Here is a 43815-nt window from a genome sequence, read left to right on the forward strand (position 1 = left end):
AAAGTGAGTCATGGAACCACGACTATTGAGGCTAAAGGTGTGGCTAATGTTTTTATACGTCAAGGTAATGGGAAATATAACGCTAATCTCTTAGCCATGGCGAATATCTCGATAATGTCTGGTGATAACAAGGAGAGAAATAAGCTGTATATGTTGGGGGGATTAAATACCCATACTCATCTTGGGCATGGGGATAACCTGTGGTTAGCCGCGGGAGGTCTTAATCTATTAACTCATCAAGGTAATGGCAATTTAACTACATCTGTGGCAGGTGGGGGAAATGTTATTACTAAAATAGGTAACGGTAATATTAAGGCCAATATGCTGGGTATGGGTAATATCCTAACGCAAATTAACCAAGGCGATAGAGAAAAAGAAAATCATTTATGGGCGATTGCTGTAGGTGGAGCCAACATCATTACTAAGCAGGGCGTGGGCGACCTTCAGGCATTTATGGGGGGCGGATTAAATGTATTAACACATCTCGGGGATGGTGAGAGTTTGGGCTTAATGGTGGGGGGAGGGAATATATTAACCAAAGTAGGGCATGGAAATGTCAGTGGCATCATGTTTGGTTTAGGGAACATTTTCACCCAAATTGGTGATGGACGCACGATAGGTATTATGGGGGCGGCGGGTAATATTTTTACCAAAGTCGGTGATGGTCAAATCATTGCTGCGATGCTAGGTGGAGGAAATCTTTTTACCCATATCGGGGTAGGTAATACTTACGCTTTTATGGCGGGCATTGGCAATATTTTCACTAAAGTCAACGACAGTGACAATGAAGATGATGTTATCGCTTTGATGATAGCTAAAGCGAATATCTTTACTCAGATAGGCCACGGTACGACGGTTATAGTCATGGCGGCAAAAGGTAATATCGCCACTAAAGTTGGAAACGGTTGTATTTTAAATGCCATGTTAGCGGTTGGGAATATTTTTACTCATGTTGGGGATGGTGAGACGTTTTCTATAATGTTGGGAAAAGCTAACGTATTGACTAAAGTAGGCGATGGATTTACTGCCGCTTTATTAGCTGGAAGTGCCAATATTTTAACGCATGTACACCGTGGAGACAGTACAACACTCGGTATATTCCTCGGAAAAATTAATATCATGAATAAAGTTGGCTCGGGGACTTCATTGGGACTGATGTTCGGTGATGCCAATATTATGAACCATATCGGTGACGGTATAACGGGCGCATTAGCTATGGGTAAAGCTAATATTATTACCAAAGTTGGTGATGGTTTTATGGGGGCTGTTGCTAAGGCTAAGGGGAATGTAATTACCCATATCGGTGATGGCCCGACCGCAGGATTACTTTTTGGTAAAGCGAATATTTTAACCAAAGTGGGAGATGGGGCTTTGGTTGGATTATTGGTTTCAGATGGCGGTAATGTGATGACGCATTTGAGCCAAAGAGAGCCCAGTAATACCGTCGCTTTTGCTAAAGGAAAAGCCAATTTAATCAATAAAATAGGCAGTGGTTTATCTATTAATGCGCTATGGGGAAAAGCTAATATTGCCACACAAATTGGAAATGGTGAACGCTATAATTTTGCTAAAGGGCGCGCCAATATAATCAGCAAAATAGGAGAGGGACGCGAAATTACGCTGGTTCAAGGTGACGCAAATATCATCACTCATCTTGGCGATGGTGATGATTATGTTGGTACTAAAGGTAAGGCGAATATAGTAACTAAGGTAGGCGATGGTCGGCTGATATCTGTCGCTAAAGGGGATTCGAATATTATTAGTCAGATTGGTACGGGGATGGGCGTTAATATTTTGTGGGGAAAATTAAATATAGCCACTAAAATGGGAAATGGCCTACAAATCAACGTATTAAAAGCTAAAGGAAATATTACTACCACCGTAGGTACCGGGACTAATATTGTTGCCGCTTACGGGGATACTCATATAAATACCAAAATTGGCGCTGGGACAGCGATTAATGCGGTATGGGGCAATTATATTTTAACCAGCCACATTGGCGACGGTATGAATATCGCAGTAATGAAAGGCAAGGGCAATGCCAACATTCATATCGGCGACGGATTAATGATCCACGCCACTTATGCGCGTAATAATATCGCGATTAAGGTGGGTAATGGCGATTTTTATGCGTTGTCGGTGGCTTCAAACAATACGCAAAGTAATAAGTTAGCGGCATTGTTCGATAACATAAAACAATCGGTGCTCGGAAATGCAGCAAGTCAGGCAATTAATGAGCTTATTAGCGGCAAAAACGCTTTAATATCGGGGAATAGTTCGGGGGTCGATGATATACATATCTCACCTGTGCCGGATAAATTGGCTGGATTGATGTTGACGGAAAATACATCGTTAGCTGCACCGCTAGAGTCGTCCTTGACGCATCAACTCAGTGAGTTAAAAGCTCCCGATTTAGACAGTTTGGCGGAGCAATTTTCTGTTGAAAACGTATCGTCAAATACGACTGCGTTAAATACGACGGAGCGGGTGCAATCCACCACTGACAATTCTACTCTGGGCTCTGTTTCACCTGATATTTTACAACCAGTAATGCAAGATAAGCAGGCCGCACTCGAGATACAACAGCGCCTAAATAAAGAAAAAAATCGTCATTTATCTCATGCACAACTCTCGCTGGATCAATTGAATCATAGCCAGCCGCAGGAATTGGTACACAATGGCGATGAAATACAGCAAAGTTTACTCGCCAATTCGTCGATATTAAGTGATCAAGCAACAGATATAGCACAACGAGCTATATTCTTTTCTCAGCCAGAAATAACGAATATTCAACAGCCATTAAGTTCAGGTATGCATTGGCGTCAGCAATATGCGGCTCAATTTATACATCAAACTCAAGATAAAGCGCAGCAACAACTGGCAGACTCCTCGCAAATATTAAATACAATTGAACAGCAATTGAGTACCAATTATCGCCAGGTAAAAACGTCGGTGCTCCAATCTGAACAGGCTTTAATTAATACTGAAAGTGATTACACCGTAATTGAACCAAATATCAATATTACACAGCAACAGGTTGCTCAAAAGGTAGCGCAAGCTGTAGAGCAACAGAATGAGACTAATAACAGCAAAAACCAAGCGTTAAATCGAAGTACCGCAGCCAAAGATGCAGCCGAACGCCAAATTATCGTAAGTAATAAAAAATTGGCGGCTCAAAGTATCGATGAAGTTAAAGCCTTGAAGCAGAATGATGATTATCGTCCACAGAGAACGACAGCAACAGTCAGTGGATTAGAGCTTAATAAATTAAATGATGTTGAATTGGAAAATGAAGATTTAGATGGATCTAGTGAGTCAGAAATCGCACTAAATATTGATTCAGCAGGTATTCGAGCATCAGAGCAACCAATCGATGGCCGATTGAGTAATCAAATTAAATTAGATCAGTTTACACCGCTAATTTCAGCGGCTCAGCAAGTTTTATCCCAGACTGAACTGTTTGATCAATCGCTAGCTCCCGAAGGTATCAATCAACGTAGAAATAGTGCGCTAGCAGAGAATCGTGTTACCAATGATTATTTAGCGCCGCTATGGGAACAAGGAGAGCAGGAGGAAGAATCATCTTCATCAACGCTGATTGATCACTCAGATCATGAAATCGATTATACGCTTGATGACATTCATCGTTCATTAATACTCGCCGAATCTTCTGTCGACCCTCGCCCGATAAAAAAATTATTATCCAGACTAAAACAGTGGCTACCTACATTTTCGGATAATCCTATCAATGATGTAGACTTACTTCAAAAATCAGCCCCGAGAGCACTGCAACATGCGATGGCTAATGCGTTAGCTAACCGTTATTTAATTGAAGAACGAATACATGGAGCAGGCGGAGGAAAAGCCTATTTACAGTGGTTAAATTATCTTTTAGAACAGCAATCTGTTCGAACAACTAAAAGTACGGATATTGATTCAGTAGAACAGCAATTAATTGCTACTTATAATCAACGATATTTATCGGCACAGATAAACTTATTATTAACTACACAATCATTAATTCACGCCAATCATCTTAATAAAAGTAACTTACTAGATAACGAAACTATAAAAATAAAAAAACAACACATTGTTGAGCATGTAAATCAACAATTTAAACATAATTTAGAACAGAATGGGATGACAAAAAATAATCAGATTAACGGGTTAAATAATGAGGAAGCCAGTTATCAAAAATTAATGGATAGCATTAAAAATAGCCAAGAGTCTAGTTATTTTCAGTTAAATTCAAGTCATCAAACACTGGCGATTTCAGTAAATCCTAATTATGAAGGGCAATCTGAAGGACAATATATTTATTCGTTATATGATCCTGATATCGGCATTCAATCATTTGATCATTATGCTGATTTTCAGCAAATGACAGATAGACTTTATCAAGCACCTATTACTAATTATTTTGCCGAACAACATTCTAAAGCGCGAGAACAATCCACTGTGTTAGAGATGGAATATAATCAGTATAAAAACAGTGAGATAATAACCTCTGATAGTGTATGGAAACAGGCGATTGAGGGTGAGGCACAGTATGTTATACAGCAGTTACAAGCTCAGAAAAAAGTACTCTCGATAGGAAATAAAAGTTATGTTCAAATAATTTCTGATGATAATGATATTATTACTGTCGAGTTAACTACACCTACCGAAAAAAAATTACAAATTCAAATCTCAAAAGAAAAAATTAGGCATATAGAAAAAGGTGAAATATTAGTAGATCGACAAACAAATAATAATACTAAAAATAGTGATATAAAATGTCTAATTAATATCTTAGAAAAGAACTTAGCAAAAATATTAATTTATAGCCATGCAGAAAAAATAGCTATCAAACCTGCTGTATTTCATCAAGGAATTAATATCGAAGTATTAAAAAATAGCGATGTTAATTCTCTTACTTTTAATCCTTGCGATATCTTAGATAAAGTAAATCATGATTTAAATAAATCCTCTACCCTCCTTAGTACTATCGATTTTATAGACTTAAAAACATTTATCCCAAATAGTGCAGCAATACACAAAGAATGGCAGGAAATGCTCCGAAATATTAATACCATTAGACAGGTTTATTTTCCTCATGATATCGCACGATATTTTGCCACATTAAAACAGTACCGCGTAGGTAATTGTGGTGATCGTGCATTGTATGCTGCCCATTTAATTATTAATGATCATAATTATCAGGGGGAGGTCGAGTTATTAAAATTAACCGGCGATGGTGATCATGTATTCGTACGAATTGGTGGAGATTCACCAGATGCTTTGATCCTTGACCCATGGACTGGACGTTATTTTCACCATAGTGTTATGGATCGCATGTTATTTAATCCTAATAACCACAAAATTGAAGTACATCAGACATTTGCACAACTAAAAACACTGTTTAGTGATTTATCAAAAATCGATATTCTTCAGCAGCAATTAGCGCCTTTAGGACCAAAACGTAAGACCGGATTGAAATTAACTATCACGCCAGAAATGACGCCATTTGAAATGCGTAAAGCTGAATATCAACGTCAAGGTATTTTAGTCGCTGAGGGCTCGTTTGGTTTAGTTATTTGCGATCCTAAAGAGCCACATTTATTAATTAAGGATATGGGGCAAGCCTATGAATCTGCGGTCAATGAAGCGATATATTTCAATCGGTTTTATGGTGATGGCAGTGCTGATGTACATCGTGATGGGCAAGGAAATGTCTATTTAACGATGTTAAAAGTGCCGGGAACAGTTGTTTCTTCGCTTTCTGCACAGCAATTGCCAATCAATGCACGCGAGTTGTATTTGACGATGGTAGCTGATTTAGCCGATCGCAATATTTACCATCAGGATTTGCATTTAGGCAACGTAATGTACGATGCAGAAAATCAGCGCTTCTGGCCGATAGATTTTGAAAGCAGCCAAGATGCTGATCAAAGTAGAAATATTAATTCGCAGATAGCCGTCGCGCAATTTGAACGTGGATTACATTTGCTCGGGGGAGATGACGCCTTAAATCAAACATCTGAGCGTTTATTGTATAATAGTCAGGTTGATAATTGGATGCGTATAGATGTTAACTCCACCAATATTATAGGAAATAATTCTATAAATGATTCAGAAAATCACCCCAGCCAATCGTACCAGTCGCAGTACGACACGCAGCTTATTATCCAATTAGAAAATGATATCACAGTAGCAAAAGCAGCGGCAAATTTAGCGGGCAAGCACCCTAAAAACACAGTGATTGTGCAGTTAGATAGTACAGGAGATTACCGTGTCGTGTATGGCGATCCCTCGTTAATTCAAGGCAAAATTCGTTGGCAATTAGTGGGGCATGGGCGAGAGTTAAGCCAAGATAATCATCAAGCTGATCATCGAAGTTTAGCCGGCTATTCGGCTGATCAATTAGCGGTAAATTTAGCCCGTTTTCAGACTAATTTTCAGGTGAACAATATTTTAGCGCTATCGCCACACAAGATAAGTCTAGTGGGTTGTTCTCTAATCGGGGAAGATAAACAGCAAGGGTTTGCTCGTGACTTTATGCAATCACTCGCAGAGCAGCAAATTCGTTGTAAGATATCGGCACGCAATAGTGAAGTTGCTGTTGATTTATATGGACATAAACAAACCCGTGATGAGTACGGAAAATGGAACAAGAAACATGCGTCGAATAAAGTAGTTTTAGATTGGAACGATAATAATCACATAGTGAGTTACCAAGAATCCATTCGTCAGGGAATAGCAGAAGGTGAGATTGATATTCACCGTATGGGGCTTAATCAACAGCCTAAAATTGCCTATGGTGTCATTGGTGATGATCGTGAAATTTACACCCCTCCACCGCGCTCTGAACCACCGACAGCACCGCAATCTACAGAGGCAGATAAGTCCGTGAGTTATTCCGGAAATATAGAGGTACAAATTGGCGATGGGGAGAGCACTCTCCTTAATTGGGGAACCAGTAATGCCGTAATCAAAGTTGGTAATGGCGGGGTTAAGGCCGTTAATTTTGGTGATAATAATTTGCTTCTGCATATTGGCGATGGTGATAGCAAACATAGTATTAATATTGGTGGGTATCAAGCCTTTGAAGGTGCACAGATCTTTATTGGGTCGCGCAATATTAGTTTTAATCATGGGCGCAGTAACGATGTGATTTTAATGGCAGAAAAATCTATTCCACTGCCGCCATTAGTTAATCCTTTTGATGGTGCAGCGCGTATGGCTCAGCAATTACAACAGATAGCCGATGCGGGTGAGCAAAATGGCAGGCTAAAAACTCAGGATCAGCAATGGTTGTTAGCGGGAGTACAAAAATATTTGCACGAGATGGCAACGCTAGACGGCTACAGCAACGTCGATTACACCACGTTAACCGAGTTAAATTCTCAATATCAGCGCAGTGGTCGCGGATTAGATGCTGATATTGAAGCTAATCTAAATAAACGATTTAGTCAGTGGCTCAGTGGAAATCCCTCTCAGGCGGACGGGCAAAAGCTTTCGCGCGCGCAAAAATTACAGCAGCTGAATCAAAAAATAACATTTAATTTTGCGGTCGGTGGCCAGGGCGAGGATATTCAGCTTACTCATGGAAATTGGAATTTTATATTCGGCGATAATATTCAGTCTATTTTAGACACGAATATCGGCTCGTTGTTTGGCATTATTAGCCAACAATACAGCGCGACAGGGTTACCTAAAACCACATGGACTTATGCGATTGATCATATGCCGCGCCAATTTAAACATCGAATGCTACAACGCATGGCGAGTATAAATGCGGATACCACCTTAGCAGATATTTTTGGCGTGCAATATAGTGCGACGGGCGCGTTGATTTCAATCGACAACCAGCCGCTAGATACACAGGGGATATTGTTAGAACTGAGTGAAATCATGTTCCAATTTGGCGGCGAGCAGTTAAGTAAATTTACCGATCCACAGGCGATCCTCAATAGCCTGCAAGCTAATCTAGCGTTGGGTCAAGAAGGAATACGTACAACGTTGCAACAACATGGATTAATTGAGAAACATAGTGAAATAGCTGCGGATCTCGATAGCATAGATCAGCCATCAGATGATGAAAATCTGCTATTTGATCATCCCCATTCAGCTACGGCATCCACGATAGATTCACAGCCTGAAGCGCGCGATTTTGGTTTTAATTCATTACAACTGCCTAATATTTTTGCCATGCTATTTAATCGCGATAAACAGAGTGAAATGGCAACAAAATTAACCGAAATATCCAGTGAATTTACTAAAGACATCTTAAATATGGAGCAAAAAACCGTTGATTTTCTGCGTCACAGCGGTTTCTTAAAAAATGATGGCGATTTTCATCTTTCGATGGGAAATTACAATTTTAACTGGGGCGGCGATGGTAACGATCTTGGCACCTATACCGGAGATAACAATAATTTTTGGGGAGGGCGGGGGGATGATACATTTTATGGTTCGGGTCTCTCCAATCTGTTTTCTGGCGGGGAAGGCGATGATATAGGCGTGCTTACTGGCCGAGAAAATACTATGTTTGGTGGCAAGGGCGATGATTTTGGTCTGGTTGCCGGGCGGGTGAATTCGCTATATATGGGCGATGGAAATGACAAAGCCTTTGTATTTGGTGAAAATGGCATCATCGAGATGGGGACAGGGGGGGATTACGCGATAGTTTCAGGTAATTTCAATCAAGTTTCGATGCAGCAAGGGCAAGATTATGCCGTGGTGATAGGTAATAATAATAAATTGAGTTTAGGCGAAGGGAATGATTTAGCCACTATTTTTGGTAATGAAAATCAAATACATGCGCAAGAAGGCCATGATCGACTAAAATTAATGGGCTACCACTCGGTGATCAGTGGAGGGACCGGACGAGATCATTTAATCGCTAGCAATTTATCTAAATTCAGTGTGATCGATGGCGGTGAAGACAACGATATTATTTCATTAGGCGGCTATGAAAATCAGTTTTATGGTGGCGGGGGAAGTAATCGTTTTATTGTTAGCAAGGATATTATCAGTAATCGTGTTATGGATATCCAAGCGAATGATTATATTGTCTTAAAAGGATTAGACCGCCATAACTTAGGCTTTGAGCGTAGTAATAATGATTTACGATTATGGTTCAAACGTTTCGAATTACCGCAAGATGCACAACAACAATTTGAATCGCTAGGTATGGTCACATTTGATAATTATTTTGCTGAAACTCTTGCTACAGAGCGGGCAAAAATAGTGATCCATGCCAATGAGCGAGAGTCAGATAATCAGCGCGATTATATGGCGTTAACTGGCGAGGCGGTGGATCAATTAGTGAATCTAATGGGACACTCTGGTATCGATTATTCTGCACTTAAGCAGCACTCTGGCTCATTGCTGAACGGTATTGATGAGCAAATAGCTATCGGGGTAAATCAGGCTTGGGGAGATGTCGTGCAGCAGCGAGGTTATATGGCTTAGCTTGATGATTAAGTTTGATAGATAAAATAATCACGGTAGTAAAGTCAAGCAGGATAGCTGACTACCGTGATTATGATTCATAATCAATTACTTATTTCATCTAATGATAAACAAAAGCCAGGAACAAAAATTTCGATAAAATAGTCCATTTCTGGGCTTTTTCTATCCGCTAATGTTTGTTCTAAACGTTTTTTGGCCAGTTTAAATTCGCTGTTACCCGCCGCTAATTCTTCTAAACATTTCAAATAAGCACACAGTGAATCGGCTTGTTTAACTAACGAATGTTCTTCTTCTGTTTGTAAATCTTCAACCACCAGCGAACGAAAATCTTCTTGCAGCTCTTCTGGTAGCATCGCGATTAATTTCTGCTGGGCGTATTTCTCAATTTTTTTATATTCATGAGCAATTTGCGGATTATGATATTTAATAGGCGTAGGCAGATCGCCGGTTATCACTTCGCTGGCATCATGATACATAGCGAGTAATGCAATGCGTTCCGGATTGAGATTGCCGTTAAATTTACGATTTTTAATAATTGCTAAAGCATGAGCAACAAAGGCGACTTGTAGACTGTGTTCAGACACATTCTCAGTCCGGACATTGCGCATTAGAGGCCAACGATTGATTAACTTCATACGGGCAATATGGGCAAAAAAATAGCTCATGATTTCTCCTTAAGTTGATGTCTGGATACAGTTCGCCCTTGTCTGCTAATGACGCTATAAATACAAGGGAGACAAATTATGCCAGAAGCACTTGTCCATTGTGAGTGAGGCAATACACTTTGTAAATGACCGTATTTGATTGTATTGAGGGGAGAGAATAAAAAAACCTTCGCTGGAATGAAGGTTTTTTCATCTTTATCATCTATTGATGATAGTGCTCTAAGAAACGGCCAAATTTAGTAATTGCCATCTCTAAATCATCAACACGCGGCAGAGTGACAATACGGAAATGGTCAGGCTCAGGCCAATTAAATGCAGTTCCTTGAACCAACAAGACTTTTTGCTGCAAGAGCAAATCGAGGATCATTTTTTGGTCATCATGAATATTAAAGCGTTTAATATCAATTTTTGGGAACATATATAGAGCGCCTTGAGGCTTAACACAAGAAACACCAGGAATTTGATTAATTAATTCCCATGCCCGATTACGCTGTTCATAAAGTCGTCCGCCGGGATTGATAAATTCGCTAATACTCTGATAGCCACCGAGTGCAGTTTGAATCGCATGCTGCATTGGTACATTAGCGCATAAGCGCATTGATGCTAGCATTTCCAAGCCTTCAATATAGCTTTTAGCGTGTTTTTTGGGACCATTCAGCACCATCCATCCTTGGCGGAAACCGGCTACGCGATAGGTTTTTGATAATCCATTAAAGGTGACGGTGAGCAGGTCTGGGGCTAAAGCGGCAATCGAATGATGTACGGCATCGTCATAAAGAATTTTATCGTAGATTTCATCAGCGAAAATAATCAAATTATTTTGTCGTGCGATTTCAACTACTTCTAATAGCAGCTCTTTACTGTAGACCGCACCGGTTGGATTATTTGGATTAATGATGACGATACCGCGCGTCCGTGGGGTAATTTTACGGCGAATATCTTCAATATCGGGCATCCAGCCTTGTTGCTCATCACACATATAATGAATGGCGTTACCGTTAGACAGAGAAACGGCGGCAGTCCAGAGTGGGTAATCTGGCGCAGGTACGAGCATTTCATCACCGCTATTTAACAGCGCCTGCATTGCCTGTACGATAAGCTCGGAAACTCCGTTACCAATATAGACATCTTCAACGGTTAGATCGCGCATATTGCGAGCTTGGTAAAATTGAACGATAGCTTTACGGGCGGAATATAGGCCCTTGGAGTCACAATAGCCTTGAGAGCTGGGTAGGTTACGAATAACATCGACCAAAATTTCGTCCGGTGCATCAAAACCAAAAGGTGCCGGGTTGCCAATATTCAGTTTTAAAACTTTGTTGCCTTCTTCTTCTAAGCGCTTAGCTTCTTTTAATACTGGTCCACGGATGTCATAGCAGACATTATCCAGTTTGTGCGATTTTTTTATGATATTCATTATATTCTCACTCACCTTTCGGCATTTACAGCAGGGGGCATCCCAGCAAATCTAAGTCTTACCACTGTACTCCTACCACGGAAGCTTTTGAAGATCCGCGAGAATTTTGGTGTAAAAGGTTGTAAAAGACCGTTAGGTTAATGTTTGATGGCTTTTTATATTCATTAAGTTAGATTAAAACTCTTATTGTATTTGTTAGGTTAGAACTATAGTTTGGTTAATGGATAGATTTTAGTGGGCGAATAGACAACACCGCTAAAAAGTAGCGATTAATAAGAATATTTATTTTGTATCAAACTGTAAGGTTTTTTGAGTAATCATGTATAAATATACGAAATTTTCCTAAAAACGAATCTACTAAATTCTAAATTAATCAGGCTTATTAGTGATATTTATCGTTTTAATCTCTAAAATTTATGCTAAAAGTGGTTAAACGGCTGTTTATCAGTCAGTTTTGTACAGGTATGATGAGCGAGTATAAGCAACGTTTATGTATTTACATTAAATTAATTGCAATTACATTAAATATGCTACTATTTTCTCGTACTCATAAAAAGAACATTCATATTGGCATTTAACTGTTGCCACGCTAAAAGTTAATTAAGAAGAGTAAATATAGAAAAATATATTTTTCTATATAGGATTAATTTAGCTCAAGGTCATACAGTTGCTGGTGGATGTATAGATTTAGATAACATGACTAATGTTTAAAAAATGAATGCTAGGTCTCTTTCTTGAGATCATAAAACACCAGGCTTATCAGGCTTATAAAGTATAAGAGAATAAATGATGATAAATTCTAACCGTCCAATTATGAATCTCGATTTAGATTTATTAAGAACCTTTGTTGCGGTCGCAGACTTAAACACCTTTGCCGCAGCTGCGGCCGCGGTATGTCGAACCCAATCTGCGGTAAGCCAACAAATGCAGCGCCTAGAGCAGTTGATTGGGCGAGAGCTATTTGCACGTCATGGTCGTAATAAACTATTGACTGCGTACGGCTTACAGCTGTTGGGATATGCTCGGCAAATATTACGTGCCAATGATGATGCGACGGCTTCGTTATCCTATAATGATGCCGAAGGTGAATTAAGAATTGGTGCATCTGATGATACTGTCGATATTTTGTTACCATTTCTGCTGAATAGAATCGCTTCAGTCTATCCGCGAATGGCTGTAGATATCCGTATCAAACGCGCGCAGTTTATTGAAGGCATGCTGGACAATCATGAAATCGATCTTGCATTGACCACCGCGCGTATTGCTCATCATCCTAAAACCGCATTACGTACTGTGCCTGTTTTATGGCATTGCGCAGCAGATTTCCAATTGCGTACTAATGAACCTATTCCGTTAGTCACTATGGAAGAATCTAATCCTTTCCGAAAATTGAGCGTTGAAGCGTTAGATGAAGCAGGGATAGCCTGGCATATCGCCTATGAAGCGGCTTCACTACCTGCCGTCCGTGCCGCAGTAAACGCTGAAGTCGGAGTCACGGCACGCCCAATGGAAATGCAGAATGCAGATTTACGAATTTTAGGCGAGATCGATGGTTTACCTCGTTTGCCAGATATTCAATATTGGTTATATAAAAATGCGGATGAGCAAAAAGAATCAGTATTGACTGTGTTCAATGCGATTGAAAATAAAAAGATAAGCTATGCTACGGCTGTCGACGATAATCTTGCCGCCACAGAAAATATCACTGCCTAATTATCAGCATCAATTAAATATATTCGTACTAAGTTATTTACTGTTATCGCTATTGATCCAATGGCGATAACAGTCCGCTTATTGGCCTAGATTTTAAATCAGTGTTTTAACGTGTTAAGCCATATTTTAGCCTACAATTTAACGCTTATTCAATACTATATTCCAGACGGCTCACTCCAAAAGGTAGCAATATACAGCGCTATTTTTGACTCAATACGTCAGATAATAAAATAGAGCATATTAGCCTTTCAATTAGTATGGCTAATAGTGTAAATTGTACTTAGTCTATATTGTCTCGCCATAATTATTCAGAATACGAAGATTATTTTTATTATCATATTCTGTGATGCTCCCGGCATAAGCTAAATTTTACTTTACAGGTTAAATAATTGTTACCTTGTTAACAATATTTTATGTGTTAAATAAGTAAAATAATCGCCAATGTTATAGCAGTCTATTGATTTAATGCAAAAAACGCTATTGTTACGGCGTAGGTTAAAATTGATTTAAATGTAAACAGAAGCAAAGTTTTTTCAATAAAACCGTGAGCTAGATCAAAAAAATAGCCCATAAAATGCTCTAATAGAACAGGTTTTTCCTGAGATAATAGTGTAGTAAAAGCGAATAATCAGTTAGACTATATGCTGTGTTGATAGGCTTTTAGTCAGACTGACACGTTTTAGCTGTTTTAAGATAGTTTTTGTTAATGGACTGTATTTTCTTTGTAAAGAAATTGCGTTTATTTTGTCTCAATTAAGCAAAATAGCCGTATGGGGAGGAAAGCCAACAAGGATCTTTCAGCCTGCTTTTGGTGGGAATTGTTCCTTTTTGATTATTTTTCTCAATTAACTGGGCAAATTATGGTGTAACACTGCCGTTATATTATAAGAGCAGAATTACTGGCACCATTTTTAACGAGTAAGCAACGAATATGTCGACATCAATTGAAGCGTTAGCCCATCACTGGGCATTTGCGATTTTCCTTATCGGGACTCTCGCCCTATGTGCTTTTATGCTCACTGCTGGGCATTTCCTAGGTGGCCGGTCTAAAGCAAGAGCTAAACATGTCCCTTATGAGTCAGGAATCGATTCCGTAGGGAGTGCCCGTCTTCGTATGTCAGCCAAGTTTTATTTGGTTGCCATGTTCTTCGTTATCTTCGATATAGAAGCTTTATTCCTATACGCGTGGGCTGTATCCATTCGTGAAGTAGGCTGGCTGGGCTTTATTGAAGCTACTATTTTTATTCTGGTGTTGTTGGCTGGGCTGTTTTATTTAGTACGCATAGGTGCACTAGATTGGACCCCAATTCGTTCACGCCGTCACGTCGATGGTCCGAGCGAAGTTATCAAAACCAACAATAATCATCCGCAGTAAAAAGCGAGGCATTAAACAATGGATTATACGCTTACCCGCATAGATCCTAACGGGGAGAATGACCGTTACCCCCTGCAAACTCAGGAAATCGTCGGCGATCCGCTGGAGCAAGATATTAGTCGTAATATCTACATGGGCAAGCTGTCTCATGCATTGCACGATGTGGTTAACTGGGGTCGTAAGAACTCTTTATGGCCATATAACTTCGGTCTTTCATGTTGTTATGTGGAAATGGTTACTTCATTCACTGCGGTGCACGACGTTGCACGTTTCGGTGCAGAAGTATTACGTGCCTCTCCACGCCAAGCCGATTTCATGGTGGTTGCTGGAACATGTTTCACCAAAATGGCTCCGGTTATCCAGCGTCTTTATGATCAGATGCTTGAACCTAAATGGGTTATTTCGATGGGAGCATGTGCGAATTCAGGTGGAATGTACGATATTTATTCTGTGGTGCAGGGTGTTGATAAATTTATCCCGGTTGATGTTTATATTCCGGGCTGCCCACCACGACCAGAAGCTTATATGCAGGCACTATTATTGCTGCAAGAGTCTATTGGTAAAGAACGTCGCCCATTGTCTTGGGTGGTCGGCGATCAAGGTGTCTATCGTGCCAACATGCAGTCAGAAAGAGACAGAAAGCACGGCGAGCGTATCGCAGTGACTAATCTGCGGACACCAGACGAAATTTAAGGCTTATAGCCATTCAGCGTAACCAGAGCAATGTGTTGCGGTCACAATAAACCTGATCAAGCGTTGTGGTGAAGAATGATGACAGATCAGATAGCGCAAAACGGTACCAAGCCAGCATGGCAAACGCAGGAACACCTCGATGATCCTGTGATTTTGGAACTGCGCAATCAATTTGGCCCGGATGCCTTTTCTGTTCAGGCCACCCGTACTGGCATGCCAGTAGTCTGGGTGAAACGCGAACAGTTATTATCAATAATCGATTTTCTTAAAAGACTGCCTAAACCGTATGTCATGTTATTCGATATGCACGGGACGGATGAACGTCAGCGTATCCATAGACAAGGCCTACCTGAAGCAGACTTTTCTGTTTTTTATCATTTGACCTCTATCGAGCGTAATCGCGACCTGATGTTAAAAGTCGCACTGTGCGAAAGAGATCTCAATGTGCCTTCTATTACTTCACTGTTCCCGAATGCCAATTGGTATGAGCGAGAAGTGTGGGATATGTTTGGTATCACCTTCCAAGGGCACCCAAATTTACGCCGCTTATTGATGTCTCCTAATTGGGAAGGTCATCCGCTGCGTAAAGATTATCCCGCGCGTGCTACCGAGTTCGATCCTTTTGTCTTAACAAAAGAGAAAGAAGCGTTGGAAATGGAGGCGTTAACCTTTAAGCCAGAAGAGTGGGGCATGGCACGGGGCAATGAAAATGAAGATTTCATGTTCCTAAACTTGGGGCCTAACCATCCCTCTTCTCATGGTGCTTTCCGCATTATTCTTCAGCTTGATGGCGAAGAAATTGTCGATTGTGTACCAGATATCGGCTACCACCATCGTGGTGCTGAGAAAATGGGTGAGCGTCAATCATGGCACAGCTATATCCCATACACCGACCGTATTGAATACCTCGGTGGCTGTGTCAATGAGATGCCTTATATTTTGGCGGTCGAAAAACTGGCTGGCATCGAAGTTCCTGATCGCGTTAAAACCATTCGCGTCATGCTCTCTGAGTTGTTCCGCATTAACAGTCACTTGTTGTATATCAGTACCTTCATTCAAGACGTTGGTGCGATGACGCCGGTATTCTTTGCGTTTACTGACCGTCAAAAAGTGTACAACGTGGTTGAGGCGATTACTGGCTTCCGTATGCATCCTGCGTGGTTCCGTATTGGTGGTGTAGCGCATGATTTACCGCACGGCTGGGATAAACTGCTGCGCGAATTGCTCGATTGGCTACCAAAACGCCTTGAGTCTTATGTGACTTCTGCGCTGAAAAACTCCATCTTGAAAGGTCGTTCGGTTGGCGTAGCTGCGTATAACTCGAAAGAGGCTCTGGAGTGGGGCGTAACTGGCGCCGGATTACGTGCGACAGGTATTGAGTTCGATGTGCGTAAATGGCGTCCTTATTCTGGTTATGAAAACTTCGATTTTGAAGTGCCAGTAGGCCATAACGGTGACTGTTATGACCGCGTGATGCTGAAAGTGGAAGAGCTGCGTCAAAGTATTCGTATTCTTGAGCAGTGCCTGAAGAACATGCCTGAAGGGCCATTTAAGGCCGATCATCCATTGACTACTCCGCCGCCAAAAGAGCGCACATTGCAGCATATTGAAACGCTGATCAACCACTTCTTGCAAGTGTCTTGGGGGCCGGTAATGCCTGCAAATGAATCATTCCAGATGGTCGAAGCGACCAAAGGGATCAACAGTTATTATCTGACCAGCGATGGCAGCACAATGAGCTATCGGACCCGTATTCGTACGCCGAGTTACGCGCATTTGCAGCAAATTCCTGCTGTTATCAGGGGTAGCCTAGTATCTGACCTTATCGTCTATCTGGGCAGTATCGATTTTGTAATGTCTGATGTGGACCGCTAACAATGCCGAATGAATTTAACGCTAACAATCAGCCCGCCCATCTTGATGTGGTTAACGTGTACGAACCACCAGCCAAACCTACTTTTGAGCTGAGTGTCGAAGAGCGTGACGCTATCGAACATGAAAAACATCACTATGAAGATCCGCGCGCGGCATCGATTGAAGCACTGAAAATTGTGCAAAAACAACGTGGCTGGGTAGAAGATGGTGCGATTTATGCCATCGCCGATGCGTTGGGGATCCCTGCCAGTGATGTGGAAGGGGTAGCAACATTTTACAGCCAGATTTTCCGTCAACCTGTTGGCCGTCATATTATTCGCTATTGTGACAGTGTTGTTTGCCATATCACAGGTTATCAGGGGCTTGAAGCCGAAATTATCAACCAGCTGAATATTCGTCCGGGGCAAACCACTGCTGACGGTCGTTTTACTTTATTGCCGACCTGCTGTTTGGGTAACTGTGATAAAGGGCCAACGATGATGATTGATGATGATACACACAGTTACGTCAAGCCTGAAAATATCAAAACGTTATTGGAGCAGTATCCATGACAGTATCCGGAGTGAAGCAAGTTATCCGTACTGCGGAAAACCATCCTCTGACATGGCGTTTGCGTGACGACCATCAACCAGTTTGGTTGGATGAATACCGCAGCACAAACGGTTACAAAGGTGCAGAGCGCGCCTTAAAAGGTATGGCACCGGATGAGGTTACCTCATTAGTAAAAGACGCCGGCCTAAAAGGGCGGGGAGGCGCAGGCTTCTCCACGGGGCTGAAATGGAGCTTAATGCCCAAAGACGAAAGCATGAATTTGCGTTATTTCTTATGTAACGCCGATGAAATGGAACCGGGCACCTATAAAGACCGTTTATTGATGGAACAATTGCCCCATCTATTGATTGAAGGCATGCTGATTGGGGCTTATGCCCTGAAAGCCTATCGCGGTTATATTTTCCTACGTGGGGAATATGTTGATGCTGCACGCCATTTACGCCGAGCGATTGAAGAAGCCAAAGCCGCAGGTTTATTGGGCAAAAATATTTTAGGTTCAGGATTTGATTTTGAGCTGTTTGTCCATACCGGTGCGGGCCGTTATATTTGCGGTGAAGAAACCGCATTAATCAACTCGCTCGAAGGTCGTCGTGCTAATCCACGTTCTAAGCCGCCATTCCCAGCAACCTCAGGTGCTTGGGGCAAACCGACGTGCGTTAATAATGTAGAAACTATCTGTAACGTTCCCTCGATTTTGGAACACGGTTCACAGTGGTATATCGACTTAAGCGCAGGTAAAAGTAAAGATGCGGGCACCAAATTAATGGGCTTCTCTGGACGGGTAAAAAATCCGGGCCTGTGGGAGCTGCCTTTCGGAACGACGGCGCGTGAAGTGTTGGAAGATTATGCCGGCGGAATGCGCGATGGGTTTACCCTGAAAGCATGGCAACCGGGAGGTGCCGGGACCGACTTCTTGACTAACGATCATCTAGATTTACCGATGGATTTTGAATCGATCGGTAAGGCTGGCAGTCGTTTAGGGACTGCCTTAGCGATGGCCGTAGATAACGAAGTCAATATGGTTTCGTTAGTGCGCAATTTGGAGCAATTTTTCGCGCGGGAATCGTGTGGCTGGTGTACACCTTGCCGTGATGGTTTGCCGTGGAGCGTGAAAATTCTTCAGGCACTGGAGCGCGGTGAAGGGCAGCCGGGAGACATTGAAACTCTTGAGCAGCTGTGTCGCTTTTTAGGGCCGGGTAAAACCTTTTGTGCCCATGCTCCGGGAGCGGTTGAACCGCTACAGAGCGCCATCAAATATTTTCGTGATGAATTTGAAGCCGGTATCTCGCAACAAGATCTGCGTAATTTAAGCAGTATCGCGGGGATTCAGCCTAATTTGCTGAAGCAACGCTGGTAACAATACTAGTAACTATCACTGGTAACAACACCCACTGTCGGTTCTCCGACAGGTTGGTCACGAAGTGAGAATTTTTGATTAACGCCTGCCGAAATGCGGGCCTTTGGGAAGCATGCTGACTATGGCTACAATACATGTAGACGGCAAAGAATATGATGTAAACGGGGCTGATAACCTGTTACAAGCCTGCCTGTCATTAGGGCTGGATATTCCTTATTTTTGCTGGCATCCGGCGCTGGGAAGCGTTGGCGCTTGCCGCCAGTGTGCGGTTAAGCAATACCAAAACGCAGAAGACACTCGCGGTCGACTGGTAATGTCTTGTATGACGCCTGCGGCAGATGGCACCTTCATTTCTATTGATGATGAAGAAGCCAAAATGTTCCGCGAGAGCGTAGTTGAATGGCTAATGACCAACCACCCACACGACTGCCCAGTCTGTGAGGAAGGCGGTAATTGTCATTTGCAGGATATGACAGTGATGACCGGTCATACCATGCGTAAATATCGTTTTACCAAACGTACACATCTTAATCAGGATCTCGGCCCATTCATTAGTCATGAAATGAACCGCTGTATTGCCTGTTATCGCTGCGTGCGTTATTACAAAGATTATGCCGACGGTACCGATTTAGGTGTCTATGGCGCGCATAATTATATCTATTTTGGTCGTCCTGAAGACGGAACCTTAGAAAGTGAGTTTTCCGGTAACTTAGTAGAAGTTTGTCCTACTGGGGTCTTTACCGATAAAACCCATTCTGAGCGTTACAACCGTAAATGGGATATGCAGTTTGCACCGGGCGTTTGCCAGCAATGCAGTTTGGGTTGTAATACCAGCCCGGGCGAGCGTTATGGTGAATTACGTCGTATCGAAAACCGTTTTAACGGTTCGGTAAACCAGTATTTCCTTTGCGACCGTGGTCGTTTTGGTTATGGCTATGTCAATCGCAAAGATCGTCCGCGTCAGCCGCTGTTAATAAAAGACGGCGTACAGCAAGTTCTCTCTGCGGTCGATGCGATGCGCAGTGGTGCGCAAATCCTAAACCAAGCACAAAAAGTGATTGGTATCGGTTCACCCCGCGCCAGCATTGAAAGTAACTACGCACTGCGTGCTCTGGTCGGCGCTGAGAATTTCTATTCCGGCCTATCTGCGGCTGAGCAAGGTCGCTTAGAGCTAATGCTTAATCTGCTGCAAAAAGGTGGCGTTTATACGCCGAATCTGCGTGAAATCGAAGGCTATGATGCGGTACTGGTGCTGGGTGAAGATTTAACTCAAACCGGCGCACGTATGGCGTTATCGGTTCGTCAAGCCGTGAAAGGTAAAGCGCGTGAAATGGCAGCAGCCCAAAAAGTGGCAGACTGGCAAATCGCGGCAGTGATGAACATTGGCCAGCGAGCTAAATATCCGCTGTTTGTGACTCACGTTGATGATACGCGTTTGGACGATGTGGCGGCCTTTAATTACCGTGCGGCTGTTGACGATCAAGCCCGTTTTGGTTTTGCGATTGCGCATGCGATTAATGGCGAAGCACCGGCGGTTGATGGGCTTTCCGCTGAGTTAAGCGCTAAAGTAGAGATTGTTGCTCAAGCGTTAGCCAGCGCTAAAAAACCATTAATTATTAGTGGTAGTCACGCCGCCAGTGACGCGATTATTCAAGCTGCCGCCAACGTGGCTTTGGCTTTAAAAGCCAAGGGTAATCAGGTTGGGCTGTCTTATATCGCGCCTCATGCTAACAGTTTTGGTTTAGCCATGATGAATGCCGAACCACTGGATAGCGCCTTAGCACAGATAGAATCCGGTGCGGTAGATACCGCGATTGTGATGGAAAATGATTTATACCGTCACGGTAGCGTCAAAGCGATTGATTCGGCACTGACTAAATTGAAACAGTTAATTGTCGCTGATCATCAACGTACCGCGATTATGGATAAGGCTGACCTTATCTTACCTGCGGCGAGTTTTGCCGAGAGCGACGGAACATTAGTCAATCAGGAAGGTCGTGCACAACGTTATTTCCAAGTTTTCGACCCCAGTTTTTACGATCACTCGATTGTGATGAACGAAAGCTGGCGTTGGTTGCATTCGCTGCAAACAGAAGCACAGATGCGCGAAATTGATTGGTCTCAACTCGATGATGTTATTGCTGATTGTGTGGCTGCATTACCGCAATTTGCACCGATTGTCGATGCAGCACCAAAAGCTTCATTCCGTATTCGTGGGCAAAAACTGGCACGTTCACCGCATCGCTACAGTGGCCGCACCTCAATGCTGGCAAATGTGAGTGTGCATGAGCAACGTCAGCCACAAGATAAAGACACTGCCTTTGCTTTCTCTATGGAAGGAAATAACAGCCCAACCGCGCCACGTCAGCAAATTCCATTTGCTTGGGCACCAGGCTGGAACTCACCACAGGCATGGAATAAATTCCAAACTGAAGTCGGTGGGCATTTACGCTTTGGCGATCCTGGTGTGCGTTTATTTGACGGTCAAGATGGCAATATCGGCTATTTCACGACGATCCCAGCGGCCTACCAGCCAAAAGAATCCGAGTGGATTGTTGCGCCTTATTACCATTTATTTGGCAGCGACGAAATGTCTCAACGTGCCGAGGTTATCCAACAACGGATGCCAGAACCGTATGTGATGTTAAGTCAATCAGACGCTCAAACCTTGGGAATGACGCCGGGCGCAATGGCGGAATTTAGCCATGCTGGACAAGCGTATCGTTTGTCGGTGCGCATCAGTGCCCATCTTGCTCAGGGACAAATTGGTCTGCCACTGGGAATGCCGGGTATCGCTCCTGTAATGGCGGGTATATCAGTGAATAACCTGCGAGGTGTTGCATGATGGATTGGTTATCTCCGGCGGTAATGGAAGTGCTGATCTCAATCTTGAAATCAGTCGTGATTCTGTTAGTCGTCGTCACCTGTGGTGCTTATATGAGTCTCGGGGAGCGTCGTATTCTGGGATTATTCCAGAATCGATATGGCCCGAACCGTGTGGGTCCATTCGGTATGGGACAGCTAGTAGCCGATATGTTCAAAATGCTGTTTAAAGAGGACTGGATCCCTAAATTTGCCGACAAAAGAATCTTTACGTTGGCACCAGTGATTGCGTTTTGTTCGCTCTTTTTGGCTTTTGCTATCGTTCCGGTTAGCCCAACATGGTATGTGGCTGATTTAAATATCGGGATTTTATTCTTCCTGATGATGGCCGGTCTAGCGGTGTATGCGGTGCTGTTTGCTGGCTGGTCCAGTAACAACAAATATTCATTGCTTGGCGCGATGCGTGCCTCAGCGCAAACCGTTAGCTATGAAGTGTTTCTCGGCATTTCGCTGCTCGGCGTTGTGGCTCAGGCGGGCTCATTCAACATGCTAGATATTGTCAATTCCCAAGAGCATATGTGGAATATTATTCCTCAGTTCTTTGGCTTCCTGACATTTGCTATCGCAGGGGTTGCGGTGTGTCACCGTCATCCTTTTGACCAACCAGAAGCTGAGCAAGAGTTAGCTGACGGTTATCATGTTGAATATTCCGGTATGAAGTTCGGTCTGTTCTTTGTCGGTGAATATATCGGTATTGTGACCGTATCGGCATTGATAGTGACACTGTTCTTTGGTGGATGGCATGGTCCATTCCTGCCAGCATTTATCTGGTTTGCAATTAAGACGGCGTTCTTCATGATGATGTTTATCTTGATCCGTGCCTCTTTACCGCGTCCGCGTTATGATCAGGTGATGTCATTTGGTTGGAAAGTCTGTCTTCCATTGACTCTGATAAACCTGTTGGTAACCGCCGCAGTAATTTTGTGCAACGCTCAATAAGGGGTGATTGAACCATGACATTGAAAGATTTAGTGGTCGGTTTCGCCACCCAGGTACGCAGTATTTGGATGGTCGGGCTACATGCCTTCGAGAAGCGCGAAACGCTAATGTATCCGGAAGAACCGGTCTACCTACCACCCCGTTATCGTGGGCGCATCGTGTTAACTCGCGATCCTGACGGTGAAGAGCGTTGTGTTGCTTGTAACTTATGTGCGGCTGCCTGCCCAGTTGGCTGTATTTCGCTACAAAAAGCCGAGCATGAAGACGGTCGCTGGTATCCAGAATTCTTCCGTATCAACTTTTCGCGCTGCATTTTCTGTGGCTTATGCGAAGAGGCTTGCCCAACAACCGCAATCCAGTTAACACCGGATTTTGAGATGGGCGAATGGAGACGTCAGGATCTGGTCTATGAGAAAGAAAACTTATTAATCTCAGGCCCGGGTAAATATCCAGATTATAACTTTTACCGTAAATCCGGTATGGCGATAGCTGGTAAAGACAAAGGCGAGGCGGATAACGAAGCCAAACCGATTAACGTCAAAGACCTGTTGCCGTAAGGAGCGATATTCATGGAATTTGCATTTTATATCGCCGGACTGGTGGCCATCTTGGCAACACTGAGGGTGATAACCAATACCAATCCGGTGCATGCACTGCTGTATCTGGTGGTTTCTTTGCTGGCACTGTCCGTGGTGTTCTTCTCGCTTGGCGCTTATTTTGCCGGTGCGTTGGAGATAATCGTCTATGCGGGCGCCATCATGGTGCTGTTTGTCTTCGTCGTCATGATGCTGAATTTAGGGCAGACAGTTGTTGAGCAGGAGCGTGCATGGTTAACGCCGAAAGCGTGGATTGGACCGGCAATACTTTCTGCGGTGCTGTTAGGAATTTTAATCTACAGCATCAACAGCTTGTCTTACACTCACGGTATTACCGGTGAAATGATCAGCGCGAAAGAGGTCGGTATCAGCTTATTTGGTCCGTATGTTTTAGCGGTCGAGTTAGCGTCATTGCTATTATTAGCCGGTCTAGTGGTGGCTTTCCACATTGGTCGTGAAGATAAAAGCCAACGCGGTGATATCGTCAGTAACCGTCATGCGGAGGAACAAAAATGATACCTCTTCAACATGGTCTGATTTTGGCGGCAATTTTGTTTGTAATGGGGCTAAGTTGCCTTGTTATTCGCCGTAACTTGCTGTTTATGCTAATCGGACTGGAAGTGATGATTAACTCTGCTGCGTTGGCTTTTGTCGTCGCTGGGAGTTTCTGGGGGCAACCAGATGGCCAGGTGATGTATATCCTGGCAATTGCTCTGGCTGCAGCGGAGGCGAGTATTGGCTTGGCGTTGTTGTTACAACTCCACCGCCATCGCCAGAACCTGAATATTGATAAAGTCAGTGAGATGCGCGGATGAATTTACTTTATTTAACCATTCTGCTGCCGTTATTGGGATTTTTGCTGCTGGCATTCTCCCGGGGACGCTGGTCAGAAAATGTTTCCGCCATTGTCGGAATAGGTTCGGTTGGATTAGCGGCATTAGTGACCCTCAATGCGGGAATTGACTTTCTTGCTCATAATAGCGAAGGCGGCTATGTGTATAGCCAAACGCTGTGGCATTGGATTTCGGTCGGTAGCTTTAATATTCCCTTTACCTTAGCGTTAGATGGTCTGTCTCTGACCATGCTGAGTATCGTGACTGGCGTGGGTTTTTTAATCCATATGTACGCCTCATGGTATATGCGCGGTGAAGAGGGCTATTCTCGTTTCTTTGCTTACACTAACCTGTTTATTGCCAGCATGGTGGTGTTAGTTTTAGCCGATAACATGATGCTGATGTACATGGGCTGGGAAGGGGTAGGGCTGTGCAGTTATTTGTTGATTGGTTTTTATTATACCAATCCAGACAACGGCAAAGCGGCGATGAAAGCCTTCTTTGTAACCCGTGTCGGTGACGTATTCTTAGCTATCGGTATGTTTATCCTATTCAATGAATTAGGCACGTTGAACTTCCGTGAAATGGCTATTTTAGCGCCACAGAAATTGGCGGAAGGCTCAGTGATGATCAACTGGGCAACGCTGATGATCTTGGGCGGCGCCGTTGGTAAATCGGCGCAGTTACCGTTACAAACTTGGTTAGCTGATGCGATGGCGGGGCCGACCCCAGTGTCTGCCTTAATCCATGCGGCAACCATGGTTACTGCCGGTGTTTATCTGATAGCACGTACTCATGGCTTGTTCTTGATGGCGCCTGAGATCTTACATTTAGTCGGGATTATAGGTGCAGTAACGTTGCTGTTTGCCGGTTTCTGTGCACTGGTACAAACCGATATCAAACGTGTGTTAGCTTACTCAACCATGAGCCAAATAGGCTATATGTTCTTGGCATTGGGCGTGCAAGCATGGGATGCAGCGATTTTCCACTTAATGACACATGCGTTCTTTAAAGCATTGCTGTTCTTGTCTGCGGGCTCGGTGATTATTGCCTGCCACCATGAACAAAATATCTTTAAAATGGGCGGCTTGCGCAAGCAGATTCCGTTTATTTATGTCTGTATGATTGTCGGTGGTAGCGCACTTGCGGCATTACCTCTGGTCACTTCAGGCTTCTACAGTAAAGATGATATTTTGTGGGGCGCGGCGATTGATGGTCAGCAAATCCTGAAATGGGCCGGTTTGGTTGGTGCGTTTATGACGGCAATGTATACTTTCCGTATGATTTTCATCGCGTTCCATGGCGAAGCAAAAATCAAAACGCAGCCTATTAATGGTATAACCCAAAAATTACCGTTAACTGTGTTAGCTGTATTAGCTACCTTTGTTGGCGCTCTGTTTATTCATCAGCCACTTGAAGGCGTATTCCCAGTGAATTCGCACGCTCATGAGGCGGGTAAAACAGTATTAGAAACTATCTCCGGTGGCTTGGCGATTGCAGGTTTACTGGTGGTTGCCTTCCTGTACTTAGGTAACCGTAAACTGGTCAATGGAATTGCAAAAAGTTTGCTTGGTCGGATGTTCTCAGGGCTGTGGTTCCACGGCTGGGGCTTTGACTGGCTGTATGACGTTATTTTTGTTAAACCATTCAAAGGGGCTGCTTGGTTATTGGAAAGCGATCCGGTGAATTCATTGATGAACCTGCCTGCACATTTGTCCCGTTGGGCAAACAAAGGGCTGGCTGTCAGTGAGAATGGTCAAATCCGTTGGTATATCGCCTCTATGGGGCTGGGTGCAGTGCTCATCTTAGCTCTGCTGCTTTTGGTTTAATTAAGGGACACATTGCGCCATGCTATTACCTTGGCTAATACTTATTCCCTTCATCGGAGGCCTGCTGAGCTGGCAGGCTGACCGATTTAGCCATCGCGCTCCACGTTGGATAGCGCTGGCTACGATGGGATTAACGCTTATTTTCTCCGTTCAGCTATGGCTGACAGGGGATTACTCATTAGTGAACCCTCAGGGAGCACCTATCTGGCAAGAAGAGTTCTTCATGCCATGGATCCCTACGCTGGGCATAAACATTCAACTGGCTGTTGATGGCTTATCACTGTTAATGGTGGTTTTGACTGCGGTGATGGGGATCTTCTCTGTTCTCAGTTCATGGAGTGAAAACCAACCGAATCAGGGCGCTTATCACTTTAACCTGCTGTGGATCTTGGCTGGTGTGATGGGAATTTTCCTGGCTGTCGATTTATTTCTCTTTTTCTTCTTCTGGGAAATGATGCTGATACCGATGTACTTCCTGATTGCTAATTGGGGCCATAAAGGCTCTGAAAACAGAAAGCACATTAACGCAGCGACTAAGTTCTTTATTTATACCCAAGCCAGTGGCTTGATCATGCTTATCTCGATTGTTGGTCTAGCGATTGTCCATTTCCGCACTAGTGATGTTTGGACCTTTAACTATAACCAGCTGTTAGGCACGGCAATGTCGCCAACGGTACAGTTTATGTTAATGCTGGGCTTCTTTATTGCTTTCGCGGTAAAAATGCCATTGGTACCATTCCATGGTTGGATGGCCGATACACAGGAACAATCGCCAACCGCTGGTTCGGTAGATATTTCTGGTATTATGCTGAAAACAGCCGCGTACGGTTTGTTACGTTTTACGCTGCCACTGTTTCCTGAAGCCTCGATTACATTTACACCCATAGCCATGGCGTTGGGCGTAATTAGTATTTTCTATGGTGCATGGTTGGCATTTAAACAGACTGATATCAAGCGTTTAGCCGCTTACAGTAGTTTATCGCACATGGGGTTTGTAACCGTAGCGATTTATGCAGGATCTGCGTTGGCTTATCAAGGCGCCGTACTGCAGATGATCACTAACGGCCTTTCTGGCGCGGCATTGATTATTATCAGCGGTCAGTTATATGAACGAACTCAGACGCGCGATATGCGTATGATGGGCGGTTTATGGAAACGGATTAAATGGTTACCTGGGTTATCTTTGTTCTTTGCTGCCGCCACACTGGGTATGCCGGGAACCGGTAACTTTATCGGTGAATTCCTGATTTTCTTTGGTACCTTCAGTCAGTTTACCGTGGTGACTTGTCTTATGGTATTTGGTGTGGTGTTTGCGTCTGTCTACTCATTGTGGATGATGCAGCAAACATATTATGGAACACCAAAATCTGAGAAGGAATTTAAAGGGTTATCAGCGCGTGAGTTCGGCGTGTTAATTACTCTGGCTATATTACTGGTTATTCTCGGCTTTTATCCGCAACCTGTACTGGATACTTCAGCGGGTGCGATGGAAACCTTGCAAAACCTGTATTCGGCTTCACTTTCAACATTAAGGCTGTAATTCGCCATGACAATAACTCCTCAACAACTGATCGCGCTGTTACCGCTGTTGATCGTCGGATTGACGGTGGTGGTTGTGATGCTGTCCATTGCGTGGCGACGCGATCACTTAACCAGTGCTTCTGTGACCGTGTTCGGCTTCGTTGTCGCGCTGGTATCACTGATTTTCGTTAACAATCTTATCCCAATTGATGTCACCGGTTTGGTGCATATTGATGGTTATACGCTGTTCTATTCCGCCTTAGTCCTTTTGGCCGGCATAGCTACGTCGATTTATGCTTTCCAATGGCTAGAAGGTTATCCGGATAATAAAGATGAATTTCATTTGCTACTGGCGATAGCCGTAGCGGGTGGCGTGTTGTTATCCATGGCCAATCATCTTGCCACGCTGTTTATCGGGATTGAATTAATCTCTCTGCCATTATTTGGCTTAGTTGGTTATGCTTTCCAGCAGCGTCGTTCTTTGGAAGCGGCTATCAAATATATGCTGTTATCCGCCGCAGCTTCGTCATTCCTGCTGTTCGGTATGGCGTTACTGTATGCTGAATCTGGTGATATGAGCTTTGTCGGCCTCGGCAAAAGCCTCGCTGATAGTACTATCCACCAGCCATTGATTTTGATTGGCTTGGGGATGATGATCGTCGGGATTGGTTTTAAATTATCGCTATTTCCGTTCCAATTATGGACTCCCGATGTTTATCAGGGGGCACCTGCGCCTGTGGCTGGGTTCTTGGCAACCGGCAGTAAGATTGGTATTTTTGCGGTACTGATGCGTTTATTTTATGAAGCACCAGCCGCAGATAGCCAAACGTTATCAATCGTAATTAGTGTAATCGCTATTGCATCGATTCTATTTGGTAACTTGCTGGCATTATCGCAAAAAAATATCAAACGTTTACTGGGTTACTCTTCTATCTCCCACATGGGGTATTTATTGGTAGCGTTAGTTGCTTTACGTGCCGATCCTATTGCTTCTCAGATAACCGTAGCGATTTATTTAACCGGTTATTTGTTTGCCAGCTTAGGTGCCTTTGGGGTGACGAGTATTATTTCTAGCCCATACCGTGGCGACGATCAGGATGATTTCAGCGCTTATCGCGGCTTATTCTGGCATAAGCCAGTATTAGCGACGGTCATGACGGTGATGATGCTCTCGTTAGCTGGGGTACCCATTACCTTAGGATTTATTGGTAAATTCTATGTCATCATCTCCGGTGTCAATGCTGATTTATGGTGGTTGACTGGTGCGGTAGTGGTGGGTAGTGCGATAGGTCTATATTATTATCTGCGTTTTATGGCGAGTTTATATAGCCGTGATGCGCAACATGCTGACCGTTACACAGGCCCAAATAAAGCTACTTTAGGCACGGTGGTTGCTGTTATTTGCGCGATTATGGTTGTGTTGCTGGGCGTTTGGCCACAACCATTATTAGATTATGCAGCACAAGCACTGATGAGTTTCTAATTTGCAAAATTTATAATGAAATTAGAATGTAGTCACAAGAATTAGCGATACTTTTTCAGGCTATTTCTAGTAATTAAAAGGCTCCCGATTGTTAGAGTAACAATGATCGGGAGCCTTTAATTTTATCGCTAATCGAAATCTCCGCCAGATAAGATCATAAAGATATCGCTGATATTTTAACCTCACCTAAATCCGATTATTTAAGATATCGATTATAGTTTAATTAATTATAGTTCAATCGATGATAGTTCAATCGATTAATCCTATGGCTTAATGGGCTGTAATCAGGGTTAATCTGTCAATAACCGATTATAGTGGTAAGCTAAATTATCAATATATGCGCTAAATTTCTGCAAAGTAAGCGTCAATTGCGGTATAAATTCTGAGTGATGTAAGGCTATGGTTAATTGGTCACTATAATATTGCCAAATAAGGCATAAATTTTGTGATTGTTGGTAAATATATTTTCTTTTTTGGTTAATCTGATTAATGTCATCAGACAATGCCAGTTTACTCGTCAATGAATTAAGTCTATAGGTTAATGTTTGTAAAGCTAAAACTAGGGTAATTCGCTTTTCGGCAAGAATAATTCGTGCATTAACTAATAGACTAAACTCCAATCCAGAATCTATTACATCAATAAATTCTGATAAAAATGATAATGTCATTTTTAGAATTTCTATTTCATTACTTGGAATAGATAGTGAGGATAATTTTTCTGAACTAGGTAAACTTTGTTCAAATAAAGATTTTAATTTTCGGCGAATAATAATTTCTTCAGCAGCTATTATTACATCGATTTTTTCTATTGCCTGCTTTAATTGAGTTTGCTTTTCAGTAATTAACTCCTGTAAATTATTTTTTTTACGTTGATAACGCAGATTAATTTTCTCGATATCTTGAGTGAGCTGATAGCCACTAATATTATCATTATATTTAATTTGCTTTTTGATAATAAATTTAATAATTGATATTAACTCATTAATATCATAATGAATACCTTGTTTTAATTGCTCTTTTGCGTTATTCAATTCATTTATCTGTTGCTGATTAGTATTACTAATTAGTTGTTCATCTATTTCTTGATAAATATTTATTGTATCATTAAACGTAAGTTTACTAATGTTAGCGGTTACGATGGGTAATGAATAGCGAATATGTTCATTTAACCGTTGGCTATTATGGTTAATTCGTATTAGTCGTTGATAGATATCAGGGTTATAATCTGACTTGTGTTGAATTAATTGACTAATGCTATTAGCGCTCATTCTAAAATTAAAAATATCAATAGGTTCTAAGGTCGAAGGTAGAAAATTATTTTCTGACATATTTACTCCGATAAAATAAATTTTATATTGGCGAGAGAGGATTTATATTTTTATGTTCAAATAATAAGATTAAATGTTGAGAATAATCGGTGACTGCATCCCAAGATAAAATAATTTTCTTGAGCTGAATAGTGAATTGAGCCAATAAGTGACTATTATTAATAGTTTTAAATTTGGCTATTGAATCATTGATTTCAGCCAGAATAGTCTGCCACATGTAATCAAGATGATCTAAAGCTAGCCGCGCATCACGAAAATAACTGTCCATATGTTGTAGACGAACTGTTATATTAGATAATAATCCATTTAATTTTTTATCAATATTAATTTGTTCTTCAAGAGCAATAATTTCATTTAATAGTATATTTTTCCTCGCTCTAATTTTTTCAGCTTTATCGCCAAAAATACTACCAGTAATAATTAGGCCAATAATACCACCTGCTAAACCAGTAAATGCCAATTTAACATAATGGCTATATTCTTGTTCTAACTGACTAACTTCATCTTTTTTTAATTCAATTTGATTTAATAAATGATGTGTATCATTACTATCAATAATATCCTCTAATTGTTGTTTTATTTTTCGAGTGGCAAATAATAAAGAATCTATCTGTTGTTCATTAGATAGATTACCACCAATTATATATGTTCTAAAATCGGCGACTGTATTTCTAACAACCGTGGTTTTTTTTGATTGAAGAATAATATCATCTTTAATTAACTCTAAAATATTAACTAGTTCATTGGCGATAATATAATCATCAGACGAAAATCCAATGAGTTCAATATTGGAAATGTCTAGTTCCTCAATACGTTGGCTTATTCGTTCTAATAAAGGCATTTGATTAATGTAATCAATTAATTGATTGCCAGTCATTGTAATATTTCTACCGGTAAGTTCTAAATCGATTGATTGTTGTTTAACTTGATATTCAACATTATTCCAGCTCAATGCATGTTGTCTGATTTTAATAAATAAATCGATAAGTTCAGATATTTTTATGGGGAGGGTATTTTTCTGACTGATTTTTGTATCAAAAACCATATCTTTATGTTTAATAGGTAAAAGTAAACTAAAGTTAATATATTTTTTTATATTTATTAAATCCTCAATAGTAAATATTCCCGGCTTTCGACTAACCAGAGAGTCAGACATACTCAATAGCTTTAATGTTTCAGAGGGAATAGTTTTTCTGTCTATTTCTTTATCATGGACGAGTTCAGTATTCATAGATTTTTATCCAGTAGGTAACAAAGGTTAATAAAATATACCGCTCTTAATTCTTAACAATACTTCGCCGTTAGCGAGATTTCTTTTTAGCATAAACTGTCGTGGATACCGAGAATGTTTAATTAATATAAATAATCAATGCTTTAATATTTTCTATTGAATCGTATAATCATCTATTCCTTAAATCAGTGATGTAGTGAGTGAGGCTGGTAAGTGAGCAATCAGAGTGCTGAGAATATACGCGGTAAAAAAACAGCTACCGATAAAATAAATAATGGAAATAACAGTGTTGAAAATATCATCACTCAATTGCTATGCCTGCTACCAACGTTGTCATTAGCGCCAAAAGAAATAACTAGATTAGTTTATTCAGTAAGACCAGATGCTGATTTCTCTGGGCTCAATTGGCTAGCTGCACAACCGTGTTTTCCTCAATTCTATTGGGCAACCCGTTGTGGCAATGAAGAAAGTGCTGCACTGGGTCTAGGAAAAAAATTTAACTCGGTGCAAGAGGGAGAAATATTCCTATTAGAGAACCCTCAATATCCCGATATGCGTATTTGTGGGCTAAATGGTTGGGAGGCTATCGGTGGCAGTTATTCTTCTCCACCAGAAGATAGCGCGTTCTTTTTTCTGCCGCGCTTGGAATGGCAGCGTGATCTTCAAGGGCAGCGATTGATTCTGACGCTCTTTGGCGAGGAAGATATTCCCGCGACTGAACAATTTCTATTGTCATTGCAGCCGGCGGCTAATATACACACATTGAATACCCAAATTATACAGCAGCAGCATCATCCCCAGCATGATGAATGGTGCCGTTTATTAACTTTAGCTATTGCTAAAATGCAAACTGACCCGTTAGAAAAAGTGGTGATGGCCCGCCAAACAGCGCTGACATTGGCAGCGCCATTAGGGGTAGCAGATTTTTTATATGCCAGCCAGCAAGTTAATCATCAGTGTTATCATTTTATGCTGGCTTTTGATAAGCAACAGGGTTTTATTTCATCAACGCCTGAGCGTTTATATTTACGTCAGGGGAAACAGTTGCTTACTGAGGCATTAGCTGGAACAGTAGCTAGCAGTGATGATGATCAAATCGCGGCTAAAAATGCTCGCTGGCTAATGGAAGACAGTAAAAATCAACATGAAAATTTAGTTGTTGTCGACGATATCTGCCAGCAACTGCAAGGTCGCGTTTCTGCAGTGGATGTTTCTCCCGCGGAAATTATCCGGTTACGCAAAGTCCAGCATTTACGGCGTTCAATTAATGCGGTGTTATTTTCAGCATCGGATAGCGATTGTCTGAATCGCTTGCAGCCAACAGCGGCAGTCTCTGGATTACCGCGTACAATTGCCCGTCAGTTTGTGACAGAGCATGAACCGTTTGAGCGCCGTTGGTATGCCGGCAGTGGCGGTTATATTAGTTCTAATAAAAGTGAGTTTGCCGTGTCATTACGCTGCGCTGAAATTAATGGCCATCATATCTATTTATATTCTGGCGCGGGGATTGTCAGCGATTCATGCCCTGAACAAGAGTGGCAAGAAATTGACAATAAAGCGGCGGGATTAATTTCATTGCTTAACAATTCTTAGACGCGAAGATAACCGTTCAGCGGTATGACTTATTTTATTAGCCTGAGTTAAAACACTAAAATAACCGCGTAATTAAAAAGGTTATTTTCTTATTTATTTCAATTATTTCGTTGAAAATTGTTCCTAGATCAAGAAATTTTTAGCCGGGCGGCTACACTAATATACGCAGGATCATATAAACGAAATATTATGAGGCTGTATGTGATAACTCTGTTGTGGCTTTAATCTACAGATAAAAATGTACTGAATATAAGATGTACTAGGTAACTAATATGCAGTGCAAAAATTATAATAATCATAAATAAATTGAGTGACTTATGTCGAATAGTATGCCGAATAGTGTGTTTAATCGTCGTTGGGCGGAAGTGATCCTCGAGTCATTGACTCGTCACGGTATGCGGCATATTTGTATTGCCCCGGGTTCTCGTTCAACGCCACTCACCTTGGCAGCCGCGCAGAACCGTAAGCTGCATTGCCATACCCATTTTGATGAACGTGGACTCGGACATTTAGCCTTAGGGCTCGCTAAAGCAACTAAAGAACCGGTCGGCGTTATCGTGACTTCTGGAACCGCGGTCGCAAATTTGTATCCGGCATTAATTGAAGCTGGATTGACTGGTGAGAAAGTCATTTTTATCACCGCTGATAGGCCACCAGAATTAATTGATTGCGGTGCGAATCAGGCAATTCGACAAACCGATATTTTTGCCTCTCATCCCGCCCAGCGTTTAATGCTGCCACGACCTGCGCGTGATATCTCGGCGCGCTGGCTAGTGAGTGCTATCGATAATGGCATGAATCAGCTTCATCACGGTGCTTTTCATATTAATTGCCCGTTTGCTGAGCCTCTGTATGGTGATACCGAGGGCGATTATGAGTGGCATGCCGAGCTAGGTAACTGGTGGAATTCAAATCTTCCATGGTTAAGTGAACCATTAAATCTTAGCGTAGCCTATATTTCGGATTGGTACTTTTGGCGGCAAAAGCGCGGTGTTGTGGTTGCCGGCAGAATGAGTGCCGAAGAGGGCGAAAAAGTGGCTCTCTGGGCGGAACAACTCGGTTGGCCGCTATTAAGTGACGTGTTGTCGCAAACCGGGCAACCCTTACCGTGTGCCGATTTATGGCTCAATAATCCACAGGCGCAAGCACTCTTGCAACAGGCACAGTTGGTTATCCAGTTTGGAGCCAGTTTAACCGGTAAACGATTATTGCAATGGCAAGCTCAATGTACTCCAGAAGAATATTGGATTGTTGATAGCACACCCGGTCGGCTGGATCCTGCCCAGCATCAAGGGCGCAAATTAACTTGCTCAATTGGTGGCTGGCTAGAAGCGCATTCACCTCAGCGTCGTGATCCGTGGTGTACTGAATTGAATCAAATTGCACAGTATGCTTATCAATTGACGGCTCAGCAATTAGCCGAACAATTCTCAGAAGCTGGCGTTGCCCATCAGCTAAATGAATTATTGCCGCCACGTGGGCAGCTATTTGTTGGCAACAGCTTGATAGTGCGTCTGATTGATGCTTTTTGCCAATTACCAAAAGGCTATCCAGTTTACAGTAATCGAGGTGCCAGTGGTATTGACGGGCTGATTTCGACGACTGCCGGTGTGCAGCGGGCGACTACATTGCCAACCCTAAGTATCGTGGGGGATTTATCAGCGTTGTATGATCTCAATAGCTTAGCATTACTGCGTCAACCTTCGGCGCCTACAGTGTTAATTGTAGTTAATAATAATGGCGGACAAATATTTTCAATGCTACCCACGCCTGATGACCAGCGCCAGCGTTTTTATTGTATGCCACAAAATGTCGAGTTTTCCCATGCGGCGGCTATGTTTGGCCTGCAATATTGCCAGCCATCAGATTGGTTATCATTAAAAACAACAATTGAACAATTTTGGCATAATCAACACGGCTGTTTACTGGTGGAATTATGTGTCGAGGGTGATCACGGTGCGCAAACCTTAAAACAGCTCGTTAATCAGATGGCTAATCTATAATGCTGGCGGCACGCTTATTTCATCGCCACCAATCAGGGCCGTGGTTGGTGTGGCTGCACGGGTTACTCGGAGACAGTACCGAATGGCTGCCCATTATTAATCAGCTTAAAGATTATCCTTCGCTGGCATTAGATTTACCGGGGCATGGGCAATCGGTAAATATTAGTTGTACCGGATTTGCACCAGTAAGCTCGCTCATAAATGCGACTTTGGCGCAGTATCAGATTGAAGATTATTACTTGATTGGCTACTCATTAGGCGGTCGTTTGGCAATGTATCACGCTTGTTATTCACGGCCTTCAGGGCTAAAAGGGCTGATCATTGAAGGGGGAAATGTCGGATTAACTGATCTTTCAGAAAAACGGCAGCGCTCTATTAATGATCATTATTGGGCCGAACGTTTTCGCCATCAGACATTCAGCCAAGTTTTAGACGATTGGTATCGTCAAGCGGTGTTTAGTCAATTAAATGACCAACAGCGTCAACAGCTTATTGCTTTGCGTAGTCATAATAATCCCCAGGCTATTGCGGATATGCTAGAGGCTACCTCGTTGGCTCATCAGCCATTTATGGCCGATAAATTACAGCGCATAGATTGCCCCTTACTCTATTTATGCGGTGAACATGATCAAAAATTTCGCCGGTTAGCACAACAATATGCCTTACCGATGGATTTAATTCCTGAGGCGGGTCATAACGCCCATCAGGCTTCTCCGAATGCATTTGCTGATGCAATACACCAATTTTTATCACATTGTGGTTAAAGGAACTTAAAACATGCTTTATCCAAGCGAAGAAAAACTGTATGCCCCGATTCACTGGCTGGATTGTTCTGCTGGATTTGATGATATTTTGTATCATAAATCAGAAGATGGTATTGCAAAAATCACCATCAATCGCCCAGAGGTACGCAATGCATTTCGCCCACAAACGGTGAAAGAAATGATCAATGCACTGTCCGATGCACGTTACGACGATAATATCGGCACCATTATTTTAACCGGCGCGGGTGAGCATGCCTTCTGTGCGGGTGGCGATCAGAAAATTCGTGGTGATTACGGCGGATATCAAGATGATAGCGGCGTTCATCATTTAAATGTTTTGGATTTCCAACGTCAAATCCGCACTTGCCCTAAACCTATCGTGGCGATGGTAGCGGGTTATGCTGTCGGTGGAGGACATGTATTACATATGATGTGCGACCTCACTATTGCGGCTGAAAATGCACAATTCGGTCAAACAGGACCTAAAGTAGGTTCATTTGACGGAGGCTGGGGGGCCGCTTATATGGCGCGCATTGTTGGCCAGAAAAAAGCTCGTGAAATCTGGTTCTTATGCCGTATGTATGATGCTAAGCAAGCACTTGATATGGGCTTAATTAATACCGTGGTTCCGTATGCAGATTTGGAAAAAGAGACTGTCCGTTGGTGCCGTGAAATGTTAGGAAATAGCCCAATGGCTTTACGTTGCTTAAAAGCGGCGTTAAATGCCGATTGTGATGGACAAGCGGGGCTACAAGAACTGGCGGGTAATGCTACTATGCTGTTTTATATGACCGAAGAAGGCCAAGAAGGCCGCAATGCCTTTAATCAAAAACGCCAACCGGACTTCTCTAAATTCAAGCGTAATCCATAATGCGAAGCGCCAAATTATATGCTTTTAGCCTGCCGATGGAGGCGGGCATTATTCTTCGTTATCAGCGACTTAAAACTCGTGATGGCTTTTTAGTCCAGTTACAGGAAGGTGAAAAGACCGGTTGGGGTGAGATTTCACCATTGCCCGAATTTAGCCAAGAAACCTGTGAACAGGCTGCAGAAGCGGCAAAACAATGGTTAAGCCAGTGGGTAGCGCAGGGGGATAACACTCCGCCGATGAGCGATCTGCCTTCGGTAGCCTTTGGTATTAGCTGTGCATTGGCAGAATTACAGGGCCAATTACCAGATACCGCCGATTATCGCAAAGCGCCCTTGTGTACTGGCGATCCTGACGATCTCATCATTCGCTTGAACGATATGGCTGGCGATAAAATTGCCAAAGTTAAAGTCGGATTATATGAAGCGGTACGCGATGGTATGGTGGTGAATGTGTTGTTAGAAGCCATTCCTGATTTACGCTTGCGTTTAGACGCTAACCGCAGCTGGACCCGAGCAAAAGCTGATGGATTTGCCAAATATGTCAATCCAGAATATCGCTCCCGGATTGATTTTCTCGAAGAGCCTTGCAAAACGCGTGCAGAATCGTTGTCATTTGCGGCAGATACCGGTATTGCTATTGCTTGGGATGAAAGTGTGCGTGAGGCCGATTTTGAGGTTATGGCGCAAGCGGGAGTTAGCGCGATTGTGATTAAACCCACTTTAACGGGCAGTTTGTCCTATTGTCGTCGCTTAATCGAACAAGCGCATCAATGTGGTTTGCAAGCCGTGATCAGCTCATCGATTGAGACCAGTTTTGGTTTGACCCAACTGGCCCGTATCGCACATTGGTTGACCCCAAATACGCTACCAGGTTTAGATACGGTGGATTTAATACAACATCAGCTAGTGAGAACCTGGCCAGATTGTACGATTCCGGCGTTAACGCTGAATGATTTAGGCGCTCCATGGCAGTGCTGAGTCAATTTACTGATTGGCCGTGGCGTCACTGGGCAGCTCAGCGCGGTGACGCTACGGCACTGTATTTTTCTGCCGATTCGTTGGCGAATAGTTGCACTGATAGTTGCGTTGATAGCTGCGCGGATATTGGCACCGAAAGCACAGAGGCTAAAGCCATTCAGTCTCTGAGTTGGTATCAATTAAATCAGCGGATTGAACAATATAGCTGCAGTTTTGTCGCTCAAGGTGTTCTACCGGGCCATGGCGTAGTATTGCGCGGTAAAAATAGTCTAGATTTGCTGTTGTGCCAGTTAGCACTAATAACCTGTGGTGCGCGTGTATTACCGTTGAATCCTCGTTTACCGATTGATTTGTTGGCGCAATTGTTGCCACGGCTCAATATTGATTTTGTGCTTGAGTTTGATTCGCAACCGATAATTTTGACTACAGGCAGCGTTTACTCAGCAACGTCTTGTCGAACATTATCTTATCCGGCCTTAACTTATGATGCTGCTGCGCTATGTACTGGAAAATTAATCACCTCCGATGCCGTGACTAATAAATCAGTCTCAGGCAAAGTACGAACAGATAATCCCCTCTTTCAAGCATTGCCGCCTTGCGATCTGTACCGTCCAGCGACCTTGATTTTAACCTCAGGATCGACCGGATTACCAAAAGCCGCGGTACATCATACGGCGGCGCATTTACTGAGTGCCAAGGGTGTATTAGGATTGCTTACCTATCAGCCACAAGATTGTTGGTTATTATCTCTACCGCTGTTTCATGTTTCTGGTCAAGGGATTGTTTGGCGCTGGTTATTACGCGGTGCAATCTTGGCAATTAAGCCTTCAATGCCATTAGCGCAAGCATTGCAAGGGGTAACTCACGCATCATTAGTGCCGACACAATTATGGCGCTTATTGGCCCAGCCAGAAGCACATCTACAAACTTTGCACGATGTGTTACTTGGCGGAGCGGCTATTCCGACGGAATTAACCGACGCTGCGCAGAAGCAGGGGATCCGTTGCTGGAGTGGTTATGGCATGACTGAAATGGCCTCGACTATTTGTGCCAAAAGAGCCGATGGTAAACCCGGGGTGGGCTTACCACTTATGGGTAAAAAAGTCCGATTGGTTGATGGTGAAATCCAAATTTGTGCGGATAGCCAAGCGTTAGGCTATTGGTTTGATCATCAAATCGTACCGCTAAAATGCTTATCGTCAGAAAAACCGATGCAGGAAGATCTCCAAGGTTGGTTTGCTACTAATGATAAAGGCGCTTTTGTCGACGGTGAATATCAAATCTTAGGCCGCTTAGATAATTTATTTTTCAGTGGTGGCGAAGGTATTCAGCCAGAGGACATTGAAGCAGTGATAGCGAGCCATCCGCAAGTCACTCAGTGTTTTGTGGTTCCGCGTGCAGATATTGAATTTGGTCATCGCCCGGTAGCGGTTATCGAAGGGACGACTGATTTGTGTCTAGAGCAACTGCAAATATGGTTAAAGCCGAAATTGGCGGTGTTTCAGTATCCTGTGGCTTTTTATTGGCTCGATGAACAATTAAAATCTGGTGGTATTAAGATCTCTCGTCAAGCAATCAAACGCTGGGTTGCCGAGCGGCCTTAACATGAAAAAACACCCGCCAATGCGGGTGTCTACGACTACAGTTGCCTGACGTTGAAGCAACTAGATAACACGATTATTTTAGCGCGTTTAATGCTTTCTCGACGCCAGCACCGTATTCCGGATGAACTTGGCGGAATAAGTCAATTTGGCGCTGCTGTGTTTCTTCGCTGGCTTCAATTAACTCACCGGCAATACGTGCAAACATGCGCTGATGCTCATCTTCGCTGAGTAATTCATACAGTGCACGAGGCTGGCTGAAATAATCGGTATCTTCACGATGATTCCAGTGATCTGCCGCACCTTCAATAGTTAATGGAGGTTCGCTGTAATTTGGCTGTTCTTGGAACAAACCGGCACTGTTTGGCTCATAAGTCACACCATTTCCGCTGTTGCCATCGACGCGCATGGCACCGTCACGGTGATAATTATGGAATGGGCAACGTGGGGCATTTACTGGAATTTGATGATGGTTTACGCCTAAACGGTAGCGATGCGCATCACCATAAGAGAACAAGCGGCCTTGCAACATTTTATCTGGCGAGAAACCAATGCCTGGCACGGTATTGGCTGGGCTAAATGCGGCTTGTTCTACATCAGCAAAATAATTGTCTGGGTTACGGTTCAATTCAAAGAAACCAACATCGATCAATGGATAATCTTTATGTGGCCAAACTTTAGTTAAATCAAATGGGTTATAAGGGACTTTAGAGGCGTCAGCTTCTGGCATGATCTGAATTTGCAAATTCCAACGTGGATAATCGCCATCTTTAATTGCATTAAACAAGTCACGTTGTGAGCTTTCACGGTCTTTAGCAACAATCGCTTCGGCTTCTTCGTCTTGTAGATTTTTGATCCCTTGCTGGCAACGGAAGTGGAATTTAACCCAATGGCGTTGATTTTTATCGTTGATGAAGCTGTAAGTATGGCTACCAAAACCGTGCATGAAACGATAACCGGCTGGAATACCACGGTCACTGACGTCAATGGTTAACTGGTGTAGAGCTTCGGGTAAATGTGAGAAAAAATCCCATTTATAAGCCATATTGCGTAAATTGGTATGAGGATCACGTTTGACGATATGGTTTAAATCAGGGAATTTCAGTGGATCACGCAGATAAAATACCGGAGTATTGTTACCAACTAAATCCCAATTTCCTTCTTCAGTATAGAATTTTAAGGCAAATCCACGAATATCACGCTCTGCATCAGCCGCACCACGTTCGCCTGCGACGGTAGAAAAACGGGCAAACATTTCAGTCTTTTTGCCGACTTCAGAGAAAATCTTTGCTCGTGTATATTCGGTAATATCATGAGTTACAGTAAAAGTACCGAAAGCACCAGAACCTTTAGCGTGCATACGACGTTCAGGGATAACTTCACGGTCAAAGTGAGCCAGTTTTTCTAAAAACCAGATATCTTGTAATAACATAGGGCCACGCGGCCCAGCGGTCATTACGTTGTTATTATCAACAACAGGAGCGCCCGCCGCAGTTGTAAGACCTTTTTTCTTCATCATATAACTCCAGTTAAATTACACACATTAAGCCAATTTTTAGTTTAAAAAACAGGTGAATTACTGTTGTAGAAAGCGAATAAAAAACATTCAATTGTTATTATTATCTGATCACAGGTAGTATAACACTAATACTTATGACCAATTGCTGTGATTAATATTGGCATTAATATATTTACAAAACTATATATATGTAGAGATAAAAGTATAAATATATGCGGTTTGTTTCACTATTATTAAGTATCATTGAAGAATAATAAGCTAAGTAAATTAAAGGATAAAATTATGCGCAAAAGTTTAATTGCAATGGCGGCGGCTGCGATGGTGTGTACCGGGAGCGCACAGGCAATCTCTTTAGGGGCTCAGGTGGGCGAACACTATACCGAGATGTATGCCGGAATTGGTACTCAAGGTTCAGGTCTGGCATTCAATGGTGCGTGGACGCGTAGTGATCACAACGGACAAATGGGTAGTTTAGGCGCGACATTTGGGTTACCGTTTGGACCAGTCTCAGCTTATGTTGGGGGTAAAGCGTTATATTTATCACCTAAAGATAATAAAGATGGTATGGCGTTAGCCGCAGGTGCCGGGCTAAATTGGACCGTTATGCCGTCATTAAATATTTATGGTGAAGCTTACGGTGCACCTGCGGGATTAACCTCAGGTAGCGATTCTTACACCGAGACCAAAGTGGGTGCGCGTTACACTATATTCTCACCACTGTCGGTGGATGCAGGCTACCGTATGATTGATGTTAAAGGGGCTGATCATCGTCCGAGTAATAAAATCGCCGATGGATTTTATCTTGGTGCAGGGTTGAGTTTCTAATCGTTTAAAAAACGTTAGGTTTGAAATATTGAGCCCATAATTAGTTGAGTTTATAGTTAATATAGCTAATAGACAAAAAGCCATGTCAGAATAATTCTGTCATGGCTTTTTTAATGTTTTATTATATTATGACTGAGGCTAGTATAGATTTTGTTCTATTATCCAACACTTGGTAGCAAACCACCGACGATGGCAAATTGAATTAATATCACGCTGATACCGCACAGTAGCACAATGATCAGTACAGGTTTTCCGCCCATAACACGGTAATCCCCCGCTTTTTCTAACTTTCTGACCCTCATCACTAATAATGATGGAATAATTAACGCTAACAGCGAGAGTGCTACTGCCGCATAGGTCAAAGCTTGAACAAAACTACTGAAGAACAGGGCACATAATACCGGCGGCACAAAGGTCAATAAGCCGGTTTGTAAGCGACCAGATAACTCATTACTGCGTTTAAATAAGTCGGCAACATAATCGAATAACCCCAATGCGACGCCTAAGAATGAGGTGGCGAGTGCTAAATCCATAAATAAGCTCACCGCCACATTGACTCGTGGGGTAGAGACTACGTCACGAATTGCAGTTAATAAGCCATCTAATCCAGCTTGTTGTGCTAAAATTCCCATGAAAGTATCAGACGGGATAGCGCCTAATGTGGCGATTTGCCAAAAGATATAAGCGACTAACGGGATGGCGCTGCCGCAAATAAAAATCATGCGTAATTTACGTACGTCACCTTTCATATAGCTAACCAAGCTCGGTACGCTGCCATGGAAGCCAAACGAAGTGAAAATTACTGGGATAGCAGAGAGAACCAGACCTTTTTCTAGCGGCATATTGATTAAGTTTACGCTTTCAACATGCGGCATCATCACACCGAGCATGATAATCAAGAAAATAGTTTTTGCCGAGAACAGCAAGCGATTTATAAAGTCGACGGAATGAGTACCAATACCAACAACGATACCGCCAATTAGAGTAAATAGAATAATCGAGGTTTCGACCGAGATAGATAATCCCCACCAAGAAGATAAGCTACTAGATATTAAGACTCCAGCACCACCAATATAGGCGGTTGTTAAGGCGTACATCAATAGCAACATACTGAATCCCGTCACTAATTGGCCAGGACGACCCAGATACTTCTTGGCGATAGTGCCTAATCCCATATCCGCAGGATTGTGTTGATAGACCTCGACTAATAGTAAAGAGGTATAACTCATCAATAGCCATAACGTGACAAGCATGACTGTCATAACAGGAAAACCAACACCGGCGGCCGCCAGAGGCATTGCCAGCATCCCTGCACCAATCGTTGTTCCAGCGACGATTAAAACGCTACCTAGCGTACGATTCTTCACAACTTCCTCGGATTAAAAATGAATATTTAATGTGTTACGCAGATTATTCGATCTGTTTAAGTGTGTCAAATATCAATTACATTAGCTGTAATTATTATTTTACACTTACATAATGAATATCATCATTTAGTGTTAAATTTAACCGATAATTAAGGTTTATTTGTTAGAATTACTGTTGAAATAAAACTAAACAGACAATGTAAAGTTGAATAAAATTAGATGGGATGTTTATAACTATTTGAAAAAGAACATAACATAGCAGTATGACAAATAAATAATAAAAAATATGTGATAGGAAAGAGAGAAGCCAATATTAATTTAATTTAAATTAGTTTAATAATTAATCTAGGTCAACAATTGCAATTTTAGCCTCCGCATAATGTAAATAAACATTATAAAAAGGATGGCAATATGGATTTTTTAATACAACTGGTGATCATACTGGTCTGTCTGTTTTACGGGGCAAAAAAAGGCGGTATGGCGTTAGGATTACTTGGTGGTGTCGGGCTGGTTATTCTGGTCTTTGTGTTTGGTATCCCGCCCGGGAAA

29 protein-coding genes are annotated in these 43815 nt (G+C 42.6%); 23 read left to right on the forward strand and 6 right to left on the reverse strand.

Features of this window, described 5'->3' with window-relative positions:
- The first annotated feature begins 39 nt into the window (after positions 1-39).
- Positions 40-9456, forward strand: a complete 9417-nt coding sequence (gene rtxA, locus M992_RS08015; protein WP_211257336.1) for an MARTX multifunctional-autoprocessing repeats-in-toxin holotoxin RtxA — start codon at positions 40-42, stop codon at positions 9454-9456.
- 83 nt (positions 9457-9539) lie between these two features.
- On the opposite strand, the gene yfbR is transcribed toward rtxA, so the two are convergent.
- Positions 9540-10121 (reverse strand): 5'-deoxynucleotidase, encoded by a 582-nt coding sequence (yfbR, locus tag M992_RS08020; protein WP_053908071.1) that lies wholly within the window; start codon positions 10119-10121, stop codon positions 9540-9542.
- A 202-nt stretch (positions 10122-10323) separates the two neighbouring features.
- A complete protein-coding gene (locus tag M992_RS08025; RefSeq protein WP_053908072.1) occupies positions 10324-11538 on the reverse strand; it encodes a pyridoxal phosphate-dependent aminotransferase in 1215 nt (404 codons plus the stop codon).
- A 789-nt stretch (positions 11539-12327) separates the two neighbouring features.
- Between M992_RS08025 and M992_RS08030 the strand changes: the two genes are divergently transcribed.
- From M992_RS08030 to nuoN, 14 genes are all read left to right on the forward strand, one after another.
- Positions 12328-13251 carry a LysR family transcriptional regulator gene (locus M992_RS08030; protein WP_053908088.1) on the forward strand — a complete coding sequence of 308 codons (924 nt, stop codon included), beginning with the start codon at positions 12328-12330 and terminating at the stop codon, positions 13249-13251.
- Between the two features lie 931 nt (positions 13252-14182).
- On the forward strand, positions 14183-14626 hold the full coding sequence (locus tag M992_RS08035; RefSeq protein ID WP_053908073.1) for an NADH-quinone oxidoreductase subunit A: 444 nt from the start codon (positions 14183-14185) through the stop codon (positions 14624-14626).
- Positions 14627-14644: 18 nt separating this feature from the next.
- On the forward strand, positions 14645-15319 hold the full coding sequence (locus M992_RS08040; RefSeq protein WP_047257025.1) for a NuoB/complex I 20 kDa subunit family protein: 675 nt from the start codon (positions 14645-14647) through the stop codon (positions 15317-15319).
- 75 nt (positions 15320-15394) lie between these two features.
- Complete coding sequence (nuoC, locus tag M992_RS08045) at positions 15395-17194, forward strand: NADH-quinone oxidoreductase subunit C/D (protein ID WP_187120216.1); 1800 nt, start codon at positions 15395-15397, stop codon at positions 17192-17194.
- A gap of 2 nt (positions 17195-17196) precedes the next feature.
- On the forward strand, positions 17197-17745 hold the full coding sequence (gene nuoE, locus M992_RS08050; RefSeq protein ID WP_047257023.1) for an NADH-quinone oxidoreductase subunit NuoE: 549 nt from the start codon (positions 17197-17199) through the stop codon (positions 17743-17745).
- Positions 17742-19103 (forward strand): NADH-quinone oxidoreductase subunit NuoF, encoded by a 1362-nt coding sequence (gene nuoF, locus M992_RS08055; RefSeq protein ID WP_047257022.1) that lies wholly within the window; start codon positions 17742-17744, stop codon positions 19101-19103. Before nuoE ends, nuoF begins: the two co-directional genes overlap by 4 nt.
- A 112-nt stretch (positions 19104-19215) precedes the next feature.
- Positions 19216-21948 (forward strand): NADH-quinone oxidoreductase subunit NuoG, encoded by a 2733-nt coding sequence (nuoG, locus tag M992_RS08060; protein WP_053908074.1) that lies wholly within the window; start codon positions 19216-19218, stop codon positions 21946-21948.
- Entirely contained in the window at positions 21948-22925 is a 978-nt protein-coding gene (nuoH, locus tag M992_RS08065; RefSeq protein ID WP_053908075.1) for an NADH-quinone oxidoreductase subunit NuoH, read from the forward strand. The genes nuoG and nuoH overlap by 1 nt, the downstream gene beginning before the upstream one ends.
- 14 nt (positions 22926-22939) lie before the next feature.
- Entirely contained in the window at positions 22940-23482 is a 543-nt protein-coding gene (nuoI, locus tag M992_RS08070) for an NADH-quinone oxidoreductase subunit NuoI (protein ID WP_047257019.1), read from the forward strand.
- A gap of 12 nt (positions 23483-23494) precedes the next feature.
- Complete coding sequence (gene nuoJ / locus M992_RS08075) at positions 23495-24037, forward strand: NADH-quinone oxidoreductase subunit J (protein WP_053908076.1); 543 nt, start codon at positions 23495-23497, stop codon at positions 24035-24037.
- Positions 24034-24336 carry an NADH-quinone oxidoreductase subunit NuoK gene (gene nuoK / locus M992_RS08080; protein ID WP_047257017.1) on the forward strand — a complete coding sequence of 101 codons (303 nt, stop codon included), beginning with the start codon at positions 24034-24036 and terminating at the stop codon, positions 24334-24336. The genes nuoJ and nuoK overlap by 4 nt, the downstream gene beginning before the upstream one ends.
- Entirely contained in the window at positions 24333-26183 is a 1851-nt protein-coding gene (gene nuoL, locus M992_RS08085) for an NADH-quinone oxidoreductase subunit L (RefSeq protein ID WP_047257016.1), read from the forward strand. Before nuoK ends, nuoL begins: the two co-directional genes overlap by 4 nt.
- A 19-nt stretch (positions 26184-26202) precedes the next feature.
- Positions 26203-27723, forward strand: coding sequence for an NADH-quinone oxidoreductase subunit M (gene nuoM / locus M992_RS08090; RefSeq protein ID WP_053908077.1), 1521 nt, complete (start codon positions 26203-26205; stop codon positions 27721-27723).
- Positions 27724-27729: 6 nt separating this feature from the next.
- Positions 27730-29187, forward strand: a complete 1458-nt coding sequence (nuoN, locus tag M992_RS08095) for an NADH-quinone oxidoreductase subunit NuoN (protein WP_053908078.1) — start codon at positions 27730-27732, stop codon at positions 29185-29187.
- Between the two features lie 290 nt (positions 29188-29477).
- On the opposite strand, the gene M992_RS08100 is transcribed toward nuoN, so the two are convergent.
- Positions 29478-30515, reverse strand: coding sequence for an alpha-xenorhabdolysin family binary toxin subunit B (locus M992_RS08100; protein ID WP_053908079.1), 1038 nt, complete (start codon positions 30513-30515; stop codon positions 29478-29480).
- Positions 30516-30537: 22 nt separating this feature from the next.
- Positions 30538-31746: an alpha-xenorhabdolysin family binary toxin subunit A gene (locus M992_RS08105; protein WP_053908080.1), complete on the reverse strand. Its 1209-nt coding sequence runs from the start codon at positions 31744-31746 to the stop codon at positions 30538-30540.
- Positions 31747-32013: 267 nt separating this feature from the next.
- Here M992_RS08105 and M992_RS08110 point away from each other — a divergent pair, with 267 nt between their 5' ends.
- From M992_RS08110 to menE, 6 genes are all read left to right on the forward strand, one after another.
- Complete coding sequence (locus M992_RS08110; RefSeq protein WP_053908089.1) at positions 32014-33339, forward strand: isochorismate synthase; 1326 nt, start codon at positions 32014-32016, stop codon at positions 33337-33339.
- Between the two features lie 329 nt (positions 33340-33668).
- On the forward strand, positions 33669-35342 hold the full coding sequence (gene menD / locus M992_RS08115; RefSeq protein ID WP_053908090.1) for a 2-succinyl-5-enolpyruvyl-6-hydroxy-3-cyclohexene-1-carboxylic-acid synthase: 1674 nt from the start codon (positions 33669-33671) through the stop codon (positions 35340-35342).
- Positions 35342-36106 carry a 2-succinyl-6-hydroxy-2,4-cyclohexadiene-1-carboxylate synthase gene (gene menH, locus M992_RS08120; protein ID WP_053908081.1) on the forward strand — a complete coding sequence of 255 codons (765 nt, stop codon included), beginning with the start codon at positions 35342-35344 and terminating at the stop codon, positions 36104-36106. The genes menD and menH overlap by 1 nt, the downstream gene beginning before the upstream one ends.
- Before the next feature lie 13 nt (positions 36107-36119).
- Positions 36120-36977: a 1,4-dihydroxy-2-naphthoyl-CoA synthase gene (menB, locus tag M992_RS08125; protein WP_053908082.1), complete on the forward strand. Its 858-nt coding sequence runs from the start codon at positions 36120-36122 to the stop codon at positions 36975-36977.
- The gene (gene menC, locus M992_RS08130) at positions 36977-37954 is read left to right on the forward strand and encodes an o-succinylbenzoate synthase (protein ID WP_053908083.1); all 978 of its coding nucleotides are present in this window, start codon (positions 36977-36979) and stop codon (positions 37952-37954) included. The genes menB and menC overlap by 1 nt, the downstream gene beginning before the upstream one ends.
- Positions 37942-39558 (forward strand): o-succinylbenzoate--CoA ligase, encoded by a 1617-nt coding sequence (menE, locus tag M992_RS08135; protein WP_053908084.1) that lies wholly within the window; start codon positions 37942-37944, stop codon positions 39556-39558. The genes menC and menE overlap by 13 nt, the downstream gene beginning before the upstream one ends.
- Positions 39559-39631: 73 nt before the next feature.
- Here the strand turns inward: menE and M992_RS08140 are convergent, their stop codons facing one another.
- Positions 39632-41071, reverse strand: coding sequence for a catalase (locus M992_RS08140; RefSeq protein ID WP_053908085.1), 1440 nt, complete (start codon positions 41069-41071; stop codon positions 39632-39634).
- A 285-nt stretch (positions 41072-41356) separates the two neighbouring features.
- On the opposite strand from M992_RS08140, the gene M992_RS08145 reads away from it, so the two are divergent.
- Positions 41357-41899, forward strand: coding sequence for a YfaZ family outer membrane protein (locus M992_RS08145; protein WP_053908086.1), 543 nt, complete (start codon positions 41357-41359; stop codon positions 41897-41899).
- Positions 41900-42057: 158 nt separating this feature from the next.
- On the opposite strand, the gene tyrP is transcribed toward M992_RS08145, so the two are convergent.
- Positions 42058-43206, reverse strand: coding sequence for a tyrosine transporter TyrP (gene tyrP, locus M992_RS08150; RefSeq protein WP_241540391.1), 1149 nt, complete (start codon positions 43204-43206; stop codon positions 42058-42060).
- A gap of 471 nt (positions 43207-43677) precedes the next feature.
- Here tyrP and M992_RS14700 point away from each other — a divergent pair.
- Positions 43678-43815, forward strand: a 138-nt coding sequence (locus M992_RS14700; RefSeq protein ID WP_282955648.1) for an anaerobic C4-dicarboxylate transporter family protein, incomplete at its 3' end; no start/stop codon positions are given.

The sequence above is a fragment of the Moellerella wisconsensis ATCC 35017 genome (genome assembly GCF_001294465.1).
GTDB classification, from domain to species: domain Bacteria; phylum Pseudomonadota; class Gammaproteobacteria; order Enterobacterales; family Enterobacteriaceae; genus Moellerella; species Moellerella wisconsensis.

Bases quoted from the DNA above. Each gene is read 5' to 3' on its own strand.
- nuoM (WP_053908077.1), top strand. From the start codon at position 26,203: ATGCTATTACCTTGGCTAATACTTATTCCCTTCATCGGAGGCCTGCTG.
- M992_RS08105 (WP_053908080.1), bottom strand. From the start codon at position 31,746: ATGAATACTGAACTCGTCCATGATAAAGAAATAGACAGAAAAACTATT.
- M992_RS08040 (WP_047257025.1), top strand. From the start codon at position 14,645: ATGGATTATACGCTTACCCGCATAGATCCTAACGGGGAGAATGACCGT.
- menH (WP_053908081.1), top strand. From the start codon at position 35,342: ATGCTGGCGGCACGCTTATTTCATCGCCACCAATCAGGGCCGTGGTTG.
- nuoG (WP_053908074.1), top strand. From the start codon at position 19,216: ATGCTGACTATGGCTACAATACATGTAGACGGCAAAGAATATGATGTA.
- menD (WP_053908090.1), top strand. From the start codon at position 33,669: ATGCCGAATAGTGTGTTTAATCGTCGTTGGGCGGAAGTGATCCTCGAG.
- menE (WP_053908084.1), top strand. From the start codon at position 37,942: ATGGCAGTGCTGAGTCAATTTACTGATTGGCCGTGGCGTCACTGGGCA.
- nuoK (WP_047257017.1), top strand. From the start codon at position 24,034: ATGATACCTCTTCAACATGGTCTGATTTTGGCGGCAATTTTGTTTGTA.
- menB (WP_053908082.1), top strand. From the start codon at position 36,120: ATGCTTTATCCAAGCGAAGAAAAACTGTATGCCCCGATTCACTGGCTG.
- nuoF (WP_047257022.1), top strand. From the start codon at position 17,742: ATGACAGTATCCGGAGTGAAGCAAGTTATCCGTACTGCGGAAAACCAT.
- nuoN (WP_053908078.1), top strand. From the start codon at position 27,730: ATGACAATAACTCCTCAACAACTGATCGCGCTGTTACCGCTGTTGATC.
- nuoE (WP_047257023.1), top strand. From the start codon at position 17,197: ATGCCGAATGAATTTAACGCTAACAATCAGCCCGCCCATCTTGATGTG.
- nuoH (WP_053908075.1), top strand. From the start codon at position 21,948: ATGGATTGGTTATCTCCGGCGGTAATGGAAGTGCTGATCTCAATCTTG.
- nuoI (WP_047257019.1), top strand. From the start codon at position 22,940: ATGACATTGAAAGATTTAGTGGTCGGTTTCGCCACCCAGGTACGCAGT.
- M992_RS08025 (WP_053908072.1), bottom strand. From the start codon at position 11,538: ATGAATATCATAAAAAAATCGCACAAACTGGATAATGTCTGCTATGAC.
- nuoC (WP_187120216.1), top strand. From the start codon at position 15,395: ATGATGACAGATCAGATAGCGCAAAACGGTACCAAGCCAGCATGGCAA.
- M992_RS08100 (WP_053908079.1), bottom strand. From the start codon at position 30,515: ATGTCAGAAAATAATTTTCTACCTTCGACCTTAGAACCTATTGATATT.
- menC (WP_053908083.1), top strand. From the start codon at position 36,977: ATGCGAAGCGCCAAATTATATGCTTTTAGCCTGCCGATGGAGGCGGGC.
- M992_RS08145 (WP_053908086.1), top strand. From the start codon at position 41,357: ATGCGCAAAAGTTTAATTGCAATGGCGGCGGCTGCGATGGTGTGTACC.
- tyrP (WP_241540391.1), bottom strand. From the start codon at position 43,206: ATGCTGGCAATGCCTCTGGCGGCCGCCGGTGTTGGTTTTCCTGTTATG.
- M992_RS08030 (WP_053908088.1), top strand. From the start codon at position 12,328: ATGATAAATTCTAACCGTCCAATTATGAATCTCGATTTAGATTTATTA.
- nuoL (WP_047257016.1), top strand. From the start codon at position 24,333: ATGAATTTACTTTATTTAACCATTCTGCTGCCGTTATTGGGATTTTTG.
- nuoJ (WP_053908076.1), top strand. From the start codon at position 23,495: ATGGAATTTGCATTTTATATCGCCGGACTGGTGGCCATCTTGGCAACA.
- M992_RS08140 (WP_053908085.1), bottom strand. From the start codon at position 41,071: ATGAAGAAAAAAGGTCTTACAACTGCGGCGGGCGCTCCTGTTGTTGAT.
- yfbR (WP_053908071.1), bottom strand. From the start codon at position 10,121: ATGAGCTATTTTTTTGCCCATATTGCCCGTATGAAGTTAATCAATCGT.
- M992_RS08035 (WP_053908073.1), top strand. From the start codon at position 14,183: ATGTCGACATCAATTGAAGCGTTAGCCCATCACTGGGCATTTGCGATT.